Origin of the sequence: Thiohalorhabdus sp. (assembly GCF_036628635.1) — a bacterium.
Taxonomy (GTDB): domain Bacteria; phylum Pseudomonadota; class Gammaproteobacteria; order Thiohalorhabdales; family Thiohalorhabdaceae; genus Thiohalorhabdus.
In genome coordinates this window covers 1-56,789 of sequence record NZ_JAZKRM010000014.1, presented here as the reverse complement: position 1 = coordinate 56,789, position 56,789 = coordinate 1, and the positions used below count along the sequence as shown (strand labels likewise).

The 56,789-nt window shown below is 68.0% G+C and carries 53 protein-coding genes, 6 tRNA genes, 1 pseudogene and 1 riboswitch (1 of these 61 running past the window's edge); of the genes and pseudogenes, 15 read left to right on the top strand and 45 right to left on the bottom strand.

The annotated features are described in order from the left end of the window. Positions 1–89 carry the final stretch of a hypothetical protein gene (locus tag V5A19_RS06625; protein WP_332318307.1) on the top strand. Its footprint begins 334 nt before the window's first position, so only the last 89 of its 423 coding nucleotides appear in the window; its start codon lies off the left edge, out of view; the stop codon is at positions 87–89. Between the two features lie 739 nt (positions 90–828). Here V5A19_RS06625 and V5A19_RS06620 read toward each other — a convergent pair. Continuing rightward, positions 829–2,043: a 6-phosphofructokinase gene (locus tag V5A19_RS06620; protein ID WP_332318308.1), complete on the bottom strand. Its 1,215-nt coding sequence runs from the start codon at positions 2,041–2,043 to the stop codon at positions 829–831. A 368-nt stretch (positions 2,044–2,411) separates the two neighbouring features. After that, positions 2,412–2,561, bottom strand: a complete 150-nt coding sequence (locus V5A19_RS06615; protein ID WP_332318309.1) for a hypothetical protein — start codon at positions 2,559–2,561, stop codon at positions 2,412–2,414. Positions 2,562–2,832: 271 nt separating this feature from the next. Here V5A19_RS06615 and V5A19_RS06610 point away from each other — a divergent pair, with 271 nt between their 5' ends. After that, complete coding sequence (locus tag V5A19_RS06610) at positions 2,833–3,432, top strand: metallophosphoesterase family protein (RefSeq protein ID WP_332318310.1); 600 nt, start codon at positions 2,833–2,835, stop codon at positions 3,430–3,432. A 554-nt stretch (positions 3,433–3,986) separates the two neighbouring features. Continuing rightward, a complete protein-coding gene (locus tag V5A19_RS06605; protein ID WP_332318311.1) occupies positions 3,987–4,262 on the top strand; it encodes a hypothetical protein in 276 nt (91 codons plus the stop codon). Here the strand turns inward: V5A19_RS06605 and kdsB are convergent. From kdsB to prfB, 13 genes are all read right to left on the bottom strand, one after another. After that, positions 4,259–5,032, bottom strand: a complete 774-nt coding sequence (gene kdsB / locus V5A19_RS06600; RefSeq protein WP_332318312.1) for a 3-deoxy-manno-octulosonate cytidylyltransferase — start codon at positions 5,030–5,032, stop codon at positions 4,259–4,261. The genes V5A19_RS06605 and kdsB overlap by 4 nt on opposite strands. Beyond that, positions 5,029–5,247, bottom strand: a complete 219-nt coding sequence (locus V5A19_RS06595) for a Trm112 family protein (protein ID WP_332318313.1) — start codon at positions 5,245–5,247, stop codon at positions 5,029–5,031. Before V5A19_RS06595 ends, kdsB begins: the two co-directional genes overlap by 4 nt. A 222-nt stretch (positions 5,248–5,469) precedes the next feature. Then, on the bottom strand, positions 5,470–6,528 hold the full coding sequence (gene lpxK, locus V5A19_RS06590; RefSeq protein WP_332327742.1) for a tetraacyldisaccharide 4'-kinase: 1,059 nt from the start codon (positions 6,526–6,528) through the stop codon (positions 5,470–5,472). Continuing rightward, positions 6,525–7,691, bottom strand: coding sequence for a hypothetical protein (locus V5A19_RS06585; protein WP_332318315.1), 1,167 nt, complete (start codon positions 7,689–7,691; stop codon positions 6,525–6,527). Before V5A19_RS06585 ends, lpxK begins: the two co-directional genes overlap by 4 nt. Beyond that, complete coding sequence (locus tag V5A19_RS06580; RefSeq protein ID WP_332318316.1) at positions 7,688–8,344, bottom strand: lysophospholipid acyltransferase family protein; 657 nt, start codon at positions 8,342–8,344, stop codon at positions 7,688–7,690. Before V5A19_RS06580 ends, V5A19_RS06585 begins: the two co-directional genes overlap by 4 nt. Further along, positions 8,341–10,125 carry a lipid A export permease/ATP-binding protein MsbA gene (gene msbA / locus V5A19_RS06575; RefSeq protein ID WP_332318317.1) on the bottom strand — a complete coding sequence of 595 codons (1,785 nt, stop codon included), beginning with the start codon at positions 10,123–10,125 and terminating at the stop codon, positions 8,341–8,343. Before msbA ends, V5A19_RS06580 begins: the two co-directional genes overlap by 4 nt. Continuing rightward, positions 10,122–10,544 carry an ExbD/TolR family protein gene (locus V5A19_RS06570; protein WP_332318318.1) on the bottom strand — a complete coding sequence of 141 codons (423 nt, stop codon included), beginning with the start codon at positions 10,542–10,544 and terminating at the stop codon, positions 10,122–10,124. Before V5A19_RS06570 ends, msbA begins: the two co-directional genes overlap by 4 nt. Continuing rightward, positions 10,541–11,158, bottom strand: a complete 618-nt coding sequence (locus tag V5A19_RS06565) for a MotA/TolQ/ExbB proton channel family protein (RefSeq protein WP_332318319.1) — start codon at positions 11,156–11,158, stop codon at positions 10,541–10,543. Before V5A19_RS06565 ends, V5A19_RS06570 begins: the two co-directional genes overlap by 4 nt. Before the next feature lie 97 nt (positions 11,159–11,255). Further along, the gene (locus tag V5A19_RS06560) at positions 11,256–13,655 is read right to left on the bottom strand and encodes a DNA internalization-related competence protein ComEC/Rec2 (protein ID WP_332318320.1); all 2,400 of its coding nucleotides are present in this window, start codon (positions 13,653–13,655) and stop codon (positions 11,256–11,258) included. 35 nt (positions 13,656–13,690) lie between these two features. Further along, positions 13,691–14,371: a lipoprotein-releasing ABC transporter ATP-binding protein LolD gene (lolD, locus tag V5A19_RS06555; protein WP_332318321.1), complete on the bottom strand. Its 681-nt coding sequence runs from the start codon at positions 14,369–14,371 to the stop codon at positions 13,691–13,693. Then, positions 14,364–15,608 carry a lipoprotein-releasing ABC transporter permease subunit gene (locus V5A19_RS06550; protein ID WP_332318322.1) on the bottom strand — a complete coding sequence of 415 codons (1,245 nt, stop codon included), beginning with the start codon at positions 15,606–15,608 and terminating at the stop codon, positions 14,364–14,366. Before V5A19_RS06550 ends, lolD begins: the two co-directional genes overlap by 8 nt. Positions 15,609–15,624: 16 nt before the next feature. Then, entirely contained in the window at positions 15,625–17,124 is a 1,500-nt protein-coding gene (gene lysS / locus V5A19_RS06545; RefSeq protein WP_332318323.1) for a lysine--tRNA ligase, read from the bottom strand. Between the two features lie 55 nt (positions 17,125–17,179). After that, positions 17,180–18,281 (bottom strand): peptide chain release factor 2 gene (gene prfB, locus V5A19_RS06540; protein ID WP_443081422.1). Its coding sequence is split into 2 segments (ribosomal slippage): positions 17,180–18,235 and positions 18,237–18,281, totalling 1,101 coding nucleotides; the frame shifts between segments, so codons are not numbered across the junction. Between the two features lie 312 nt (positions 18,282–18,593). On the opposite strand from prfB, the gene V5A19_RS06535 reads away from it, so the two are divergent. From V5A19_RS06535 to mltF, 7 genes are all read left to right on the top strand, one after another. Continuing rightward, positions 18,594–18,667 (top strand) — tRNA-Gly (locus tag V5A19_RS06535). Positions 18,668–18,774: 107 nt separating this feature from the next. Then, positions 18,775–18,843: transfer RNA gene (locus V5A19_RS06530), tRNA-Ala, on the top strand. Between the two features lie 148 nt (positions 18,844–18,991). Next, positions 18,992–19,076: transfer RNA gene (locus tag V5A19_RS06525), tRNA-Leu, on the top strand. Between the two features lie 172 nt (positions 19,077–19,248). Next, positions 19,249–19,337 (top strand) — tRNA-Ser (locus V5A19_RS06520). Positions 19,338–19,354: 17 nt separating this feature from the next. Next, positions 19,355–19,429 (top strand) — tRNA-Val (locus V5A19_RS06515). Positions 19,430–19,436: 7 nt separating this feature from the next. After that, a tRNA-Pro gene (locus V5A19_RS06510) sits at positions 19,437–19,513 on the top strand. A 177-nt stretch (positions 19,514–19,690) separates the two neighbouring features. Then, positions 19,691–21,061 carry a membrane-bound lytic murein transglycosylase MltF gene (gene mltF / locus V5A19_RS06505; RefSeq protein WP_332318325.1) on the top strand — a complete coding sequence of 457 codons (1,371 nt, stop codon included), beginning with the start codon at positions 19,691–19,693 and terminating at the stop codon, positions 21,059–21,061. Between the two features lie 201 nt (positions 21,062–21,262). On the opposite strand, the gene V5A19_RS06500 is transcribed toward mltF, so the two are convergent. The 3 genes from V5A19_RS06500 to V5A19_RS06490 all read right to left on the bottom strand — a co-directional run bounded on the left by V5A19_RS06500 (position 21,263) and on the right by V5A19_RS06490 (position 24,851). Beyond that, a complete protein-coding gene (locus V5A19_RS06500; protein WP_332318326.1) occupies positions 21,263–21,784 on the bottom strand; it encodes a gamma-glutamylcyclotransferase family protein in 522 nt (173 codons plus the stop codon). Between the two features lie 277 nt (positions 21,785–22,061). Continuing rightward, positions 22,062–23,552: a glycerol kinase GlpK gene (gene glpK, locus V5A19_RS06495; protein ID WP_332318328.1), complete on the bottom strand. Its 1,491-nt coding sequence runs from the start codon at positions 23,550–23,552 to the stop codon at positions 22,062–22,064. Between the two features lie 3 nt (positions 23,553–23,555). Beyond that, a complete protein-coding gene (locus tag V5A19_RS06490; protein ID WP_332318329.1) occupies positions 23,556–24,851 on the bottom strand; it encodes a cyclopropane-fatty-acyl-phospholipid synthase family protein in 1,296 nt (431 codons plus the stop codon). A gap of 420 nt (positions 24,852–25,271) precedes the next feature. On the opposite strand from V5A19_RS06490, the gene V5A19_RS06485 reads away from it, so the two are divergent. Further along, positions 25,272–25,721, top strand: coding sequence for a hypothetical protein (locus V5A19_RS06485; protein WP_332318330.1), 450 nt, complete (start codon positions 25,272–25,274; stop codon positions 25,719–25,721). Between the two features lie 80 nt (positions 25,722–25,801). Further along, complete coding sequence (locus V5A19_RS06480; RefSeq protein ID WP_332318331.1) at positions 25,802–26,227, top strand: phosphate-starvation-inducible protein PsiE; 426 nt, start codon at positions 25,802–25,804, stop codon at positions 26,225–26,227. Here V5A19_RS06480 and recJ read toward each other — a convergent pair. The 5 genes from recJ to alaC form a co-directional block, all read right to left on the bottom strand. After that, the gene (gene recJ, locus V5A19_RS06475) at positions 26,224–27,969 is read right to left on the bottom strand and encodes a single-stranded-DNA-specific exonuclease RecJ (RefSeq protein WP_332318332.1); all 1,746 of its coding nucleotides are present in this window, start codon (positions 27,967–27,969) and stop codon (positions 26,224–26,226) included. The genes V5A19_RS06480 and recJ overlap by 4 nt on opposite strands. After that, positions 27,966–29,120 (bottom strand): hypothetical protein, encoded by a 1,155-nt coding sequence (locus V5A19_RS06470; protein WP_332318333.1) that lies wholly within the window; start codon positions 29,118–29,120, stop codon positions 27,966–27,968. The genes recJ and V5A19_RS06470 overlap by 4 nt, the downstream gene beginning before the upstream one ends. Positions 29,121–29,337: 217 nt before the next feature. Further along, positions 29,338–30,474, bottom strand: coding sequence for a threonine synthase (gene thrC / locus V5A19_RS06465; RefSeq protein WP_332318334.1), 1,137 nt, complete (start codon positions 30,472–30,474; stop codon positions 29,338–29,340). Then, entirely contained in the window at positions 30,471–31,787 is a 1,317-nt protein-coding gene (locus V5A19_RS06460; RefSeq protein WP_332318335.1) for a homoserine dehydrogenase, read from the bottom strand. Before V5A19_RS06460 ends, thrC begins: the two co-directional genes overlap by 4 nt. 14 nt (positions 31,788–31,801) lie before the next feature. Next, positions 31,802–33,019 (bottom strand): alanine transaminase, encoded by a 1,218-nt coding sequence (gene alaC / locus V5A19_RS06455; RefSeq protein ID WP_332318336.1) that lies wholly within the window; start codon positions 33,017–33,019, stop codon positions 31,802–31,804. A 307-nt stretch (positions 33,020–33,326) separates the two neighbouring features. Between alaC and V5A19_RS06450 the strand changes: the two genes are divergently transcribed. Beyond that, positions 33,327–33,710, top strand: a complete 384-nt coding sequence (locus tag V5A19_RS06450) for an Mth938-like domain-containing protein (RefSeq protein WP_332318337.1) — start codon at positions 33,327–33,329, stop codon at positions 33,708–33,710. A gap of 97 nt (positions 33,711–33,807) precedes the next feature. Here the strand turns inward: V5A19_RS06450 and V5A19_RS06445 are convergent, their stop codons facing one another. From V5A19_RS06445 to cbiB, 6 genes and pseudogenes are all read right to left on the bottom strand, one after another. Continuing rightward, on the bottom strand, positions 33,808–34,869 hold the full coding sequence (locus V5A19_RS06445; protein ID WP_332318338.1) for a TonB-dependent receptor: 1,062 nt from the start codon (positions 34,867–34,869) through the stop codon (positions 33,808–33,810). Further along, the gene (locus tag V5A19_RS06440; RefSeq protein WP_332318339.1) at positions 34,815–35,624 is read right to left on the bottom strand and encodes a TonB-dependent receptor plug domain-containing protein; all 810 of its coding nucleotides are present in this window, start codon (positions 35,622–35,624) and stop codon (positions 34,815–34,817) included. Before V5A19_RS06440 ends, V5A19_RS06445 begins: the two co-directional genes overlap by 55 nt. 52 nt (positions 35,625–35,676) lie before the next feature. After that, positions 35,677–36,405: pseudogene (locus V5A19_RS06435) on the bottom strand (sigma 54-interacting transcriptional regulator); the annotation flags it as partial. A gap of 253 nt (positions 36,406–36,658) precedes the next feature. Beyond that, complete coding sequence (locus V5A19_RS06430; RefSeq protein WP_332318340.1) at positions 36,659–37,294, bottom strand: sulfite exporter TauE/SafE family protein; 636 nt, start codon at positions 37,292–37,294, stop codon at positions 36,659–36,661. A gap of 46 nt (positions 37,295–37,340) precedes the next feature. Then, entirely contained in the window at positions 37,341–38,324 is a 984-nt protein-coding gene (gene cobD, locus V5A19_RS06425; protein ID WP_332318341.1) for a threonine-phosphate decarboxylase CobD, read from the bottom strand. Further along, the gene (cbiB, locus tag V5A19_RS06420; protein WP_332318342.1) at positions 38,317–39,222 is read right to left on the bottom strand and encodes an adenosylcobinamide-phosphate synthase CbiB; all 906 of its coding nucleotides are present in this window, start codon (positions 39,220–39,222) and stop codon (positions 38,317–38,319) included. The genes cobD and cbiB overlap by 8 nt, the downstream gene beginning before the upstream one ends. A 30-nt stretch (positions 39,223–39,252) precedes the next feature. Here cbiB and V5A19_RS06415 point away from each other — a divergent pair, with 30 nt between their 5' ends. Further along, on the top strand, positions 39,253–40,713 hold the full coding sequence (locus V5A19_RS06415; RefSeq protein ID WP_332318343.1) for a cobyric acid synthase: 1,461 nt from the start codon (positions 39,253–39,255) through the stop codon (positions 40,711–40,713). A gap of 166 nt (positions 40,714–40,879) precedes the next feature. Here V5A19_RS06415 and V5A19_RS06410 read toward each other — a convergent pair whose 3' ends face one another. The 11 genes from V5A19_RS06410 to cbiE all read right to left on the bottom strand — a co-directional run bounded on the left by V5A19_RS06410 (position 40,880) and on the right by cbiE (position 51,798). Further along, positions 40,880–41,614 carry an adenosylcobinamide-GDP ribazoletransferase gene (locus V5A19_RS06410; RefSeq protein WP_332318344.1) on the bottom strand — a complete coding sequence of 245 codons (735 nt, stop codon included), beginning with the start codon at positions 41,612–41,614 and terminating at the stop codon, positions 40,880–40,882. Further along, on the bottom strand, positions 41,611–42,207 hold the full coding sequence (locus V5A19_RS06405) for a histidine phosphatase family protein (RefSeq protein WP_332318345.1): 597 nt from the start codon (positions 42,205–42,207) through the stop codon (positions 41,611–41,613). The genes V5A19_RS06410 and V5A19_RS06405 overlap by 4 nt, the downstream gene beginning before the upstream one ends. Before the next feature lie 38 nt (positions 42,208–42,245). After that, positions 42,246–43,292, bottom strand: coding sequence for a nicotinate-nucleotide--dimethylbenzimidazole phosphoribosyltransferase (gene cobT / locus V5A19_RS06400; RefSeq protein ID WP_332318346.1), 1,047 nt, complete (start codon positions 43,290–43,292; stop codon positions 42,246–42,248). A 150-nt stretch (positions 43,293–43,442) separates the two neighbouring features. Next, entirely contained in the window at positions 43,443–43,958 is a 516-nt protein-coding gene (gene cobU, locus V5A19_RS06395; protein ID WP_332318347.1) for a bifunctional adenosylcobinamide kinase/adenosylcobinamide-phosphate guanylyltransferase, read from the bottom strand. Further along, positions 43,955–44,746: an ABC transporter ATP-binding protein gene (locus V5A19_RS06390; RefSeq protein ID WP_332318348.1), complete on the bottom strand. Its 792-nt coding sequence runs from the start codon at positions 44,744–44,746 to the stop codon at positions 43,955–43,957. The genes cobU and V5A19_RS06390 overlap by 4 nt, the downstream gene beginning before the upstream one ends. Then, the gene (locus V5A19_RS06385) at positions 44,743–45,744 is read right to left on the bottom strand and encodes a FecCD family ABC transporter permease (protein ID WP_332318349.1); all 1,002 of its coding nucleotides are present in this window, start codon (positions 45,742–45,744) and stop codon (positions 44,743–44,745) included. The genes V5A19_RS06390 and V5A19_RS06385 overlap by 4 nt, the downstream gene beginning before the upstream one ends. A 96-nt stretch (positions 45,745–45,840) precedes the next feature. Further along, positions 45,841–46,653 (bottom strand): ABC transporter substrate-binding protein, encoded by an 813-nt coding sequence (locus tag V5A19_RS06380; RefSeq protein WP_332318350.1) that lies wholly within the window; start codon positions 46,651–46,653, stop codon positions 45,841–45,843. 88 nt (positions 46,654–46,741) lie between these two features. Then, on the bottom strand, positions 46,742–48,571 hold the full coding sequence (locus V5A19_RS06375) for a TonB-dependent receptor domain-containing protein (RefSeq protein ID WP_332318351.1): 1,830 nt from the start codon (positions 48,569–48,571) through the stop codon (positions 46,742–46,744). Positions 48,572–48,673: 102 nt separating this feature from the next. Further along, positions 48,674–49,028, bottom strand: a riboswitch (cobalamin riboswitch). Positions 49,029–49,367: 339 nt separating this feature from the next. Further along, positions 49,368–50,135, bottom strand: a complete 768-nt coding sequence (gene cobM, locus V5A19_RS06370) for a precorrin-4 C(11)-methyltransferase (protein WP_332318352.1) — start codon at positions 50,133–50,135, stop codon at positions 49,368–49,370. Next, positions 50,132–50,599 (bottom strand): cobalamin biosynthesis protein, encoded by a 468-nt coding sequence (locus V5A19_RS06365; protein ID WP_332318353.1) that lies wholly within the window; start codon positions 50,597–50,599, stop codon positions 50,132–50,134. The genes cobM and V5A19_RS06365 overlap by 4 nt, the downstream gene beginning before the upstream one ends. Next, positions 50,551–51,798: a precorrin-6y C5,15-methyltransferase (decarboxylating) subunit CbiE gene (gene cbiE / locus V5A19_RS06360; RefSeq protein ID WP_332318354.1), complete on the bottom strand. Its 1,248-nt coding sequence runs from the start codon at positions 51,796–51,798 to the stop codon at positions 50,551–50,553. Before cbiE ends, V5A19_RS06365 begins: the two co-directional genes overlap by 49 nt. A gap of 34 nt (positions 51,799–51,832) precedes the next feature. On the opposite strand from cbiE, the gene V5A19_RS06355 reads away from it, so the two are divergent. Further along, positions 51,833–52,594 (top strand): cobalt-precorrin-6A reductase, encoded by a 762-nt coding sequence (locus V5A19_RS06355; RefSeq protein WP_332318355.1) that lies wholly within the window; start codon positions 51,833–51,835, stop codon positions 52,592–52,594. Here V5A19_RS06355 and cobJ read toward each other — a convergent pair. From cobJ to V5A19_RS06330, 5 genes are all read right to left on the bottom strand, one after another. Then, positions 52,579–53,343: a precorrin-3B C(17)-methyltransferase gene (cobJ, locus tag V5A19_RS06350; RefSeq protein ID WP_332318356.1), complete on the bottom strand. Its 765-nt coding sequence runs from the start codon at positions 53,341–53,343 to the stop codon at positions 52,579–52,581. The genes V5A19_RS06355 and cobJ overlap by 16 nt on opposite strands. Further along, positions 53,333–54,085 (bottom strand): precorrin-2 C(20)-methyltransferase, encoded by a 753-nt coding sequence (locus tag V5A19_RS06345; protein WP_332318357.1) that lies wholly within the window; start codon positions 54,083–54,085, stop codon positions 53,333–53,335. Before V5A19_RS06345 ends, cobJ begins: the two co-directional genes overlap by 11 nt. After that, the gene (locus tag V5A19_RS06340; RefSeq protein ID WP_332318358.1) at positions 54,082–54,720 is read right to left on the bottom strand and encodes a precorrin-8X methylmutase; all 639 of its coding nucleotides are present in this window, start codon (positions 54,718–54,720) and stop codon (positions 54,082–54,084) included. Before V5A19_RS06340 ends, V5A19_RS06345 begins: the two co-directional genes overlap by 4 nt. Beyond that, positions 54,710–56,107: a precorrin-3B synthase gene (gene cobG, locus V5A19_RS06335; RefSeq protein WP_332327740.1), complete on the bottom strand. Its 1,398-nt coding sequence runs from the start codon at positions 56,105–56,107 to the stop codon at positions 54,710–54,712. The genes V5A19_RS06340 and cobG overlap by 11 nt, the downstream gene beginning before the upstream one ends. Positions 56,108–56,120: 13 nt before the next feature. Then, positions 56,121–56,789 (bottom strand): ABC transporter permease (locus V5A19_RS06330; protein WP_332327739.1); only part of this gene is annotated, 669 nt, incomplete at its 5' end.

Genomic DNA, 56,789 nt, shown 5'->3' with positions numbered 1-56,789 from the left:
AGGTCGACAACGAGGAGCGGGCCTCCTTTGACCGCGAGGCCATCTTGGAAGAGGCCGAGCAGCACGCCGGGTCGCAGGGCAAGGGCTGAGCCGCGGTCCACCGCTGACCGCATCCCCCGAGTGGACCGCTTAGACGAGTCAGGCTTCAATCGGTCCTTGACCCGTCCCCTCCCTGCCGACCCCCCCAGTTCATCAGCCTGCCTGGTCTTCGGGACTCCTGCCTGGTTGAGGCCCGGGACACGCGCTTGCTCGCTTTTAAGGGCCTTGGGCCACCTTCCCCTGTAACGCCTTGAAGGAGTCCGCGACGGGCGAACGCGCAGGCAAAAGGTCGGTCTTCCCGAATTGAATCCCCGGTGTCCGCGGCTTGTCCGGCTCGCCTCCGGAATGGCCCAGTCGATACTTCCGTAGGCGCCATTAGACCGACACCGAGCCGGCTTTCACTGGAAACTTCTTCGGCCACCAAGTGCATCTAACGGGCCCGACCGGGCCTTATGGCCAGTGCCTGTGGGCGGTGCAAGGGAGCGGGGGCTCGTTCAGTGGGGATCTTCGGAACTCCGTGCGCAAACCAGACCGGTCCGCAAGCAGCAAAGGCCGCGCCCTGCTGCGGCCGCGGTCCTTCGCCGTCTCAAATCCGGGAAAAACCGCGCGCGCTATTGCCTGACCCCCTCCGGTGAACCCAGTCACTCCAGCTCCGGCTCCCCAACGCCCGACCCCGTTCAAGGCATTGCATGCCGTCGCCCAGGAAAGCAGTGCCCGGGAGCTCCAACAAAACCCGGGCCCCGCATGCGCGAGGCCCGGGTTGGCCAACCGGATCGGGCGCAGCCGGGATCAGCCTTGGAGGATCTTGGGCACCTTGTAGTCCCGCAAGTGGAAGGCGTCCGGCACCCCCGAGCCCAGCAGCGGCCGGCAGTACATCAAGAAGTCCCGAGTGATATTGTTGCCCTCGGCATTGATGAACTCATCCGGCATAACCTGGGTCTTGCCGCCGATCTCCGCCAGGTCCCGCAGATTGTACTGGACCGAGTAGAAGCCGGTCCGCTCGATGGTGACGCTGCCGTTGGTATCGTAGAAACCGGCGTACTGCACTGCTTTCTCGCCCACCTCGCGGGCCTCGCGCTGGTCCACATCGGAGGCCACTCCCAAGAAGGAGCGCTGAAGGTAGCCGAAGGTGTCGCCTCGGATCCGCTTGTAGCCTAAATTCTCCTTGACGTGGTCCACCAGGAGATCGCCCAGGGCCCCGGAGCCGGAGAGTTGGACGTTACCGTGGGCGTCTTTCTCCACGTTCTCCTGGAGCCGGGTCATAATGGGCTCTCCGCTGGCGTCGTGGATGCCTTCGGAGACCGCCACGACGCAGCGCCCGTGGCGGTCCACCACCGACTTGACATCCGCCAAGAAGCGATCCAGGTCGAAATCACGCTCGGGCAGGTAGATTAGGTGGGGGCCGTCGTCCTCGTACTTACGGCCCAGTGCCGCCGAGGCGGTCAGGAACCCGGCGTGGCGGCCCATGACAATGCCGATGTAGACGGAGGGCAAGGCGCGATTGTCCAAGTTGATGCCGGCAAAGGCAGAGGACACGAAGCGGGCGGCAGAAGGAAAGCCCGGCGTGTGATCGTTGTGCACCAGATCGTTGTCGATGGTCTTGGGGATATGGATGCAGCGGAGATCGTAGCCTTCCTGCCCGGCGTATTCCGAGACAATGCGACACGTATCGGAGGAGTCGTTACCGCCGATGTAGAAGAAGGTCCGGATCTCGTGGGCCTTCAAGACCTCGAAAATCCGCCGGCAGTACTCCTGGTCGGGCTTGTCCCGGGTGGAGCCCAGGGCAGAGCCGGGTGTGTTGGCCACCATTTCCAGGTTGTGGGTGGTCTCCTGGGTCAGGTCGAGGAACTCCTCGTCAATAATGCCGCGGACCCCGTGAAGGGCCCCGTACACCTTAGTGACGCCCGGGAACCGGCGCGCCTCGACCACCACACCGGTGAGGGACTGGTTGATAACGGCGGAGGGGCCGCCACCTTGCGCGACCAGGATCTTGCCTTCCAGCATACGCGGTTTCCCCAAAGTTGCTGTATTCTAGCCCAAATACGGTCCCCGGCCCGGGAGGATTGACCCAGCTCCAGGGAGGCCCTTCTCCATCTAGCTCGATTCGATTAAAATCCGGTGCCGGCCCGCAGCGAAAAAGGTCATTCTAGCCAAACGGTCCCCCGACGACAACGCCCGTGGCCGGGGCGCTATGGGCCTGTCACCACGCCCCCTACCGGACCCCGGACCCGTGACGTCTCCATTCCCTGCATCGGCTGGTGGCTGGCCCAGTCAGGGGAAAGCACAGGTCCTCATCCCTGGGCAAGTGCTTCGCCCTCCCCCTTGACAGTCTCCAGGCTGCCCTTGAATAGGGAGCCGAGCTCGGCACCACATTACTCCGCCCCCTGAACCGGGGCCATGACGACATCGAGGAAACCATACCGAAGCAGCTGGCCACCTGCCGCGAGCGGACCCAGCACGTGGAATAGTGCTACTCCGGCCATGGCCAACCCTGTACCGGCTTGCGGCACATATAAGGCCATGGTTATCCTCCCGCCGGGAAATTTACCGGCAAATATTCGTGGGCCCTTACCATTTCCACAGGCTATAACTATCGGTGCTGAGTAATGGGTGATCAAGGCTTGGCGGCGACCGGGTCCCCAGGAGTCCGGACCTTTCCGGGGCCCCTCCCGGCGAGCTTGCCTGGGGCGGGCACGGGGATATTCGGCCGCCGTCCCTGGTCTTACAAGCCACTGGGCTACTCGAGCCCGGTCCCGTTCTTGGCGTTATACGAACCGGTAACGAGGTCTCACCATGAGTGAGCAAGCTTCCTATAGCAGTTCCCAGAGCCCGGTCACCCCGGCGATTGTCTCGGGGAAGAGGTTGACCGAGGCCCGCGTCGCCATCCTTTCGGATACCCACGGCCACCTGGATCCCCGTATCGCCGAAACCATTGCGGGGACGGATTACGCCATCCATGCCGGCGATATAATGGGGGCGGAGATCCTAGAGGCCCTGCGGGCCCGGACGGGGGAGGTGGTGGCGGTGGCCGGCAACAACGACCAACCCGGCATCTGGCCCGACGGCGCCGAGGAGGTGGTCCGGACCCTGCCGCGCATCGCCCATCTTCACCTGCCCGGGGGCACCCTGGCGGTGGAACACGGCCACTACCACGGCCACACCAAACCCGATCACGGCTCCCTGCGCGATACCCACGCCGGGTCCCGACTCGTCGTCTATGGTCACACCCATCGGGTGTGCGACGACTGTGACGCCGACCCCAGGGTGGTGAATCCGGGAGCCGCCGGGCGCACCCGCACCCACGGCGCGCCCTCCTGCCTGATCCTGCACGCCGGATCCGATGAATGGGTCCTGGAGACCTTCCGTTTTCCCCAAGAGGCCGTCCGGGCCTGACCGGCGGTCCTATAGCCCCCTCCCGAGCGAGCAAAAGCGGGCCGGGGTATCGGTTACGCCGGTCCCTTCGGATCCTCCCGGAAAAGGGAAGACTCAATCCCCGGTTCCCTACCCTGCTTCTGGGTGGCCACCCCACCGAGGGGCCCAAAGCGCGCTCCGGAAGCCGGATGCCGTCGGTGGGCTGAGAGCCGCTGGCCTGGATGATGGCTCTTGGAGGTCCCCGGGGCCGATGGCTGAAAAGGGAGTAGCCCGGAAGGAACGGTGCCTCTGCCGCTCCTGAGGCGAAAGGAGTATAATGATTCCTATCCTCGCTTGGGCCGCGAGGACGCCTCCGCCCAACCCCAAGAGTGAGCAAGGCCATGGCCACTTTGGAGCTTATTCCGGTGCGTCTCGCGGATCCGGAGACCCTGACCGAGGGACAAATCGACTACGCGGGCGATTCGCTACCCTCTTTCGGACTCCGGAATAGTTTCGGCGGGGAACAGGGTCCGGGTGGCAGGCCCTGCCGGAAGTAACCCGCTAGCAACCCAAAGGCCGACCCCCGGAGTGACCCAATGGAACGGTTCGATCCCCGTTGGCTGGACAATCCCGAATCGCTCGAGTCCCTGATCGGATGCCGGGCAGAATATGCTGGCGAGCCCTTCTCCGTGATCGAAATCCTCCCGGACGGTCCCCAGCTCGTGCTGCAGCACCGCGACCGCAGGGCCATCCAACAGGACATGCAGGGGCGTCCGTACCGGCGGGTGCCGGAAACGGTCTGTTTGGAGCTGCTGGACGACCATGGTCAGCCCAGCCCGCAGCTTGAGCTCCTGCTCGTGGAAAGCCCCTAGAGGAACCGCTCCCGGGCCCGTTCCAGATCCTGAGCGGTATCCACCCCTGCGGCCGGAGGGCCAGGGGCATCCACCACCCGTATGGGGACCCCGTTTTCCAGGGCCCGGAGCTGCTCTAGGGACTCGCGACGCTCCAGCGGCGTCGCAGTCCATCGGCTGAAGGCGGCAAGGAAGGCGGTGCGATAGGCGTAGATCCCAACGTGGAGGAGGTAGCCCGCCGGCGGTCCCTGTTCGGCCAGTTCTGCCGCCGCCGGCGTCCCTCCCCCGAAGGCCTCCCGGGCCCAGGGGATAGGTGCCCGGGAAAAGTAGAGGGCATCCCCGCTGGCACTCCGCACCACCTTGACCACATGCGGATCGAGGACGTTCTGCCATTCTTCGGCCGGGTGGCCGGCGGTGGCCATGTCCCGGGGCTCCCCTTCGTCCAGAGCGGTGGCCACCGCGCGGATCAGCTCGGAAGAAATGAAGGGCTCGTCGCCCTGAAGGTTGACCACCGGCTCGCTCTCCGGCAGCTCCATGGCGGCGGCCGCCTCTGCCAGGCGATCGGTGCCGCTGGCGCAATCCGCCCCGGTCATCACCGCTTCGCCGCCTTGCGCCCGGACCGCCTCGGCCACCCGCTCGTCGTCGGTGGCCACCGCCACGCGGTGGGCGCCGCTGGCCGCCGCCCGCTCCAGGACCCGACAGACCAGCGGCAAACCGCCCACATCGCGCAGGGGCTTGCCAGGAAGCCGGGAGGCCTGGTATCGGGCGGGGATGAGGACGGTGAAGCTCACCCGGACTCCTCGCCCTCCCCTTCCAGGGAGCGTGCCTCATCGGGAAGCATCACCGGGATGTCATCCTGGATGGGGTATTCCAGTTTGCACTTGTCGCAGATGAGGCCGTCCTTGGCCTTGTTCAGGGTCACCTCGGCCTTGCATACCGGGCAGACAAGAATATCCAGCAGTTTGCGGTCGAGCACCACCATCCCCTCGCCGTTAATGGGATCCATCGGTTAGCTGATTCGGCGCCAGTCTCCCGTCCCAGAAGTGCATAAGGATCCTGCGAGCCAGCCCAGCCCCGCAAAGCACCTCCTCGACTTGGGCTCACCATCCCGCCACTAAACATAGCAGCCGTCCGAGCCACGGCCTGCCATCCAAGGGGTTTACTGGCGGGACGCCTTGCTCTGGACCGGTTCAGACCGCTCACCCCCTACGCACCTCTAACCGGGAGCCTAGTATACACCGCCGGCCTGGGCGGGCGGCAAATCGGTCAGCCACCCATCCGGCTCCGGATCCAGGCGGGCCGACACCTGAAGGGCCCAGCCGTCGATCCCGACCTCGGCCAGCTTGACCGCGTCCTTCTCGGTGGTAACCAGCGGGGCTCCCTCTTGGAACCGAAGGTCAGCAGGAGCGTAGTCATGGTGGTCGGGGAAGGGGTGAGGGACAATCTCGGCCCCGAGCCTCCGCAAGATAGCGAAGAAGCGCTCGGGGGCGCCAATTCCCGCCACCGCATGAACCCGCAGGCCTTGTAGCCACTCCAGATCCGGGCTTCGGTCTTTGGTCCGGATTCCCCGAAGCCCATCGGGTTCCAAAACCATCCCCATTGCCGGCTCCCAACCCGAGGGCCCGCCCTGAGCGTGCCGAGGCCCGGTCTCGTCTCGTCGAACGGATTGACTTAGGGGCGGCGCGCCCGCGGCGACCACGGCATCGGCATCGGCCAGGGCGGTCACCGGCTCCCGGAGAGGGCCGGCGGGAAGGCACCGGGCGTTGCCGAATCCCCGATCCCCGTCCACCACAACAAAGGCGCGGTCCCGAGCCAGGGATAGGCGCTGAAAACCGTCGTCGGCCACTACACAGTCGCACCCTAGGGCCGCCGCCCGGCGGACGGCTTCGGCGCGGTCGCGCCCCACCACGACCGGCACCCCCAGCCGGTCGGCCATCAGCGCCGGTTCATCACCGCACTCGGCAACATTCAGAAGGCGCTTTCCCCCCTCCGAGACAGCCCGGACATCTTGACCCTTCCGGCCGTACCCCCGACTGACCACCCCCGGGTGGCGGCCCAGCTCACGCAAGCGCGCCGCCAAGGCCATCACCAAAGGCGTCTTGCCCGTACCGCCGACGGTCAGGTTGCCTACCACCACCACTGGTACAGGAAGGCGTTCGGCTTCCATCAGACCTCGGCGGTATAGGGCTCGCCGGGCCCGCATGACCCGGCAATACATTCCCCCCAGGGGAGCCAAAAGTCGGCTCAGCCAACCGTCGCTGTACCACTGCTCGGACAAGCCTTTCACCAGCCATCCGCCCAGTGGTCCAGGACCTCCATGGCCACCTCGGCACACCGCCGGGCCTCCCAGTAGGCCCGGCGGGTCGCGGCCTGCTGATCCCGCCAGGTGAAGGCCTCGGCCTCCCAACGGGCCCAGTTATCGCTCACTTCCTCCCAGGTATCCGCAGCGCGGGTGGCCGTGTCGGGGTCCACGCCCAGATCGCGCAGCCGCCCGGGGGCCCGGCCGATGGCCACTAGGGGCAGCCCGCTGGCAAGGGCCTGCCAAACGGCCTCTCGAGACGGGTCCCCCAGGACTCCGGCGAAGGCCGAAGCCGTCACGGCCGGGAGCCAGCGTTCCTCATCCATCCAAACCAGGGTCCCCGGCTCCACCGGCTGGCGGTCGCGGTCCCACTCCGAGAGCCGGACCACCGGCTTACCGTGACCCTTGCCCGGACCTTTACCGCCTATAATGGGGACATGGCCTTCGTCCGCCCAGCGCACCAGGAAAGCGTTTCGCTCGGCCTCGTCCTCGGGCTGAGCGTCGGCCCACACCAATCGACGCCCTTCCCCCGGGGCCAAGGCCGCCTTGAAATTGGGCTCCACGTCAGTCCGGGCCAAAAACAGCTCCAAATCCACCGGATCTTCCGGGACATAACCTGCTTGTCGCCACCGGTCGGCCTGGGCTTGGCCCACGGGCAGGATGTGATCGAAGTCCAGCCCCGGGGGCGACACTCGGGGCGGTTCGCAGCTGACCGCCGTCAGGGGCACCCCGGCTGCCGCCACACCTTTAAGGAACCGGGGCGGCGGCAGGCGATGTACCGCCAGCAGGCCGTTCGGCCCCAACCTTGCGGCCGCCCGCTGGGCGGCGCGCTGGTGGTCGATCACGGACGGGGCCGTTGCGGTGCCAGGATAATCCTGAAGCAACGGCCGCAGGGTTTCGGGGCAGCCCCAATCGGCGGTAACCACGGCGCGTACGTCCACCCGTATGGAACGGATGCCGCGTACCACCTCGGCGCCAACCCGGGCCCCGGTGCAGTCGGGGGCATAAACCCATACCAGCGGGCCGGGGCCGCGCGGCGGGCGGTACCAGCCCCAGCGGCCCAGGGGGCGCTGGGGCTGGCCGCGCATGCGGTCCCACAGGTCCTGCGCCCAATACAGCGGCGTGCGCGGATTGGGGGCATGGACCGTCATTGGCGGCCCACGTGGCGGTCGGCGTGCTCGGTAAGCTGGTTCATGGCAGCCTCAAGATTAACCCGTGCCGCCTCCGAATCGGTTTCCGGGCCCACCCAATGGGGCTCGCCCCAGCGGATGACCCCGCGGGTGAGCGGTCGGGGCAAAAGGAAGCGGTCCCAGCTGGCGAACTGCTTGCCGCCCCGTGTGCTGAAGGTAACGGGAAGGATGGGATAACCCGTCCGCCGGCCCAGATCGATGACGCCGGGCTGTACCTGGAAGGCGGGTCCGCGAGGACCGTCGGGGGTAAAGGCAAAGTCACCGCCGTCGCGGACTTTGCGGATCAGCGCGCGCATGGCCTTAAGCGCACCGCGCCGGGACGAGCCCCGGATCGTGTCGAAGCCAAAATGGCCGATGGTGCGGGATATGAGCTCACCGTCGCCGTGCTCGCTAATCAGCACATGGACACGGCGGCGTCCGGCACGGCGATAGGCTAGGGGGATCATGAGCAGGCGGCCGTGCCAGAAAGCCAGGATCACCGGGTCGGAGCCGGCCAGGAGCCTAGCGGTAGGTGGCGGTGTGTGCGTATGCCAGCGCACGGTGACGCCCAAGAGACGGACCCACCAAGCGGCGACACAGGCCACCCAGCGCTGCTGGCGAGAGGAAAGCTTCACGCCGTTCTCGTCGCCTTTTCCTCGGCCCCGGCGAATTGGGTGGCCCACAGGTGGGCGTAGGCGCCCTGCCGGGCGAGCAGGTCCTGGTGGCTGCCCTGCTCCACGATGCGGCCCTCCTGCATGACGGCGATGCTATCGGCGCGGTGGATGGTGGCCAACCGGTGGGCAATCACCAGGGTGGTGCGACCTTGCATGAGGCGCTCAAGGCCCTGCTGGACCAGCCGCTCGGAGTCCGGGTCGAGGCTGGAGGTGGCCTCGTCCAGAATCAGGATGGGGGCGTCGCGCAGAAGGGCCCGGGCGATGGCCAGACGCTGGCGCTGGCCACCAGAGAGGCCCGCGCCCCGCTCACCCACGGGATGGTCGAGCCCCGCCTCCAGGCGGTCCACGAACTCCATGACCCCCGCCGCCCGGGCGGCATCCTCCACTTCCGCGCGGCTCGCCCCGGGCCGGCCGTAGGCGATGTTATTGGCCAGGGTATCGCTAAACAGAACCACCTCCTGGCTCACGGTGGCAACCTGGTCCCGCAGGGACTGCAGGGTCAGATCGCCTATATTGATGCCGTCGAGCAGGACACGACCAGAATCGGGCTCGAAAAAGCGGGGCACCAGGCTGACCAGGGTCGACTTGCCGCCCCCCGACGGGCCTACCAGGGCCACCACACGGCCTGCCGGTACCTCCAGATTGATATCCCGCAGAACGGGCTGGCCGGGCTCGTAGCCGAACCAGACGTGGTCGAACATGAGCTCGCCCCTCGCCCGGCCGATGGTTAGAGTGCCGGTATCGGGCTCGGGCTCCCGATCCAGCAGGCCGAAGATACGCTCCCCTGCGGCCATGCCCTGCTGCAGAATGGCATTGATCTTGGTCAGGCGCTTGAGCGGGTCGTACATCATGAGCAGGGCGGTCAGGAAGGAGAAGAAGGTCCCCGGAGTTGTCTGCTCGCCGCCGGAAATAACCCGGTAGCCGCCGTAATAGATCACCAGGGCAATGCACAGGGCGGCGGCCATCTCCATCACCGGAACCGACAGGGCGGTGGCCTGGACTCGATTCATGTTCTTCTTGCGGTGGGCCTCGGCCTCCTTGTGAAAGCGCCCGCGTTCGTAGGGCTCGCCGTTGAAGGCCTTGATCACCGGATTGCCCACCACCCCTTCCTCGATGATACCCGTCATGGCCGCCCGCAGGGCCTGTGACTTACGGCTGCTCTTGCGTAGCTTTCGGGTCAGCTTGGCCAGAGGCAGGATCACGGCCGGCAGACCGATCAATGACACCAGAGCCATGCGCCAATCCAGGAAGAAGATCAAGCCGAGCAGCCCGGCGGCTGTAAGGCTGTCCTTCAGGAGAGTACTGAGCCCCTTGGTGATGGCGGACTCCACCTGGTCCACATCGTAGGTGACCCGGGAGATAAGGGTCCCTGCGGAATGGCTGCTGAAAAAGCCCATGGGCTGGCGCAGCAGACGGTCGAACAGGTCATCGCGCAGCTCCCGCATGGCCCGCTGGCCCACCCAGCGCATGAGGTAGGTCTGGAGGTAGTTGGCGACCCCTTTGACCAGGTACAGCCCGATCACCCCCAAGGGCAGCAGCCACAGGAGGGTTTCGTCCTTGTTGACGAAGATTTCGTCAATGACCGGCTTGAGCAGGTAAGCGACCCCGGAGGTGGTCGCGGCCACCAATACCATGGCCGCGATAGAGACCGCCAACCGCGGCCAGAAGGGCCAGACGTAGCTCAGAAGCCGCCGATAGAGCCGCAGGCTTTCCTCCATGGAGGTCGTAGTCGCCGCATTCACGGCGCTTTACCTCGGGTCGGCTCACGGGAGCTGATGGCGATGCGGGTCAGGCCCGTGGCCTTGCCGGCATCCATGGCGCCCACAACGGCGCGGTGCTTGGCATTTTTGTCGGCCCGGATGACCAGCAGTGGCTTCTCGCCGCCCTTGGCCCGCTTCTGCAGGGCTTGCTCCAGACTCGTATCCGCCGAAAGCCCCTCCCCACCGATCAGGTACTCACCCGCCTCGGTAACCATGACCTCGATCCGTTCCCGGTCGGGGTTGGCTTGAGAGGACTGGGCTTCGGGAACCTGCACCTGGAGCCCGCTGCGGGAAACGAAGGTGGTGGATATCATGAAGAAAATGAGCAGCAGAAAGACCACGTCGATCAGGGGGGTCAGCTCGATGGTGGGTGATTGCTCGCTGCGGCCCCGGAATTTCATGCCCGGTCCCCACGGATGATCTCTACCACTCGCAGGGCGTCCTGCTCCATATCCACCACCAGGCGGTCCACCTTGGCGTTGAAGTAGCGATGCATGGCAATGGCGGGGATGGCGATGGTCATGCCGAAGGCCGTGGTCATCAGCGCCTGGGAGATGCCGCCGGCAAGGACGCTGGGGTCCCCCACCCCCTGGCTGGTGATCACGGTAAAGACCTCGATCATGCCAATCACGGTGCCCAGCAGACCCACCAGGGGCGAGATGGCGGCGATGGTTCCCAGCAGGGTTAGGTAGCGGGACAAGTCGGCCACAACGTGGCGACCGGTTTCCTCGATGGCCTCTTTGATCACCTCCCGCTGCAGCCCGCTGTGGCGGAGGCCGGATGCCAGCACGGCGCCCAGCGGGCTGGGGTCGGTATCCGCCCGATCGCGGGCTTGATCCACATCCCCCCGGTAAACATCGACCTCGATATCGGCCGTCAAATCCGGCGGCACGATACGTACGCTCCGCAGGCTGTACAGGCGCTCAATAATGATGCCGATGGCAATAAACGACAAGACCAGCAGGACCACCATCAGCCAACCGCCGCTGCGGAAAATATCCAGAAGATCGCCCACCTACTCGCCTCCGTTGGCTACGTTTCCCCCGACCGGGCTGGGGCGGAGGCACAGTATACAAGCCGGGATGGCCCGCCCAAACCCGCCCGGAGGCTCGTCAAGGCCAATAAACGGCCAGGCTGGCCAGTGAGCCCACCGGCGGCGGGCTTGCCCCGCCATGCCAGTAGCGGTCCGCCTCGCGTCTGTAGCCGGCCACATCCACGCCTTCGCCCAAGCGCACCCGTACCGCCCCGGACCGGGCGGTACGCCAAACGTCGGCCCCGGCGAGCCGGTATCGGGCGACCACCGCCGGATCCGGGAGCCCCCATTGATTCTTGTAACCGGTAGAGAAGACCACTGAAGCGGGATCGACCCTTTTGACAAAGGGCTCGGTGGAGGAAGTGTCACTACCGTGATGCGGGGCTACCAAGACATCGGCGGCAACATCGCCAGCCCGGGCCAGCAGACGCCGCTCCCCAGCCGCCTCAACATCACCGGGCAGAAGCATACTATATTCGCCGGCACGGATCCGCACCACGCGGGAGGCGTTGTTGCTTTCACCGGGCCTGGGAGCTCCTGGGGCCAGGACCTCAAATCGGACACCATCCCAATGCCAACCGTCTCCGGCTTTGAGGTCCTGGCCCTCACCCTGGAAAGCCTCCGGCGCTCCCGCCACCGATCGCACCGGGATCCGGGCCCGAAGCCCGGGGCAGCCACCATTGTGATCGGCGTCGCCGTGGCTAACCACCAGTCGATCAATCTCCGACCAGCCACGGCGGTGCAGAAAGGGGGCAATCAGCGCCGAGCCGGCATCAAAACGGGGGCTGAAGCGGGGCCCGCAATCCACCACGGCAACCCGCTCGGCGGTTTCCACCACCGCGGCACTGCCCTGCCCGACATCCAGCACCCAGACCCGAGCCTGCCCCTCGGGAATCGTGGGAGGTCCCAACCAGCTCAGGGGTAACAAGGCCACAACCGGGCCAAGCCAGCGCCATCGCCTGCGACCCGCGAACAGCACCGCCAGACCAACAAGCATAAAGGCCACCGCCACCACGTCGGGTCGGGGACCCTGCCAGGCAGCAAAAGGCAGCTCACTCAGACGCATAAGGCCTTCTTCCACCCAGGCCAGAAGCCACCCGGCGCCAGTAAAAACCGGACCGTAGAAGGTCGGTAACCCCAGCAAGGCTGCCCCGGTACCCGCCAACCCCAAGGGCACCACCAAAAAGGTGAACACCGGAACCGCGACGAGGTTGGCCAGCGGTGCCACCAACGACAGCTGACCGAACCAGAAGGCCAGCCAGGGACTGACCATGAGCACCACCAGGGCCTGAATGGCCAGGGTCGTGGTTACTTTCCCCCGATTGCGCAGGAGCCCCGCAAGCATCAGCCCGATCCCGGCCACGGCGGTGAAGCTCAGCCAGAAGCCAGGAGCGTAGAGGCTGTCCGGGTCCCATACCAGGACAGCCAGGGCCGCCACCGCCAGGGCCCGTTCGAACCGGAAGGGACGCCCGAGCAGCCAGGCCCCCAGGCCGACCCCGATCATGATCAGGGCCCGCTGCGTGGGCAAACCGAGACCGGCCACTGCGGCGTAAAAAGCAGCCATCGTCAGGGCGGCAAGGGCGGCGAAGCGGGGGGCAGGCAAGCGCAATGAGGCCTCCCCCTGACGCCGCCACAGCCATCCCGCCGCGGCGAAGGCAATTATGGCAACCCAGCCCACGTGGAGGCCGCTAATGGCCACCAGATGGGCGGTACCGGTGCGTCGAAGCGTCTCCCAGGTGGCACCGTCGAGGCGGTCGCGCTTGCCCACGGTGAGGGCCCGCAGGAGCGGGGCACCGTCACCGGCGCTCTCCGCCACTGCTGTCTGGATCCGTCGGCGCACGGCTTCGAGGCCGCGCCGCAAAGGGTTGCCGGCAAGCCCTGGGCGTCGGATCGGGGCGGGATCGGAGCGGATGTAGCCCGTACCCGAAAGGCCCCGGGCCCGCAGGTAGCCGGCGTAATCAAAGCCACCGGGATTGCGGAACCCCCGCGGGCGGCGGATCCGGACTGACAGCTGCCAACGCTGGCCATAGGCCAGTCCCTGGGGAGCCGACTCGTACCAAGAGAGCCGCAGGGTGCCCCGATAGGGTCGCCATTCGCCATCGGGCCCGCGCAGCCGCTCGACCTGGAACCGAAAGCGCCGACGGCGTTCCTTGTCCGCCACCGGCCCGGCGATCCACCCACTCGCATGTACGGTCTTGCGCTCCCAGGCAACCGGGAAGGGCTGGGCCTGTTGGTCGATGGCAGTGATCCCCTGCCACCAGAAACCGGCCATCAGGGCAACGATTACAACGGTCGCCCGGCCCGGGAGGCGGAAAAGACCAAATAGGGCCAGTAGGAGGGGGAGGGTCAGGACCCAAGGTGGGAGCAGGAAAGGCAGTTGCCGGAATCCGACCAGGCCTGAGGCAAAAGCCGCCACCGCGGCCCAGAGGGCGATCGAAGAAACCCCCGGTCTGGGGTCCCGAACCGGTTGCGATGCCATCGCGGCCCCCCTTTTTGGCCGCCGCCGGCTACCCGTTAGCCCGACTCCAGCCGGCCCTCGTGCAACCGGAGCTGTCGCTGCATCTGCCCGGCCAGGTCGGGATCGTGGGTTACCACCACGATGGCAGTCCCCAGATCCCGATTGAGGGCGAGTAGCAGCTGGTGGATGCGCTCGGCGGTGCGATCATCGAGATTGCCGGTGGGCTCATCGGCCAGGATCAGGCGCGGCCGGGTAACCACGGCACGGGCGATGGCGGTGCGCTGGCGCTCGCCGCCGGAAAGCTCACTGGGCTTGTGATGCACGCGCTCGCCCAACCCCACCCGCTCCAGGGTCTCCCGCGCTTCCCGGCCAGCCTCACTGCGGCCCTGGCGCCGGACCAACAGCGGCATCATGACATTCTCCAGGGCATCGAACTCGGGCATGAGGTGATGGAACTGGTAGACGAAGCCCAGTTCGCGGTTGCGCAGCTCCCCGCCCGCCTTTTCCGATAGATGGTGGATGTCGTTGCCACCGACGAGAACCCGGCCTTCGGAAGGCCGATCCAAGCCCCCCAGCAAGTGCAACAGGGTGCTCTTGCCCGATCCCGAGGAACCGGTTACGGCCAACGCCTCGCCTTCCGCCACCCCGAAGGTGACGGCGTCGAGGACCTGGATCTGGCGGGCGCCGTCCCAGAAGCGCCGGCCGAGATCGGATGCTTCCAGCACCGCCTCATTCATAACGCAGGGCCTCCACGGGATCGGTCTTGGCCGCCCGCCGGGCGGGGTAGATGGTGGCCAGGAAGCTCATGATCAGCCCGCCCAGGGTAATGCCGACAACATCCACCCATTCCAGCCGGGATGGCAGACGGCTTACCGAGTACACATCCGCCGGGAGGAACTGGATCTGGAGCATCTGCTCCAGCCAGCTCACGAAGCCCTCCACATTGAGGGCCAGGGCCACCCCAGCGAGGGTACCCAGGAGAACGCCGAACAGCCCGATAACCGTTCCCTGCAGCATGAAGATGGTGGTGATGTTTCCGGGTGAGGCACCCAGGGTACGCAGGATGGCGATATCCCCCCGTTTTTCGTTCACCAGCATGACCAGGCTGGAGACGATGTTGAAGGCGGCCACCATGACGACCAGGGACAGGATGACGAACATGGCCGTCTTCTCGGTCTGAAGGGCCTGGAAGAAATTGCGGTTGCGCTGGGTCCAGTCGCGGACAAACTGCCCTCCCTCCAGCCTCTGGCGGACCTCCGCCGCAACCTCCGGTGCCGCCATGGGCACGCTTAGATGCAGACGAATTCCGGAGACGGTGTCGCCCATGCGGTAGAGCTTGCGGATGTCGGCCATGTGCCCATAGACCAATCCGTTGTTGTACTCGTACATCCCCGCATCGAAGACACCCACCACGGTAAACCGCTTGAGCCGGGGTAGCATGCCGGCCGGTGTCACCTGACCGCGGGGAGAGACCAGGGTCACCTGGTCGCCCACATCAAGGCTCAAGTTGCTGGCGAGGGCCTTGCCGATCACCAGCCCGTAGCTCCCCGCTTCCAGATCCTGGAGGTTCCCTCTGACCAGATTCCGCACCGTCGGGCTTACCCGGGTCTCCCACTCGGGTAGGACACCCCGAACAATGGTCCCACTTACCGAGCCGCCGCGGCTCAGCATGCCCTGCTCACGGACGTAGGGAGCACCCCCTTCCACCCCCTCGACCTCTTCGGCCGATCGGATGACCCCCTCCCAGGGACTTTCCAGGCCCTCGTAGCCGGTAACGGTGATGTGGCTGGTGATTCCGAGGATGCGGTCGCGCAGCTCGCTCTGGAAGCCATTCATTACGGATAAAACCGTGATGAGGGCCGCCACACCCAAAGCGATGCCCAGCGCGGAGATCACGGTGATCAGGCTCAGGAAGCCGGTGCGGCGCTTTGCCCGCAAGTAGCGCAGACCGATAAAGAGCTCGAAAGGGAGCAATGGGGAGGGTGTCCTCTTACTCGTTGGACTCGGCGGGCCGCATATGAGGGAACAGGATGACCTCGCGGATGGAATCGCGGTCGGTGAACACCATGGCTAGCCGATCGATGCCCACGCCGGCACCCGCCGTGGGGGGCAGGCCGTACTCCAGGGCGCGAATGTAGTCGGCGTCGAAATGCATGGCCTCCTCGTCGCCGACAGCCTTTTTCTCGGCCTGCTCCCGGAAGCGCGCCGCCTGGTCCTCGGGGTCGTTGAGCTCGGAGAAGCCGTTGCCCACCTCGCGCCCGCCCAGGAACAGCTCGAACCGGTCCACCACTTCCGGGTCGGCATCGTTGCGCCGGGCAAGGGGACTCACCTCGGTGGGGTAGTGGGTAATGAAGGTGGGCTCGATGAGGCCCCCTTCAACCGTCTGCTCGAAGATTTCCACCAACATCGACCCCCAGCCCCAGTCGTCCGGGGGTTCAACGCCCAGGCCTCGCAGATAGTAGCGCAGGGCTTCGGGGTCGCGTAGCTCTCCCTGGGACAGGCCTTCGTTGTGCGCCAGAACCGCCTCCTCCAGGCTCAGACGCCGGTAGGGTTGGCCCAGATCGAAGTGCGCGCCCTGGTGGGTCAATACCGGGGTCCCCAGAACTGCCATCGCCGCCTCCCGGGTCATGGCCTCGATCAGGTCCATGGCGTCGTGGAAGTCGGCGTAGGCCTGATAGAACTCAAGCATGGTGAACTCGGGGTTGTGCCGCGTGGACACCCCCTCGTTGCGGAAGCTGCGGTTGATCTCGAACACCCGCTCGAAACCACCCACCACGAGGCGCTTGAGGTATAGCTCGGGGGCCACCCGAAGGTAAAGATTCATGTCCAGAGCGTTGTGGTGGGTGACAAAGGGCTCCGCCGTGGCGCCTCCGGGGATGGGCTGCATCATAGGGGTTTCCACCTCTAGGAAGTCCCGCTCCATGAGGAACCGGCGGATGTCGCTGATCATGGCCGAGCGCGTACGGAAGGTCTCCCGGGTATCGGCGTTCATGATCAGGTCAACGTAGCGCTGCCGGAACCGGGTCTCCTCATCGCTAAGCCCGTGCCATTTTTCCGGCAGGGGGCGTAGCGCCTTGGTCAGAAGCCGTACCTCGTCCACCGCCACCGTCAGCTCACCGGTCTTGGTGCGGAACAGGGTGCCGCTGGCCCCGACGATGTCGCCCAGATCCCACTTCTTGAAGCCGGCGTTGTACTCGCCTTCGGCTAAGGCATCGCGGGTGACAAAGAGCTGGATCTGGCTATCGGAGCCGTCGTGCAGGTGGGCGAAGCTGGCCTTACCCATCACGCGCTTAGCCATCATGCGTCCGGCAACCCGAACCCGCTGCGGCTCCGCCTCCAGGGTCTCGGACTCGAGCTCGCCGAAACGGTCATGCACTTCCGTCGCCCAGTGGCTACGACGGAAGTCGTTGGGGAAGGCCTCGCCCTGTTCCCGCCAAGCGGCCAACTTCTGACGCCGCTGCTGGATCTGTTCGTTCTCCCCGTTGCTCAACGCTCGGGCTCCCTGATGGTTCGATAGCGGAAAGGGATCAGCGGACTAGGCCCGGTCACCCCTCTTGCTGACCGGTGGCTACTCCGGCCTCGATACCCTGCTTCAGGGCGGCTTCGATAAAGGGGTCCAGACCCCCGTCGAGGACCGACTGGGTATTGCCGATCTCCACCCCCGTGCGCAGGTCCTTAATCCGGCTCTGATCGAGGACATAGGAACGGATCTGGTTGCCCCAGCCGATCTCGTCCTTGCTAGCTGCCTCCTCCGCCTGCTTTTCGCGCTGCTTTTGTAGCTCGCGCTCATACAGGCGGGCGCGTAGCAGGCGCCAGGCCTCGGCACGATTGGAGTGCTGGGAGCGGGAGCTCTGGGACTGAACCACGATGCCCGTGGGCAGGTGCGTCAGGCGCACCGCCGAATCGGTGGTATTCACGTGCTGCCCCCCGGCCCCGCTGGCGCGATAGGTGTCGGTGCGAACCTCGTCCGGGGTTACATCCACCTCGATGGACTCGTCCACCTCCGGATAGACATACACCGAGGCGAAGGACGTATGCCGGCGCCCCCCCGAATCGAAGGGCGACTTGCGCACCAGCCGATGGATACCGGACTCCACCTTGAGGTGCCCGTAGGCGTAGTCGCCGGTAACCTTGACGGTGGCACTCTTCAGGCCGGCCTCGTCCCCCGGGCTGGCCTCCATGACCTCGGCCTGGAAGCCCTTTTGCTCGCACCAGCGCAGATACATGCGCAAAAGCATCTCGGCCCAGTCCTGGGCCTCGGTGCCACCCGCGCCGGCCTGGATCTCCATGAAAGCATTGCTGTTGTCCATCTCCCCGGAGAACATGCGTTGGAACTCCAGGGCCTGAACCCGGGACTCCATGCCCGCCAGATCCGTCCGGACCGCACCGAGGGTCTCCTTGTCGTCCTCGGCTTCAGCCAGCTCCAGGAGCCCTTCGGCCGAATCCAGCTCGCTAATCAGGCTTTCCAACGGCTCCACCTGGGCCTTCAGGCGATGGTACTCCTGACTAAGCTTCTGGGCGTGCTGCGGATCCTCCCACAGATCCGGGGCGACCAGCTCCTGCTCCAGCTCGTCGATCCGCTGTCGCAGCCGGTCGACGTCAAAGATACCTCCATAGGCCGTGAACCCGGTCGCGCAGGTCCTCGATCCAATCGCGCTGATGGCGCTGCTCTTCACTCACCGACCATCTCCTTCGTAATGTCCGGACAGCGTACTCGATGACACGGAAACGCGTGATTCTGCCACAAGCGCGCGGCAAACTCATCGGTGGCAACCCTCCTGCCACCGATCGGGAGCCTCCCGGCGCCGGCCCAGGGCAAATCCGCTCCGTCCCGCTCCCCTTCTCTGCACAGGCGTATATTAGGAGCCCGGCTCCGCCGGGCGAGTCGTTAGATGGGCGTCGGCAACCGGTCCTTTGCCAAGCCAACCGAAAACGGTATCCTAATGCCTCCGCGAGCAGGCGGGGGTAGTTCAAAGGCAGAACCTTGGCCTTCCAAGCCAATGATGCGGGTTCGATTCCCGTCCCCCGCTCCATACAGCAAACCGGTAAAAGGGGGTGGCATAGACCGGCCCTCTTTAGGTACCATCTCGGGTTATTCGCCGGGGCCCGTATAACCGGGTCCACCGATCCCCCCGAGCGGGCATAGCTCAGCGGGGGGTGGCGCCACCTTGGCAAGGTGGATGGCGCCGGTTGGAGGCCGGCCGCTCCAGTCTCCAGAGGTAGTGCGGCGGCTGCGACCCGTTTTTGAGCTGCGAAGTGGCGGCCCCGTTTCAACGAGCTAAACGGTTAGGGGCGGCGCATCAGCGGGGAACCCGGACCGGTTGGTTTAGGATGCCTCCCTCCGGCGCCGACTCCGAGGGACGGTGGCGGAATTGGTAGACGCGCTGGATTTAGGATCCAGTACCTATGCGTGTGCGGGTTCGAGTCCCGCCCGTCCCACCATCTTCCGGCGGGACCCGGCGGTATTTCCCGCGACGGCTGAGATTTTCGGGCAAGCCCACAGGCGTATTCGCCTGTTCCGGACCGGCAAACTTGGTCAGGGCCGCCGCCCCAGCCAAGTTAGGGGGGTATCCGCTAAAGCGGTCCCCCTGCCGTTCTTGATCGGCGCGACTTAGGAGGGGTGGCCGAGTGGTCGAAGGCGCCTGACTCGAAATCAGGTGACGGTTCTGCCGTCCGGGGGTTCGAATCCCTCCCCCTCCGCCAGTTTTGAAAAGCCGTTTGCCCGGGTAGCTCAGGGGGAGAGCGCCACCTTGACACGGTGGAGGTCGCTGGTTCGAAACCAGCCCCGGGCACCATTTTCGACGGGGCATAGCTCAGCCTGGTAGAGCACCGGCATGGGGTGCCGGAAGTCGCAGGTTCAAATCCTGCTGCCCCGACCAACGAGGCCTGCGGACATCCTCCGCAGGCCTTTTTTATGGGCCTTTCTACGCCCCCTCTTTTTGGATTTTCCTGGACGTTCTCCCTGGCCCCCGATAGGGATGCCTCCTCAACAACGGTATGCCCGTTACTACCTTTTCGGCTATTCTTACTGGCGAACTCCCACCCTGGAGGCCCCCTTGATTTTCCAAACCTTCTGGCTCTTAGCCGCCCTACTTGCCCTGACCGGCTGCGATACCGGCCCCTCCAACCCGGACCAGGCCGAGCCCCGCTCGCTCACCGAGATCAAGGACTCGGGCAAGCTGGTGGTTCTCACCCGCAACGCCCCCACAACCTACTACATCAACCGCGAGGGCCAGCCGGCGGGGCCCGAGTACGACCTGGTAACGGCGTTCGCTGACTCGCTCGGCGTCGATGTGGCGTTCGAGCTTCGTCCCAGCCTCACTGCCCTACTCGACAGCCTGGAGAACGGCGAAGGCGACCTGGTAGCGGCCGGCCTGACCGCCACCGATCAGCGGCTGGAAAGATTCCGCTTCGGGCCGAGCTACCAGGGCGTCACCCAGCAGGTGGTCTGCCGCCGGGACAATGTGCAGCCGGAGAGCGTCGAGGAGCTGGTCGGCCTGGACCTGCGGGTAACCGAGGGCAGCAGCTACGTCGAACGGTTGCGGGAGCTCAAGAACGACGGCCATCCCGATCTGGAATGGGAAACCGCCTCGGAGACCAGCACCGAGACCCTCCTGCGCCAGGTCTGGGAGCGCCAGATCGACTGCACGGTGGCCGATTCCACCATTACGGATATCAACCGGCGCTACTATCCCGAGCTGATCACCCCCTTCAACCTGTCGCGCGAGCAGAACCTAGCATGGGCCCTGCCCGGCCCCAGCGCGGAGCTGGAGGCGGCCATCGCCGACTGGCTGCAGAGTTATCGTACCAGCGGTAAGCTGGCAAACCACCTGGAGAAGCACTACGGCTTCTTCAAAAAATTCGACTACGTCGATACCCGCACCTTGATCCGACGCATTGATCAACGATTTCCACAGTACAGGGGCTACTTCCGGCAAGCCGCACAGAAATACGACCTGCCCTTCACCCTGCTGGCCGCTCAGGGCTATCAGGAGTCCTATTGGCAGGCCGACGCCCGCAGCCCCACCGGGGTGCGCGGCATCATGATGCTAACCCTGTCGACGGCGCGCTCACTGGGGATCGACAACCGCCTGGATGCGCGTCAGAGCATCTCCGGTGGGGCCAAATACATGGCCAAGATGAGAAAGCGCTTCACCGAAGAGGTCACCGAGCCCGACCGGACCTGGCTGGCCCTGGCCGCCTACAACGTCGGCCGTGCCCATCTGCACGACGCGCAGTCCCTGGCGCGCCAGAAAGACCTCAGCCCCCACCACTGGGGCGATCTGAAGCAGGTTTTGCCGCTGCTGGCCCAAAAGGAATACTACCGCAACCTGAAATACGGCTACGCCCGCGGCACCGAGCCTGTGCGCTATGTGCGCCGAATCCGGGAGTACCAGCACGTGCTGGAAAGGGAGCTGGGGGACTGAGCCCCCATGAGAAAGGCCCCGGCAAACGCCAGGGCCTTTCGATGGGAGGATCCAGCTTGTCTGGCTTACCGATCCCTGATTACCCCCGATGCTTCAGCCATGGTCCGGACAAGGACCCATTACTGCAGGGGCGGGCCTCAGCCATGAGGAAATGGTAGTCGAACCCGGTCGGGGCCGGTAACCCCTCCTTCAAACCCCTTGTTATCGGGAACCGGCCTTCTGGATCCGCTCCACCAGGGCCCGATTGCGCTGCCGCCGCTCGGGATCGGAATCCTCGGCCGCCTCCACTGCGGCGATCTGCGCCAGATAGGGGCTGGATGCGCCGTTGAACCGGGCCCCGTGCCAGGACAGGTCCCGGTACCAGTCGTAGGGCCGCAGATCCGGGTCGATGTAGGGGGCTTCGCCGATGTAGACGAAGGCATCGTACGGCTTGCCCTTGAAATGGATCGCCAGGGTGTCGTCGCGGTAACCTGCGCCCTCGACGGCGTCCAGTTTAGGCTTCTCATCGCCGGCCATCTCGAAGAGCGCCCCCACCGCAATGTCCGATTCCCGCCCGGTATGGACCAGATTGCCCTTGCCCGAGCCGTCGGCTCCGAGCTTGTGGAAGGCTAGGCGGTAGCCCGTTAGCTCCACTCGCCCCAGCAGGCGGGCCGAAGGCACGCGCTCCCCTAGGCGAAAGGGGTGGAGGTTGGAGCCGAAAGCCAGGTAGTGGAGCTCGGACACGGTATCTCCAGTGAAGAGTGATACGTTAAAAGTGGTCGGTATGCGCAAATGGCGCAGGCGAAAAAATCTGAATCTGGACCGCTTCCCCTAGGTCGGGGAACCCGATAAATCGGGCTCCTACGTTGGGCTGTCGTGGTGGCTGCCGTCTTCCAAACCACCTTGATGCGCCTAGCCCGGCAAAAAAGGCCCAGAGAAATCCGCCTGAGACCCTTAATCCCCGGCTTCATCCGCGTCATCTGCGGATAACGGCGTCGCCTTGACCGTATCCATTCCCGCCTCATTCACCCGACCGGCTGCGCACGACCGCGTCCCGCCAGCCGCTATACAGGCGGTCCCGTTCGGACGCATCCATGGTCGGCGCGAAAAGCCGGTCCCGCTCGCGCGCCTGGCGCATCTCCTCGGGATGAGACCAGAAGCCCTCGGCCAGGCCTGCCAGGAAGGCACTTCCCGCGGCGGTGGTCTCCACCTGCCGGGGCCGCTCGACAGCCACCCCCAGCTGATCCGCCTGGAACTGCAGGAGCCAGTCGTTATTGGCGCCGCCGCCGTCCACCCGCAGCTCGGCGATGGGGGTAGCGCTGTCCCGGTTCATGGCCTCCACCACATCCCGGGTCTGGTAGGCCATGGCCTCCAGGGCCGCCCGCGCCAGATGGGCCCGCCCGGTGCCGCGGGTCATGCCCACCAGGGTGCCGCGGGCGCCCATGTCCCAGTAAGGCGCCCCCAGCCCGGCGAAGGCGGGAACCAGATAGACCCCGTCGTTACCGGCCAGTTCCCGCGCCAGGGCCTCGGTCTCGGCGGCGCTTTCGATGATGCCCAGGCCGTCGCGCAGCCACTGCACCGACGCCCCGGTGACGAAGATGGCGCCCTCCAGGGCGTAGGCAGGGCCCCCAAAGGCATCGCAGCACAGGGTGGTGAGCAGGCCGTTTTCGCTGATGGGGTGGGCATCACCCATGTTCATGAGCACGAATGAGCCCGTGCCGTAGGTGTTCTTGGCCTCCCCCGGCTGCCAGCACTGCTGGGCGTAAAGCGCCGCCTGCTGATCCCCGGCCATACCCGCCACCGGGATGCCCGGAGCCAGGCCGTCGATGGCTGCGGTTTCGCCGAAGCGCCCGGCGCTGGTGCGAACCTCCGGCAGCATGGCCTCGGGGATGTCCAGCACCTCGAGAAGACCGGAGTCCCAGCAGCGCTGATGGATGTTGAACAGCAGGGTGCGGGAGGCGTTGGTGGGCTCGGTGGCATGGACTGCGCCGCCGGTGAAACGCCACAGCATCCAGCTATCCACGGTACCAAACAGGACCTCACCCTGCTCCGCCTTGCGGCGGGCCTCGGGGTAACGGTCGAGGATCCAGCGGATCTTGGTGCCGGAAAAGTAGGCGTCCAGCAGCAGGCCGGTCCGCTCCCGGAACAGCGGCTCCCAGCCGTCTGCCCGCAGCCGGTCGCACAGCTCGGCGGTCTGGCGGCTCTGCCAGACGATGGCAGGGTGGACCGGCTCACCGGTGGCGCGATCCCAAACCACCGTGGTCTCGCGCTGGTTGGTGATGCCGATGGCGGCCAGGTCCGCCGCCGCCAGCCCGGCGTCGGCCAGGGCCGCCGTCATGACCTCCAGGCTGGTGCCCCAGATGGCCTCGGGGTCGTGCTCCACCCAGCCCGGATTGGGGTAGGACTGGGGCAGCTCGCTGTAGCCCCGGCCCCGGACGCCGCCTTGGTGGTCGAAGACCAGCGCCGTGCTGCCGGTGGTGCCCTGGTCGATGGCCAGGACCGCCTCGGCCACGGCTCAGCCGCCCCCGCCGCCGTAGAGGTAGTCCCGGGTCAAGGGCAGGTCATTGTCCGTGGGCCGGGTGAAGACCAGCTGGAACAGCTGCAGGGTCCCGGCCCGGAAGGCCGCGATGGAGCCCGACAGGTAGAGCCGCCAGGCACGCAGGAAGGAGTCCCCGAAGCGGTCCCTGACCGCCTCCTCGCTGCGGCCGAAGCGCTCCAGCCAGTGCTGCAGGGTCCGGTCGTAGTGCAGGCGCAGATTCTCCACATCCTGGATGGAGAAGGCCATGGGCTCGAAGATCTCGGTCATCTCCGACAGGGCCGGCGGATAGGCGCCGGGGAAGATGCGGCGCTCGATCCAAGGGTTCATGGGCCCCATGGGCCGGTTGCGGCCGATGGAGTGGACCAGGGCGCGACCGTTGTCAGTGAGGGTACGGTCAATGACCTCGCCCAGGTCCCGGTAGTGGTCCGTCCCCACGTGCTCCAGCATGCCCACCGAGACGAAGGCGTCATAGGTGCCGGTGACGTTGCGATAGTCGTCCTGGACGTACTCGATCCGGTCGGAGAGGCCCTCCTGCTCCGCCCGCTCCCGGGCGTAGGCGATCTGCTCGCTGGAGAGGTTGAAGGCGCGCACGTGGCAGCCGTATTCGCGCGCGAAGTGCCGGGCCAGGGAGCCCCAGCCACAGCCTGCCTCCACCACCGTATCCCCCGGGCTCAGCTGAAGCTTGCGGGCGACGTGGTCCATCTTGGCGCGCTGCGCCTCCTCCAGGCTGGCCTCCCAATGCGGGAAGTAGGCGCAGGTATAGACCATCTCCTCGTCGAGCCAGAGGGCGTAGAAGTCGTTGCCCAGGTCGTAGTGGTGATGGACGTTGTGCTGGGACCCTTCCAGGGTGTTGTGCCGGGCCCGATGGAGGCGGGCGGTAAGCCCGGGTCGGCCTCCGCCGTAGCCGTTGCGGGCCTGGCGATAGCGGTCCACCGTAGTCAGGAAAGCAACCAGATCCCCCTCTACCTGGATGCGTCCGGCGGCGTAGTCGTCCCCGAAATGCAGATCCGGGTGGCGGAGCAACCGGTAGAAGGCGCGGCGATCGCGCACGCGGACCCGAGCGACCGGATCCGCCGGCTCCGGCTCCAAGGGCTGGCCGTCCCACAACGTCAAGGCGATGGGCGGGCTGCCCACGGTGTCCAGAAGCTTGCGGACCAGCCAGCGTTCCGGGGTTAGCACCCGCTGTCCGCCCTGCTCCGGCAAGGCCGCCCCATCCGAGCCGCGCTCGGCCCCTCCCGGCAGGCTGAGCGGATCCATGTCATTACGCTTCATGCCGTGTCCCCTTTGCCCTGCCGAACAAACTTTCAGCCTCTATTTATCCTGATCTTACCCGGTTTTGTCCAGCCCGGCGAAGCCTCGGCGGGACAGATTTGCGCCGCCCGGAATTCCCACTACCCTGAACAGCCCGAGGTGGGTCCGGACCATCCCCCCTGAACCAGGGGGTCGTAGGGGCCCGCTCCGCCGGGGGAGCCATTGGCCGATCGGGTCGCCCGAACCGACGGTTCGCCCCATAAATTGGGCTCTTACGGGCGCGCTGGAGCCGTGACTGCCGCCTTCCAAGAGACCCCGATGCGCCCTGCCCGCCGGAACGAATCCGCTCGGGGAGCACCGAGGCGGGCAGGAACCCCGGACCGCCAAGCCCGCTCAAAACAATTATGCCAGCCCCAGCTCTGCCGCCGGGAGGAGGATTCAATGCCAACGATTGTGCCGGGCGAGGTTGTCCCAAACTTTCGGCTCCCCGACCAATCCCAGAAAGAGACAACCCTCTGGCGGTTCAAGCAGCGACGGCCGGTGGTGCTGGTGCTATGGCGCGATGGCGACGAGACCCTCTTGACCGGCTTCGCCCGGCACTACCCGGCCTACCGCCGCCTCGGCGCCGAGGTCCTGGCCCTCGGAACCGCGCCACCGCCCCCGGAACTGCCCTTCCCCGCCCTGCGGGACAAGGCTGGTGCCACTGCGGCCAACCTCGCCGACCAGCGGCCGGCCATTTTGATCCTGGACAGCTACGGCGAGCTATTCACCCGCGTCCAGGGCACCGCGGCCCGGGCTCCGGACCATAATGACCTGCTGGAGTGGGTGTTCTTCACCCAGGTCCAGTGCGAGGAATGCGGCCCCCATGCCGAGAACTGGCCGCGGCGCTAGCTCGTCCTAGCCGCTGGCCAGCCTGGCCGATACACTTCCTGCCAAAAATGGGGGCACAGGCCCTAATGCAGGGTAACCGGATGAACAGGGCGCAGCGGACGGGCAAACAGCTCATGCGAGCGGTGGAGCTGGTGGTGCTCGCGGTCATCGGAGTGGCCACGGTGATTGCCATTGGCCAGGAGGTTTACGCCATGGTGGAGCTCGGCGTCGTCCGCCTGGCCGACCTCCTGATGCTTTTCCTGTATCTGGAGGTGCTGACCATGGTGGCGGCCTACGTGGAGTCCCACAAGCTGCCGGTCCGTATGCCCATCTACATCGCCATCGTCGCCCTAGCCCGCTTTCTGGTACTGGACATCAAGGAGATGGGCAACTGGGAGCTGGTTGCCGTGTCCGGTGCGGTCCTGATTCTGGCCTTGGCGGTATTGGCCATCCGCTACGGCCATGTCCGGTTTCCCTACGAAAAGAACCTGGAGGGCAATCCTCTCGAATACCCGCCGCGGAGCTAATCCACCGGGCTTCGCCGCTCCTCCACTACCAGCTGCACGCCGCGGCGGCCCCGGAACTCGTTAACCTCCAGGCGGTAGGCCAGCTCCACTGCGTCCATGGCCGCCGACTCGCCTTCGGGAGCGCCACGGAAGTGAATGGCGTCGATCTCGAAGTCCCCGCCCTCGGGAACCAGCCCCAGCTTGAGGTGGTTGGCCCCCACCACCTGGTGCCGGGCCACCCGGAACCGCCCCTGGAATACGGGATCGGGAAAGCCTGTGCCCCAGGGCCCGCCGCTGGCCAGTAGCTCGGCCTTGGCCAAGTTGATCTCGTCGGCGGCCAGCTCGCCGTCGGTCTCCAACCGTGGGGTCAAGGCCTCGGGCGCGGCCAGGTCACGCACCGCCCGGTCGAAGGCCTCCTGGAAAGCGGCCAGGTTTTCCGGCTTCAACGATAGCCCCGCCGCCATGGCGTGACCGCCGAAGCGGGTTAGCAGCCCGTCGTTGCGGGTTGCCACGGCATCCAGGACGTCACGGATATGCACCCCCGGCACCGAGCGCCCCGAGCCCTTCAAGGTGGCGCCCTCACCCTGGGCGAAGGCGATCACTGGCCGATGGAGGCGCTCCTTGATGCGAGAGGCCACCAGACCCACCACGCCCTGGTGCCAGTCCTCACGGTAGAGACAAATGCCGAAACGGTCGGCCAGATCCGGGTCCTCGGCAAGTGCCCCCACCGCGTCGTCGTGCATGTCCGCTTCCAGCGACCGACGCTGGTGGTTCAGGCCGTCCAGCTCGCTCGCCAGCCCCTTTGCCGTTTCGGTGTCCTCGGCTAGGAGGCAGCGGATGCCGAGGCTCATGTCCTCCAGCCGGCCGGCGGCGTTGAGCCGGGGACCGACGATGAAGCCCAGGTCACCGGCCTTGAGCTGACCGGGATCGCGTCCGGCTACCTCCACCAGGGCGCGAATACCTGGCCGCATGCAACCGGCCTGAATGCGGGCCAAGCCCTGGTGGACCAGGATGCGGTTGTTACGGTCCAGTGGCACCACATCGGCCACCGTGCCCACCGCCACTAGGTCCAGCAGCGCGCTCAGGTTGGGCTCGTCCAGCCCTCGGGCCGCAAACCAGCCCTCGTTGCGGAGATGCGTCCGGAGAGCGGCCATGACGTAGAACACCACACCCACCCCGGCGCTGGACTTGCCGGCAAAGGGGCAGCCGGGCTGGTTGGGATTGACGATGGCGTCGGCTGGCGGCAGCTCGGCGGGGGCCAGGTGGTGATCGGTGACCACCACGCGCAGGCCGCGCTCGTGGGCGGCAGCTACCCCCTCGCTGCTGGATATGCCGTTGTCCACGGTGACCAGCACATCCGGGACGAGTTGCTCGTAGGCTGCGGCGACGATTCCGGGTGTCAGGCCATAGCCGAAGCGGAAACGATCGGGTACCACGTAGGTAACCTCCGCGCCCATGGCGCGCAGGGTATTGACCGCCACGGCAGTGCTGGTGGCGCCGTCGCAGTCGAAATCGCCCACGATGCAGATCCGTTCGCCGCGGGCCAGTGCCCCCGCCAGAACGGCCACCGCGGCGTCCAGGCCGAGGAGGCCGTCCGGGCGCTCCAGGGCCTCGGCACGGCGTTCCAGCTGATCCGGTTGGGTGATGCCGCGGGCAGCGTAGAGCCGGGCGAGCAGGGGATCGATACCGGCATCCACCAAGCGCTGCTCGGCCTCCGGGTTGCGAGGGCGCGGTACCCATTCGCGGGCACGCTGTCCGGTCATGGTCCGTCTCCCAGCAGATCCGCCCAGCCTACGGTCCGCCCGGCGGCAAGGGATTCGTTAACAGGCTTCGGTCGGCTCCAGGGCCACACCCGGCCACCGCGACACGCCAGGGCAGGCGCCGCCGGTACCGGCTCGGCGGCCCGGGTGCCGGTGGGCGCTTCTGGCCCCAGGATGACCCAAGCAGCAGCCAGCTGCCGACTAGCAAGGGCCGCCTCCAGGGGACCAAGCCACTCCCGATCGAGGTCTTCCAGCGCGTCGACCTTGGCCCCAAGGTCCCCTCGGGCCCCGGCGACTCTGGGGGTATCCGCCACCGCGAGGATGGGGCCGTCCCCGGCGGCCTCGGCCACCATCTCCCCGAAATCCGTCACCGGCCCGCGCTCGGGCACTCCGGTCAGCCGGGCTAGGCCGGTTAGCTCCGGCGCCTCACCCCATACGGCCTGCCAGCCCGGCGAACCGGCCGCCGGTAGGGCACCGCCTCCCCAGAACCAAAGGGAGTTCACCTCCGACCTCCCTTCCCGGCGACGGTCTTCATTCACCGGATGCGCGGCCAGCACCATCTGGGCCTCGTTGATCAGCCGATGCCATTCCCCGCGCTGGGGACCTTCGGGCAATCCCCCACTGGCATCCGCCCCGATCCAGCCTTCCAAGGGCACCGTACGGATGTCCGGACGGGCCTCCAGGTGCAGTACCCATCGCCCGGGACTTACCACGGCCAGATACGCCCCCGTGCCGGCGAAAAGCTGTTCATTGAGGGTGGCCACCAGGGCCTCGGCCTCATCGCGGGTCAGAGCTAGTTCGTCCGGGTCCATGACCACCGTAGCTTCGTAGGAGACGGCCATGCGGACGGGATCGGCGTGGATAGCCATGATCCCCGCCGTTTCGCCCGTGCCGTGCCAAGTAACCGCAGCTACGGGCAGATCCTCGCCCGGCTCCGCCGTTACCCCGAAGGCAGCGAAGAGGTCGCCACCGCCATGGCCAGCGTGTCCGGAAGGCGCCACATTAAAGGGGTGCGGCCGGCCCCGGCGGGAAAGGGCACGCAAGCCTGGCAGTTCGGCGTAATCCAGAGGAGTGCGCCCGCCCAGCAGATCCTGCGGGTGATCAGCGCCTCCCCGGATCAGGAGGACCAGCTCGGGCGTAGGAGGAGATTTCAATTCCGGCCTAACACCGCAGAGGCGGGGAAGGCACAGAGGAAAACCGAAGGTCCAAATCCATTCTGGATCCTGTCTAAGCCTTCGCACGAAAAGGTAAAAGCCGGGCTCTTACCAACGCCGCCGGGATCCGACCCCGTAGGAGCCCGATTCATCGGGCGAGGTTTCGATTCCGGCACCTCGAGCCGCCAACGGCTCGCCCGGCGGAGCCGGGCTGCTACTAGAGGAATTGCTGGATAATGCCCTCCACCGACGCCTCGGTAGCGTCCACGGTGTAGGGCTGCTCGCTCTGCTGGATGGCGGTGTCCGGATCCTTGAGCCCATGCCCGGTAAGCGTGCAAACCACGGTGGATCCATCGGGGATCTCGCCGTTGATGATCTCGGTGACCACACCGGCCACGGAGGCGGCCGAGGCCGGCTCGCAGAACACCCCGTCGGTGGCGGCCAGCAGCTTCTGTGCCTCCAGAATGTCCGCGTCGCTGACGGCGTCGAACCAGCCGCCGGATTCCTCCTTCACGCGCAGGGCGCTCTCCCAGGAAGCCGGGTTGCCGATGCGGATGGCGGTGGCCACGGTATCCGGGCTCTCGACTCGGTGGCCTTCGATGATGGGCGCCGAGCCGGTGGACTGGAAGCCCAGCATCTTGGGCCGGGAATCGGTCAGCGGTGCGCCGGTGTAGGGGCACTCGCCCCCGCAGAAGGCACAGGCCTCGGTAGGGCGCTCGCCCGCCGGGCAGGCGTATTCGCTGTAGCCAAGCCAGTAGGCGGTGATATTGCCCGCATTCCCCACCGGCAAAGCGTGGAAGTCGGGGGCGCGCCCCAGATCCTTGACCACCTCGTAGGCCGCCGTTTTCTGCCCTTGAAGGCGGTAGGGATTGACCGAGTTCACCAAGGTGATGGGGTAATCCTCAGCCAGCTCGCGCACAATCTCCATGGCCTCGTCGAAGTTGCCGCGGATCTGGATCACTTTGGCGCCGTGCATCATGGCCTGGGACAGCTTGCCCAGGGCGATCTTGCCCTCGGGGATGATGACGAAGGCGGTCATGCCGGCACGCGCGGCATAGGCCGCGGCGGAGGCCGAGGTATTCCCGGTAGAGGCGCACACCACTGCCCGCGAGCCCTCCTCGAAGGCCTTGGTTACGGCCACGGTCATGCCGCGGTCCTTGAACGAGCCGGTCGGATTGAGCCCCTCGAACTTGAGGTAGATCTCGCCGGAGAAGCCAAGCCGACGGGGCAGGTTGTAGGTTCGGATCAGCGGCGTCCGACCCTCGCCCAGGCTGACGGCGTCGGCGGGGTCGTCGATGGGCAGGCGGTCCCCGTAGTGCTGGATCAGACCCGTATAGCGGGTGCTGGCAGTCACTCCTCGACCTCTTCAAGGCGGATCATCTGGCTGGGCCCGTTGATCACATCGAGCCGGTCGATGGCGTCCAGGGCGCGGCGCATGGCGCGCTCTCGGGTGGTATGGGTTAGCAGCACCACGGGCACATCCGAGGCCTCGGGGCGGGGCTCCTTCTGCCGCATGGCTTCGATGGAAATGCCCTCCTCGGCAAGGATCCGGGTGACCTGGGCGAGAACACCCGGCTGATCCTGGGCCTGCAGGCGCAGGTAGTATTCGGTCTCCACCTCCTCGATGGGCGCCCAGCGAGGCTCCTGCATACCCTCGGCGTGGAAGCCCAGGTAGGGAACCCGGTACTGCGGCGGGGCCCCCAGGGTCCGAGCCACGTCTACCAAGTCGCCAACCACCGCTGAGGCGGTGGGATCGGCGCCGGCCCCGGGGCCATAGTATAGGGTGGGCCCAACGGCGTCGCCGATCACCTGCACCGCATTGAAAACCCCCTCAACGCTGGCGAGCATAGTGTCGGTCCGCACCAGCGCCGGCTGCACCCGCAGCTCGATGCCGCCGTCAGGGCCATGCTTGGTAATGGCCAGCAGCTTGATGCGATAGCCCATCTCGTCGGCGAAGGCGATATCCTCCGCCGTGATGGGGCGAATGCCCTCGATGGTCAGGGCCTCGTAGTTGATAGGGGCACCGAAGGCCACCGCCGCGATCAGAGCGAGCTTGTGAGCGGCGTCAATGCCGTCCACATCGAAGGTAGGATCGAGCTCGGCGTAGCCCAGTTCCTGAGCCTCGGTGAGGGCGTCATCGAAGGCCATGGCCTCGGTCCGCATGCGCGACAGGATGTAGTTGGCGGTACCGTTGGCGATGGCATGCACGCTCTGGATGCGGTTGCCAGCCAGGCCTTCGCGCAGGGCTTTGATGATGGGGATGCCGCCGGCCACGGCGGCCTCGAAGGCCAGGTCCACGCCCTGCTCGCCGGCATAGCGGAACAGCTCGTTGCCGCGCTCGGCGAGCAGGGCCTTGTTGGCGGTAACCACCGGCTTGCCGCTGTTCAGGGCCTTGCGAACCAGGGGCTCGGCGTTGTCCACCCCACCCACCAGCTCTACCACGATGTCCACCTCGGGGTCGGTGCACACGGCCTCGGCGTCGGTGGTAACATCGATGCCTTCAAGCTCCACAGAACGGGGCTTGTTGGGATCGTTTACCGCCACCCGGCTGACTTTGAGGGGCCGGCCCAGGCGCCGTTGGAGGGATTCGGCGTTGCGTCGCAGCAGGCTTACCGTGCCGCCGCCCACGGTGCCCAGTCCCAGTATGCCAATGCGTACAGGGTCCACTCCCAACTCCCTTCTCAGCTTTGATCGGAACCGACGGCCGCCGGTGCGTGAGTACGCATGAGGCGGCGGATGTTGCGGATGGCCTGGCGGGTCCGGTGCTCGTTCTCTACCAGACCGAACCGGACGTAGCTATCACCGTACTCGCCGAAGCCGATGCCGGGGGAGACGGCCACCGCCGCCTCGTCGAGCAGGAATTTGGTGAACTCCAGCGAGCCCATGTGGCGGAAGGGCTCGGGGATGGGTGCCCACACGAACATCGAGGCCTGGGGCTTGGCCACCGGCCAGCCAGCGTCGTTGAGGCCCTCCACCAGGGTGTCGCGGCGCGACTCATAGGCCCGCCGGTTGTCCTCGACGCAATCCTGGGGACCCTCGAGGGCGATAATGGAAGCCACCTGGATGGGCGTGAATATGCCGTAGTCCAAATAGCTTTTCATGCGCTTGAGGGCATTGATGAGGTCCGAATTGCCGGCGGCGAAGCCCACGCGCCAACCGGGCATATTGAAGCTCTTGGACAGGCTGTAGAACTCCACACCCACTTCCTTGGCCCCGGGTGACTCCAAGAAGCTGGGCGCACGGTAACCATCGAAGGTAAGGTCGGCGTAGGCGAAGTCGTGTACCACCCAGATGCTGTGCTCCTTGGCGAAGGCCACCACCCTGTCGAAAAAAGCCCGGTCCACCACCGTGGTGGTGGGGTTGTGTGGAAAATTGAGGATCAGCATCTTGGGTTTCGGCCAGCCCTCCCGAACCGCCCGCTCCAGCTCGCTGAAGAAGGCATCGGCGTCCATGTCCGGGTGGATCTCCACCGACCGCAGATCGCCCCCGGCGATGACCACGCCGTAGGCATGGATGGGATAGGTGGGGTTGGGTGCCAGAACCACGTCGCCCGGTCCGATGGTGGCCAAAAGGAGGTGCGATAACCCCTCCTTGGACCCGATGGTAACGATGGCCTCGTCCTCGGGGTCCAGCCCCACCCCGTACCGGTCGCTGTAGCGCTGGCACAGGGCCTTGCGCAGCCGCGGGATGCCCTGCGAGGCGGAATAACGGTGGGTATCCGGGCGCTGCGCCGCCTCGCACAGCTTGTCCACGATGTGCTGGGGGGTGGCCCGATCGGGATTACCCATGCCGAAATCCACCACGTCCACCCCGCTTTTGCGCGCCGCCATCTTGCGCTCGTTAACGATGGCGAACACGTAGGGCGGCAGGCGCTTCATGCGGTAGAAATCGGTATCCATAAGGGTTTCGGGATCCTCGGCCCAATATTGCCGGTCTGAAGGGGAACGGAGCGGCTTGCGGGCCGGCTCTAGTGTCCCGTCCCCGAAGTGCGCAGGGATTTTGAGCGTTCTGAGCCGGTCCAGAGCAAGGCGCGCCGACGAAGGCGTGGTGAGCCCACTAGGTCGCCGACCCCGAACGGTGTTCGGCCCGGGCGGATAAGCCAGAGAACTTTACTGAGCGGCCGGTTTCAGTGTCAAATTCCCCACCCGGGAATTGAGGTAGCACCGGGCTCCGTTTCGGAAAATTCCACCGCAGAGGGAGCCGACCATGGATTTCCGCGAAATGCAGGCGGACGAAGGCAATCTGGTTCGGGGCTATGCCCCGGGCGAGCTGCGAATCAACGAGGATCGCTACAGCGACAGCGTGCTGGTTTTCAAGAACGGCTTGTGGGATAGCTGGCTCCCGAGTCGATACGCCGACCTGGAAGCTTGGCATCTGGAGCCGCTGGCCAACGAGGGCGTCGAGATCCTTCTGCTTGGCACTGGCGATCGCCTGCAATTCCCCGATCCGGCCATTACCGGCCCGCTGATCAACGGCGGCGTGGGCGTGGAAGCAATGGACACACCGGCCGCCTGCCGCACCTACAACATCCTCATGAGCGAGGATCGCATCGTGGCAGCGGCCCTGTTTGTTACCGACGAGAGCGGCTAACCGGACCGCCGGCAAACCACGGAAACCACGAGGGCCAGTAGCGCGCCTTCCTCGCGAGGCAGCGAGGCGCCAGTCCCTGCATGCTGTATGGGCCAAGCTAGAACCGGCCGCTCAACCGCATCCACACCGAGCCCCCCGGCTCGTTGACCAGGATGGCCTCCCCGGTGGTGCTGTCATTGCGATTGGTGTGCTCAGAATAGGTCTTGTCCAGCAGGTTGTCGACACCGGCGCGCAGCTTGAGCCGGGCCGGCAGGCGCACCTCGCCGTGGAGGTTGACCACGGCATAGCCCGGCGTCTCCTGGACGTCCTGGCCGCTTTCCAGGTCCACCCGGTCCTGCTCGTCCACCATGCGCACCTCGGCACCCGCTTCCCAGGTCGCCGCGCGGTAGTCAAGGCCGGCGGTGGCCTCCAGCGGCGGCATCTGGGGCAAGGGGTCGTCGTCGGTGGTTTTGGTGCCATGGACGTAGGCCGCGGTGGCGCGAGCCCGCCAGTGCTGGCCGAGGGTTCTGTCGGCCTCAAGCTCGCCACCGTAGAGGGCGGCATCGACGTTGCGGTAACCAGTGGCGGGGTTGCCCGAGCCATCGGTAATCTTGTCGGTGAGGAGGTAGTCGGTCACCCGGTTGTAGTAGGCGCTGGCCTGGACCTCGGCGGTGTCGCTATTCCAGGTGGTGCCCAGCTCGGCCTGGTGGTGCTTTTCGGGCTCGATGCCGGGATTGCCCACCCAGGCATCCTTTTTCATGGTGCTGTCGGCGGCGATGAAGCGCTCGGTGGCGTCGGCGGTGCGCACGCTGCGGCTCACCGTGCCGTGGAGGGTGAACCGGTCGGTGAGGTCGCGGGCGTAGCGAACCAGGCCGCCGACGTTGTCCTCGCTGGCCTCGTCGTCCTCGGTACCGTAGTACTGGTCGTAAAGCTCTGAGGGTGTACTCCCTAAGTCTGAAGCCGCCTCGGCCCGGCCGGCGTCGGCGTCCACCCGGTCGTAGCGCAAACCTACCCGAAGCCGGTCGCGTTTGGTCAGATCGTGGTCCATCTCCACGAAGGCCCCGGCTTCAGCGGTCGTGACATCCGGCCACATCAGCGACTGCACGTAATCCACTCGGTTCGACATCATGTCCGAGTAGCGAAGGGCCTGGCGGTTGGTGCCCTGGAAGTCGATGCCCATGGTCCAGGCGGTGGAGGGGCCGCTGTAGATCTCGCCCTGCGCCGGCCGCCGAACGTGATCGCATCCGAGGGCACCTGCATGCGCATCATGTCCGGCTCCCGTAACGAGTAGTTGTCCATCAGGTGGTGGACATCATTGTAGTAGGCGTTCGCCTTGAGTCCGTCCAAAAAGCCGGTGGCCTTGTCGCGCTCGAAGGTGAGTCGGGCGCTGTCGTTTTCCATCTCCGGGGCGTCCATGGGCCCGGCGTACAGGATATCGTCGCCGCGGAAGGCCTCCAGGCCCAGCTCCAGGCGGGTGGCCTCGTTCGGGGTGTAGCCCAGCAGCGCGGTGCCGCTCCTGTGGGTATAGGCGGAGCGCATCTCGTCGCCGTCGCCGTCGGTGTAATTGTTGGCATCCGAGTAGTTGCCGATGAGCCGGGCGTAGCCGCTCGCGGTGCCGCTGGCGACGTCGGCGAAGACCTCTTTGGCATCGCCGTTGGCGCGGTAGCCCGCGCCGGCTTGGCCGCGCAGGCGCTCATCGGGGCCGAAACTGGGTGTGTCGCGTTCGAACAGCACGGTGCCGCCGGAGCCGCCGCCGCCGTGGACCACCGTCTGGCTGCCCTTGATAACCGTCACCTCGTCGTAGGTCTCCGGGGCCACGTAAGCGGTGGGCGGGTCCATGCGGTTGGGGCAGCCGCCCCGGATGGTGCCGCCGTCGAGCAGGACGTTGAGCTGGGTCTCGTCCTGGCCCCGCGATGATGGGGTCGATGCCCGCACCCCCGAGGCGGCTGCCCCAGACGCCGGGCACTGAGCGCAGGAGCTCGATCCGTTGGCCGGGCAGCAGGATCACCAAACGCTGGCAGAGGTTGCGAAGTTCGCGCACGTTGCCCGGCCAAGGATAGGCCTCGAGCCGCTTAAGGGCACCTTCGCTGAACACGGGCGGCTCGACGCCATGCTGGTCAGCCAATTCACGCACGAAGCCGCCGGCCAGCGCCCGGGCATCCCCAGGCCGGTCGCGCAAAGGCGGCAGCTCCACCGGGACCACGTGCAGACGGTAGTAGAGATCCTCGCGGAAGCGGCCAGCTGTCACCTCCGCAGCCAAGTCCCGATTGGTGGCTGCCACCACGCGGACATCGGCCCAGTGCTGGGCGGCCTCGCCCACCCGCTGATATTCCCCGGCTTCCAAAAAGCGCAGCAGCTTGGTCTGGACCGCGGCCTCCAGCTAGCCCCCCTCGTCCAGGAACAGGGTACCGGTCTCGGCAGCGGCTACCAGCCCACCGTTGTCCGTTACCGCCCCCGTAAAGGCGCCCTTGCAATGGCCGAACAGGTGGGACTCGGCCAAATCCGTGGGCAAGGCGGCGCAATTCACCGGAACGAAAGGCCCGCCACGACGAGGGCTTTCGGCATGCAGAGCCCGGCCCAGCAATTCTTTGCCAGTGCCGGTCTCACCCAGTACCAATACCGGGACATCCGCCGTTGCAACAATCCTCGCGGTGCGGATGGCGGCTTGGAACGCCGGCGCCTCGCCGAACAGGTCCTGGTCAAAGGCAGTGGGCACGGGGCCTCCTCTCGGTTCCCGTTGCACAAATGCGCGGCCTTTCAGCAAGCTGATGTGGCGGCGGCCGCAAGGACCCTAGCCACAGGCACGGCCCCTTCCGGCAAAGGACCCGTGAGTAGCACCTTGTTTCAAACCGGCGGAGGAACCTCACCAAGGCGACGACCATCTGGACCGAAGCCGACCGCTAAGGATCAAACCCCCACAGGGAGTGGGTTCTTCATACTATACCAGAGCCCTAACACCGCCAGCAGGATCAAAGTACCCCCGACCCATTGGTTGATGTGGGAATGCGGCCCAGGCGGATAGTCAGACCGGCGAAGGCCCTGGCCCCGGCAACAGCGGGCAGCGTCCCCAGGCCGAACAAGGCCATGAAAGCGGCCCCCTTTGCCGGCCCGCCGGTTCCCACCGCCAGCAGCAGCGCCGAATACACCATGCCGCAAGGCAGCCAGCCCCAGACGGCGCCGAAGGCTAGCGCCCGCCGGGGGCTGCGTACTGGGAACAGGGACCGGCCAAGGGGCTCCAGCCGCTGCCAAAGCGGCTGTCCCAGGCGCTCTACCACGGCCAGACTGGGGAACCAGCCGGCCAGGTAGAGGCCAACCGCGATCACCAGTCCGGTAACCATAACCCTAAGAAGAATGGGGCCCTCGACCGGCGCCAGGAGGCCGGCCACGCCGCTTCCGGCTGCCCCAGCCAGAGCCCCAATGACGCTGTAACTGGCTATGCGGCCGCTGTTATAGGCGATCACGTAGGTCACGAGGGCGGCGCGCCGGGCCCGCACCTCGGACGCCAGGCCCATGCTCAGGGCACCGATAATGCCGCCGCACATACCTAGGCAATGCCGCCAGCTGGCCAGACCGATGACCAGGGCGACGGGCAGCAACGAGTCCAAGGCAGTGAACCGGGAAGGGGGGATTGGGCCGGCAAGGATAGCACCTTCAGGCGGACGCGCCAGCGAGGGCCTGCCATAGCCGGTTCCAGCCTGTCTCGTTACCGGGCAGGCCGAACCGTAACCCGGTTGGTTCCCGGAAGCAGCGCACCCATACACCATGGCGGGCCAAACCGTGCTGCCAAGCTTGGCCTCGATCCGTAGTCACCCACCGGAACAGCTCCGTGCCTCCGGAAGGTTGCAAGCCTGCCCAACGCAGCAGCGAATCCAGCCGCTGCGCTGATTCGGCCAGTGCCACCCGCGTTTGGCGCTGCCACGCCTCATCGGCCAACGCCTGGCGGCCTACCAGCCGGGCAGGACCCGACACGGGCCAGGGGCCCAATTCCTGGGCCACGGCATCCCGGATGGACCGATGACCAGCCACAAAGCCGAGGCGAGCCCCGGCGAGGCCGAAGAACTTGCCCATGGAACGCAGCACCACCAATCCGGGCTCCCCTGCTTCATCGACCAGGGAGGCACCGGGCTGAGTATCGGCGAAGGCCTCGTCCACCACGAGCCAACCCTCCCGCCGGGCCAGCCGGCGGCGCCAGTGGCGCAGCTGCTCGGGGGCAAAACCCTTGCCGTCGGGGTTGTTGGGCTGGCCCAGCACCACTACGTCCACCTCGCCCGAGGCGGCTTCCAACTGGTCCTGCGTAATCCGCTCCACTTGGTGACCGGCCCGCTCCCAGCGGTAGGCATGCTCGGCGTAGGTGGGCCACAGCACGGCCACCCGGCAATGGCGGCGCAGATAGGGCAATGCGGCGATGGCGGCCTGGGAGCCGGGTACGGGGATCAGCTCCCGGGTCCCGTAGTAGGCCGCAGCAGCCTCCATGAGGCCGTCTCCCTCCTCGGGAAGGCGGTGCCAAACTGTCGGCGGCACCTCCGGGACCGGGTAGGGAAGCGGATTGATGCCCGTGGATAGGTCCAGCCAACCGCCTTCAGGCTCGCCGAAGCGCCGCGTGGCCTCGCTAAGATCACCGCCGTGGTCAGGCAAGAAACGCATCCCCCAAAAGGATTACCGCAATCCATCCGATAAGGCCCCGGCGGACCAGAGCTACCGCCCGCCGCAGGTCCGCGGCCCCGGGCTCCACACCGAAGCCGAGAGCGGGTCGCTCCTCCACGCGTCCGTGATACTGGGCGGGACCGCCCAAAGCGACCCCGAGGGCACCGGCCCCGGCGGCCATGACCACGCCTGCGTTGGGGCTTTTCCAGCGAGGGCCCTGGCTGCGCCAGCAGCTCAGCCCCATCCTCGTCTCCCCGGCAAGGGCGTAGGTCAAGGCGGTGAGCCGGGCCACCGGCCAGTTAAGGGCATCGTCCAGGCGCGCCGCCGCCCAGCCGAACACCCGGTAGCGCGGGGTGCGGTAGCCCCACATGGCATCCAGGGTATTGGTCAGGCGGTACGCCACCAAGCCCGGAACTCCCAGCACCACGAACCAGAACAGCGCGCCGAAAACCGCGTCGGCACCGTTCTCCAGAACCGATTCGATGCCAGCGCGGGCTATTCCCCTCTCGTCCAGGGCGGTGGTTTCCCGGCTCACCATCCGCCCCGCTGCCATCCGAGCGGCTGCAAGATCACCGCGGGCCAACGGCCCGGCGATGGCCTTGGCATGATCGCTCAGGCTGCGCATGCCGATGGCCAGATACAGCAGCACCGCCGCCACCACCCAGCCCAGCCCGGGAATGGCTGCCAGCAGGCCGGCCACAGCTGCTGGCCCTGCCACCAGCAGGGCCAAGGCCCCTACCCCGCACCAGCGGCGGTCCTCGCCCCGGTTCCAGCGCCGTTCCAGGGCTTGCGCCAGGCTGCCGAAGGCCGCCAGAGGGTGCCAAGCCCGCGGCTCACCCAGGAAGGCATCGGCGACCACCGCCGCGATAACCACCAGCGCGGTGCTCAAAGAGGCCCTCGTCTATGGGAAAATGCCGCCATGCGAGCAACCACCATCATGATCCAGGGGACCACCTCCGACGCCGGCAAGAGCGCGCTGGTTACCGGCCTGTGCCGACTCCTGGCGCGCCGCGGTCTCAATGTGGCCCCGTTCAAGCCCCAGAACATGGCGCTCAACAGCGCCGTCACCGCCGACGGTGGCGAGATCGGCCGGGCCCAGGCGGCTCAGGCCCAGGCCGCCGGCATGGCCCCCACCATCGACCTGAACCCGGTCCTGCTCAAACCCGCCACCGACACCGGCGCCCAGGTCATCGTCAACGGCCAGGCTATCGGCACCATGGACGCCGTGGCCTACCACGACTACAAGCGCATAGCCCGCGAGGCGGTGCTGGCCGCTCACGAGCGTCTGGCGGCGACCTACGACGTGGTGGTCGTCGAGGGCGCCGGCAGCCCCGCGGAGATCAACCTGCGCGAGCACGACATCGCCAACATGGGCTTCGCCGAGGCCGTGGACTGCCCCGTGCTGCTGGCCGCCGACATCGACCGCGGAGGCGTCTTCGCCCAGCTGGTGGGGACTCTGGAGCTGCTGGCCCCGAACGAGCGGGCGCTGGTGGCTGGCTTGGTCATCAACCGCTTCCGCGGCGACATCTCGCTGCTTCAGCCCGGGATCGACTGGCTGGAGGAGCGCACCGGCATCCCGGTGGTGGGCACCCTTCCCCACCTCGACGGCCTGCACCTGGAGGCGGAAGACAGGCTGACCGACAGCGCGCCCGCGGAGGCGGACCGGTCCGACACCCTGCGTGTCCGGGTCCCCGCCCTGCCCCGCATCAGCAACCACACCGATTTCGACGCCCTGCGCCTGCACCCGCAGGTGGACCTGCAATTCACCGGGCCGGGCGAATCCCTGGAGGGGGCGGACCTGGTGATCCTGCCCGGGTCCAAGGCGGTACGCAGCGACCTCGCCTGGCTGCGCGAGCAGGGCTGGGAGGCCCACATCCAGCGCCACCTGCGCTACGGCGGCCGGGTCATCGGCGTCTGCGGCGGCTTCCAGATGCTGGGCCGGACCCTGGCCGACCCGGAAGGGCTGGAGGGCGAGACCGGCACCACCGAGGGGCTGGGCCTGCTGGACCTGGACACCACCCTGGCCCCCGAGAAACAGCTCAGCCACGTGGCCGGCCGGCTGGCGCTGGAGGGAGCGGCGGTATCCGGCTACGAGATCCACATGGGCGTTAGCCGGGGTCCGGCGGTGGAACGGCCCGCAGTCCATCTGGAAGACGCCGTTGACGGCGCCCGCTCCGAGGAAGACCGCGTCATGGGCACCTACCTGCACGGCCTGTTCGACGAACCGGAGGCCCGCGAGACCCTCCTGCGCTGGGCCGGGCTCACCGCCCCCGAGGCCACGGACTACCACGCCTTGCGCGAGGCCGGCATCGACCACCTGGCCGACGCCATGGAGGCCCACCTGTGGACCGAGCCTCTGCGGCGGCTGCTGCCGGGGTGAGGAGTGAGGCGTGAGGGGTGAAGAGTAGCACCAAAGTCACAGGCAACGGCGGTATCCGCAGATAACACCGATGTCCGTGTGCAACCTTTCATCTGCGGGCATCTGCGCAATCTGCGGAGAGCGCCCTGGTTTTTGCCGTTACTCCTCACCCCTCACGCTTCACTCCTCACGTACCGAAGGCGAACACCACCAGCACCACCGCCTCGCTGACCTCGATGGCGGCGCCCAGGGTATCGCCGGTAACGCCGCCGATGCGGCGGACCATGAGCCAGCGTAGACCCAGCAGGACAAGCCCGCCGGCCACCAGGGCACCCAGGCCGGCCACCCCGCCCACCAGCAGCGCCACCAGGCCCGAAAGCGCCACCCCCAGCAACACCGCCGGACGGGGCATGTTGGCGGCGGCCGCTTCGCCCAGGCCGCCGGCACGGACGTAGGGCGTGGTCAGCAGCAGCGCGGCGGTTCCGGCCCGGGCCAGCAAAGGCGCCAGGACCAGGGCCGCCACCCCGCCGGCGACCATCAACGGCGCCAATGCCGCCACCTTGACCAGCAGGACCAGCACCACGGCGGTAACGCCGGCCGGGCCGGCGTAGGCGTCCTTGAGGATGGCCAGAGTACGCTCGGCGTCGCCCTGGCCGCCCAGCCAGGCATCGGCGCTGTCGGCCAAACCGTCCAGATGCAGGAAACCGGTGGCAGCGGCCCACAGGGTGACCAGCAGGGCCGCGGCCAGGAGGCCCGGGCCCTGGCCCGCCAGGGCCCCTACCACCGCCAGGACCAGACCCAGACCGAGCCCCACCAGGGGGTAGAAGGCAACCGAGCGGCCCAGGTCGGCCGCCCTGGGCGCAGCGGGCACCCCCAAGGGGACCCGGGTCAGAAACTGGACGGCGAGACGCAGGGGGATCATTCGTGACTACCGTGGGCCACCAGCCGGACGCCGGCGTCGTCGCTGCGGACGCGGCTGCGGCCGGCATAGGGGACCTCCATGCGGAACAGGTTGGCCAGCGGCATGCCCAGGACATGGGCCAGGGTCACCCGGATGGCGCCACCGTGGCCCACCACCAGCACGTGGCGCCCGGCGTACCGCGCCAGGAGGTGCTCCCATGCCGACACCACCCGCTCCCGGAAATCGGCCAGGGCCTCGCCCTCGGGTGCCTGAGCCCGCTCGGGATCGGCCCAGAAGGCGCTCAGGTCGCCCGGGCCGTTGGCCAGGATGTCCGAAGCGGTGCGGCCGTCCCAGGCGCCGAAGTCCATCTCGCGCAGGCCGTGGAGGCGCTCCAGCGGCAGCCCCCGGGCGTCGGCCAGGACCTCGGCGAACTCGGCGCAGCGGGTCAGCGGCGAGGTGACCACTACCTCCCAGCCGGCCTCGCCGGCGGTCGCCAACCGCATCTCCGCCCATCCTTGCTCCGACAGGGAGTGATCGGTAACCCCCCGGAACATGCGTCCGCCCTCGGGCTGGCCGTGGCGGATGAGATCGATCAGGGTCTCACTGGCATCCATAAACCGTATTTTCCCTTCGCCCGGTTAAAGGAAACGGCTCAAGAGGAGATGTCGGCACCGGCGAAGGTCGCCATGCCGTTGTGCAATGCCACCGCCGAGCGCAGCAGGGAGACCGCGGCGGCCGCGCCGCTGCCCTCGCCCAGGCGCATGCCCAGATCCAACAAGGGCGCCGCGTCCAGGGCCGCCAACACGGCGTCGTGGCCGGGCTCGGCGGAGCGGTGGGCGTGGATCAGCCATGGTGCCACATCCGGATTCAAGCGTACCCCGGCCAGTGCCGCGGTGGTGGCGATGAAGCCGTCCACCACAACCGGGATGCCGCGCTGGGCGGCCGCTATGTAAGCTCCGGTCAGGGCCGCGACCTCGAAGCCGCCCACGGTGCGCAGGGCCTCGAAGGGCTCCGCCGGATCGGGCGCGTGCAAGCCCAGGGTATCGCGGATGACAGCGGCCTTGTGGTCCACCCCGGCGGGGTCGAGACCGGTCCCCGGCCCCACCAGGGTCTCCGGCCTTTGCCCGGTGAGGCCGCAGGCCAGCGCGGTTGCGGCCGTGGTATTGGCGATGCCCATCTCGCCCCCGATGAAAAGCCGCGTCCCGGATTCGGCTGCGCGCTCGGCGGCGGCCCGGCCCGCGGCCAGCGCGACCTCCAGCTCCTCCACCAGCATGGCCGGCTCGTGGCGCATGTTGCCGGTGCCGGCGGCGATGCGGGCCGGCACCACGCCGGGCAGCGGCCCGGGATCCACCGCCGCGCCCAACTCCACCACTTCCAGGTCGGCACCGAGCTCCCCGGCCAGCACGCTCACCGCCGCGCCGCCGCGGCTGAAGTTGCGGATCATCTCCGTGGTCACCGCCTGAGGGAAGGCGGACACGCCCTCGGCGGCCACGCCGTGGTCGGCCGCGAACACGGCGATACGGACGTTCGACAAATCCGGATTCACCCGCCCCTGCAGCCCGGCCAGGCGCACCGCCAGACCCTCCAGCTGACCGAGGGAGCCGGCCGGCTTGGTCAGCTGCCCCTGATGCTCCCGGGCCGCCGCCTCGGCGGCGCGGTCGGGGGCGGCTGGTTCTTCCAGATACCAGGGTTGGGTCATGAGGGTCCTTTGCCGGTGCAATATTTTGAGCATTCAACCAGGACCGCAAAGGCGTCGGGGCCAGTGGCCCGTCCCACAATACCCTGCCCCAACCCGAGCCTCGCTTGGAGTGGGAGGGGCTACCAGCCCCGACCTGCGGCGGCCACGCTCCTACAGGGGTTGCTTGAGGGTTTGGGGCAGGCCCGCCGTCACCAGGGTGACGCGCTCGCATTCCCCGGCAACGGCCTGGTGGAGCCGGCCGGCCTCGTCCACGAAGCGCCGGGAGGTGGGGTCGGCCGGGACGACGCCCTGCCCCACCTCGTTGCTGACCAGGATGACCGCGCCCGGGGCCTCGGTCAGGGCGGCCAGGAAATCGGCTTGCTCCTGCTCCAGGGTTGCCTCGCCGGCCGCCAGCAGATTGCTCAGCCACAGGGTCAGGCAGTCCACCAGCAGGCAGGCCCCGGGGGCCGCCCGATCGCGCAGGACCCGGCCCAGGGCCGCGGGCTCCTCCACCAGGCCCCAGTGCTCGGGGCGTTCGGCCTGGTGGCGGGCAATGCGGTCACCCATCTCGGAGTCTCCGGCGGTGGCGGTGGCCACGTAGGTCACCGACGCCCCCGAAGCCTTAGCCCGCTGCTGCGCCAGGGCACTCTTGCCCGAGCGGGCGCCGCCCAGGATCAGCTCCTTCATGCCCGCCCCCACGGCACCACGTAGGGCTCGCCCTCGGACTCCCCGTAGACCGCCCGGATACCGAAAACCCGTGCCAGATGGCCGGGGTCGAGCACCTCCCGGGCCGAGCCGTCGGCCACCAGCCGGCCCTGGTCCATGAGCACCAGGCGGTCGCAGAAGCGGGCGGCCAGGTTGAGGTCGTGCATGACCAGGGCAACGGTCCGGCCCTCGCCGGCGTACTCCCGCACCAGCTCCATGAAGTGGACCTGGTGATAGGGATCGAGCCCCGCCACCGGCTCGTCGGCCAGCAGGCAGTTGGGCTCGCCGGCCAGCACCCGGGCCAGCAGCACCCGGGCGCGCTCGCCGCCCGAGAGCTCGGTGACCGTGCGCCGGCGCAGGCCCTCCACCCCCGTGGCGGCCAGGGCGCGGTCGACGGCGTAGCCGTCGGCGGCGCTCAGGCGCTGCCAGGGGCTCATATGGGGCAGCCGCCCCAGGGCCACCACCCGCTCCACCGGCAGCGGCCAATGGACCGTGGCCGCCTGGGGCAGGTAGCCGACCTCCCGGGCCCGGCGATTGCCCTTCATGGCGGCCAGGGATTCGCCGGCCAGAAGCACCTCGCCGTGCAGCGGCGATTGGAGTCCGGCCAGGGCCCGCAGAAGCGTGCTCTTGCCGGCGCCGTTGGGGCCCAGCACGGCCACCACCTCGCCGGGGTGGAGGGCCAGATCGACACCCGCCACCACCGGTTCGCCCCCCAGGCTCAGGCTCAGCTGCCGGGCCTGCAGGCTCGCGGCTCGCTCCGCCCGGCTCATACCGTCATCCTCCGCGTCTTGAGCACCAGGTGGAGGAAGAACGGCGCCCCTACCAGGGCGGTGACCACGCCCAGCTTGAGATCCACCTCGTCGCTGGCCAGGCGCAGCCCCATGTCCGCCAGCAGCAGCAGTATGGCGCCACCCAGGGCGCTGGCCGGCAGCAGCCGCGCCGGCTGGTAGCCCACCAGCGGCCGCAGTATGTGAGGGACCACCAGTCCCACGAAGCCGATGCTGCCGCTAACGGCCACCCCGGCGCCCACCGCCAGGGTGGCCCCGGCGATCACCCGGAAGCGCAGGCCGGTCAGGTTGAACCCCAGGCTGCGGGCGGTCTCCTCGCCCATGCTGAGGGCGTCCAGGGCGCGCCCGGCGGTCAGCAGGAGGATGATACCGGCCCCCATGAACGGCAGCCCCCACGCCACGTGGTCCATGCCGCGATCGGCCAGCGAGCCCAGGAGCCAGAACAGGATCTCGGTGGTGGCGTGGGCGCTCGGCGCCAGGTTCAGCGCCACCGAGATGAGCGCGCCCGCCAGGGACGAGATGGCCACTCCGGCCAGGATCAGGGTCTGGACGTTGGCCTCGCGCCCGGCCAGACCGTAGAGCACCAGCATGGCCAGCAGGGCACCCGCCATGGCCGCCGCCGGCAGGGCCAGGGGGGCCGTCGCGGCGATGCCCGTGTACAGGGTGGCCACGGCGCCCAGGGCGGCGCTGTTGGAGATGCCCAGCACGCCGGGCTCGGCCAAGGGATTGCGCAGCAACCCCTGGAGCCCGGCCCCGGCGATCCCGAGGCTGGCCCCCACGAAGAGGCCGAGCAGGGTGCGCGGCACGCGCAGCTCCTGGACGATGAGGGAGACGGGGGTCTCCGCCGGGGTCACCAACGCCCCCAGGACCTGGCCGGGCGGGATGGCCACGTAGCCGAGGGTTAGGCTGCCCACCATCAGCCCAGCCAATACCGCGGCCAGAAGGGTCAGCAGCCAGGGCCGGCCCATTTCACGGGTCATGCGCGAAGCTCCCATGGGCTCGCAATGATCAGAGACCTCCCTCCGGGGAAAACCGTTCGACTAAAGTCGAACCTACGGTCCTCCTCGCCTCACGCCTCACTCCTCACTGTCTACTCGGATGCCGTAGGCATGCTCCGCCAAGCGGGCCACCGCCTCGGCATTGAACCAGCCGCCGCAGGTCCACAGCCGGCCGGGCAGCCACACCGGTTCGCGCCGGCTCTCGAGGGCATCGAACACGGGATGGTGCATCACCCCCTGGGCCAGCGACGGTTGGGCCGTATCCGACGAGGCCAGCACCAGCAAGTCCGGCTGGGTCGCCACCAGATGCTCCAGCGGCAGCTCGCGGTAGGAGCCGGCGCCGAGCTCCCGGCCGACGTTGCGCAGGCCGGCGGCCTGCATCACCGTGTCCAGTAGCGAGCCCTTGCCCACCGTCACACCGTTAGGCCGCAGCGCCAGAGCGCGCAGTCGGCGGTTTTCGGGCGGCAGCTCGGCAGCGACCGCCGCCAGGATGCGGTCCATGCGCTCGATAAGGCGCTGCGCCCGCTCGGGATGACCGAGCAACCGGCCCATCCGGCGCAGGTTATCGCGGATCCCCGGGAAGGTGTCCGGGCTGTCCAGCGTCACCACCCGATAGCCCAAAGCCTCCAGCCGGTTCGCCGTGGCCCGATTGGTGTAGGGCCCGGAGATCACGAGATCCGGATCGTGGACCAGCACCTCCTCGGCATGCCCCTGGTTCTTGGGGTAGGCTTTGGCCACCTCCGCCATGACCGAGAAGGACGGGCTGCCGGCGTATTCGGAGACCGAGGCAATCTGATCGGGGTCCGCGAGCTTCAGCACCAGCTGATCGGTGCAGGCGTTGATGGAGACTACCCGGGGGGGATTCCCGGCAACGGACCGAGTAGCAGCCAAAACCAGAAGGCCGGCCAGGACCAGTGCCGGGAGGCACCGGAGACGATGCCGGCAAGTACCCCTCCCCGAGCCTCGCCGCACAGACCGCCTAGCGTCCGCCATAGCTCACGCTGGCGAAAACCGTACGGCCCAGCCGGTTGAACCCGTCGGCGGTCTGATAGTCCTTGTCCAGGACGTTGTTGCCTTCCACCCGGACCTTCCACTGCGGCGCAAGGCGGTACTCGCCGCGCAGGTTGACCACGCCGTAGCCGGCCAGGCGCGTTTGATTGGCGGCATCGTCGAAACGCTCGCTCTCCAGCTGGAGGCTGCCGCCGAGTGTCCAGCGGGGAGCCGCATACAGGGCATCCAGCTTAAAGCTCTGCTCCGCCCGACGCCGGAGCTGATTGCCCGTATCCTCGTTCTCGGGATCCTGGACAGTGAGCGAGGGCCGCACCCGCCAGCCATCAACGCGGACATCGGCGGCCAGCTCCACCCCCCGGATCTCGGCCTGGTCCACATTGCGGGGCTGCAGCACCCCGCCCACCGTCTCGTTCTGGATGAGATCATCGATCCGGGTCTCGAAGTAGCGGATCTCCCAGCTTCCCCAAGCCGCGTTACCGATAAGGCCCAGCTCGGCCGACCGGGAGGTCTCCTCCTCCAGGTCCGGATTGCCCTTGAAAAATCCGATATCGGGGAAAAACAGATCATTGAATGTCGGGGCCTTGAAGGCGGTCCCGTAGGAGGCGGTCACCCGCAGGCCCTCGTTCAACCGGTAGCCGAGGACGGCATCCCCGGTAAGCTGCCCTCCGAACGCCTCGTTGTCGTCATGACGCAGGCCCAGCTGCGCCCGGTAGGGGCCGCGAGACCAGTCCCAGCGGCCGAACACGGCCCGATTGTAGCGGCTGTCCTCGGCAAAGTCGGTGGAGGAATCCACCCGGTCGTCCCGGTAATCCACCCCCAGGACCACCTCCTGATTGCTTGTTGGGAACAATCGGTTCTGCCAGGTGGCCTCGATGCGCCGCGTATCGAAGAAGGTCTGGCGCTCATCGTCCAGAAGGTTGTCGGTCTCGTCCCGGCTCTCTCCGAATTGGAGCGTGGTGTCCCAATAGGTGTTAACGGTCTGCTCGAAACGGACCTGGGCGGACTGCTGAACGAAGTCCGTCCCATTGGCCCCGCCGAACAAGGGATCGAACTCGTTGGTGCCCTCGGCCCGCAGGAACGAGATACTGGCTCGCCCCTCCTGCCATGGCTCGTGCTCCAGGGAGAGGTTGACCGAGGTGTTGTCGTAACCGTCCTCGTCCGGATTTCCCCCTTCATGGGCGTCGATGCCCTCGGTATCCACGCGGTCCAGATGCAAGCTGTAGGTGGTGGCTTCGGTGCCGCCGCTGATGCCGGCGCTGGCCTCGTAGCGGTCGTTGGAGCCGTAGCCCGCCCGGGCGTTGGCCCGCATCCCCGGCTCGCCGCTGCGGGTGAAGATCTGGATGACGCCGCCGATGGCCTCCGAGCCGTAGAGGCTGGAGCGGGGCCCGCGCACCACCTCGATGCGCTCGATCTGGGCCAGCGGCAGATGCTGGAAGGATGTCGTCCCGAGGGTGGCCGAGCCCTGCTTGACCCCATTGATCAGCACCAGGACGTGATCGCTGTTGGTGCCGCGCAGAAAGACCGAGGTGTCCTTGCCCGCTCCGCCGCTGTTGCTGATCTGCAGCCCCGGCACCGTTTGCTGCAGCAGGCCCTGGAGGCTCCGCTGCCCGCTTTGCTCGATGTCCTGGCGGTCGATGACGGTGGTGGGGGCCAAGCTCTCGGATCGGGGCTGGGGAGCCCGTGTGGCAGTGACCACCACCTCCTCCAGTGTGGTGGCTTTCTGGGCCGCGGCATGGGGGGCCACGGCGATTATCGGGGCAACAGTCAGGCCCGTGAGGGCCAAGATTGGCTTCTGCATGCTTCCTCCCAGGTGCGCACCCGCACATGGCGCAGGCAGCTGGGAGGACGAAGGGGCGGGACGGAGACAGCGGGGTCCGCGCCCGGAGCTGCCCTCCGCAGTGCCGTGGCCAAACCCCAGGCCGGTCTCCGGGCTAACGAGCTAGGCGGCTCTCCGCAGAGATCCGCCGGGACGGCCGCCTTCCCGTCCCGCCACAAAATCGCCAAGCAAAATCCCGTCCAACTGGCACAGGGCTTAAGGCCGATTTTGTGGCGGAGCAGTGGCTCGAAGGCCGTCCCGTCACTCGCCTACCGTTGCGGGGGCAGCGCCGGCTTTGCCCCGCTACTAAATTCGGCTCGCGGACGGTTCCTTTCGGAACCGCTTTTGCCGCCGAATTTAGTAGCGGGGCATACCGGACTTCCCGTTTCATTCCGCGGATTTGCCTTGTCCGCGGAACACCTGAGGCGGGTTCTTCCGAATTGTGACTACCGAACTTTCCGGCAGTCGAATGGGGCTTAACCTACACGGGCCGTGGGAAACCGTCAAAACCGAACCTGATTACTTATAAGGCTCAGCCGACTTTGGCAAAACCCTGGATTGGGCAAGGGCGCGGAGCTCCGGGGGACCCCGACCCCGTTTCGGCAATGTAGAAGACCGCGGGGCGGCGCCGAAGGCGGCGACCCCGTCTGACCCCTCTGCGAGGGGTCAGACACCCCCCAGTCGCACCGCCCCCTTGCCCAATCCAGGCCCGGTAGGGCTGAGCCTTATAAGTAATCAGGAAAGCGAATGCCCGGGCCCTTCACGCCAGAGCGGCCACCTAAGCCCCCTCGTCCTGGCCCCGGAAACGCCGGACATGCTTGGGGTCGTAGAGGGCGCTGTCCCGGAACGCCCCGGGAGCCAGGGCGGGGCCCACCAGTATCAGGGCGGTTCGACGAATCTCCAGCTCTGCGGCCTGGTCGGCGATGGTGGCCAGCTGGCCGGTGAGCACCGTCTCGTCGGGCCAGCTGGCACGCAGAACCACGGCGGCCGGGCATTCCTCGCCGTAGTAGGGAGCCAGCCGCGCCACCACGTCCGCGATGTTGTGAAGGGACAGGTGGATGGCCAGGGTGGAGCCGGTGGCAGCAAAGGCCTCCAGGGTCTCGCCGCACGGCATGGCCGAGGCGCGCCCCTGGGTGCGGGTCAGCACCAGCGACTGCGCCACCTCGGGCACGGTTAGCTCGGCCCCCAGGCTGGCGGCGGCCGCCGAGAAGGCCGGGACCCCGGCGGTGATGGTGTAGGCGATGCCCGCCGCCTCCAGGCGCCGGACCTGCTCGCCCACCGCGCTGTAGACCGACAGGTCCCCGGAATGCAGCCGCGCCACGTCGTGGCCCGCGGACTCGGCCGCCTCGATCTCCGCCATGATCGCGTCGAGGGTCAGGGGCGCGGTATTGATCACCTGCGCTCCTTCCGGGGCATGGGCCAGGACCTCCTCGGGCACCAGGGAGCCGGCGTAGAGGCACACCTGGCAGGCAGCGATAAGGTCCCGGCCGCGCAGGGTCAGCAGGTCTGGAGCGCCGGGGCCGGCGCCGATGAAGTGGACGGTCATGGGCTCTCCGGCTCCTTAATCCGATTGGGGTCTTCCGGGTCGAGGATCCGAGCGGCGGCGCAGGAGGCCAGGGAGCTGGTGGTCTTGGCCACCACCAGCCGCGCCCCGGGACCGGCTGCGGCCAGGGCCGAGGCCTCGGCCACCGAGCCCACGCCCGCGGCGGCAGCCGCGCTCCCCGAAAGCTCCATCCCCTCCTGGAACGGCGCCAGCCCTTCCGGGCTCAGGTACAGTGGTTTCAGGCCAAGGCGCACGGCCACGGGCTCCAGCAGGCCACCGTCGCGCTTGCGCTCGAGCGTAGCGATGACCCCTGCTGAGGGGGTCCGCCCTTCCCCCAGGGCCTGCCGCAGCACCCCGGCAGCCAGTCCCGCCAGCTCCTCGACGTCGCAACGGGTGCTGAAACCGACGCCGAGGGCGATCACGGCATCACCCAGGACCAGACGGTCACCGGCCGTAAGGGGCTCCAACCGCTGAAGCCGCCCAAGGGCTGGGCCCGCTCCACCGCCAAGCGGGTGAGCCGGCCCCCCAGCAGCTGCTGCGCCTCGGCCAGCACCGCGTCCCCCTCCACCGTGACGCTGTTGGCCACCAGCCTCCCGCCGGGGCTCAGGGATGCGCGGCAGCGGTCGACGAGCCCGGGCGTGGTCAGGCCGCCGCCGATAAAGATGGCGTCCGGGGCCGGCAGACCGTCCAGGGCCTCCGGCGCCTGACCCTCGACACACTGCAGATCCGGCACCCCGAAATCTCCGGCGTTGGCGGCGATGTTGGCGATCCGTTCCGGGCGGGGCTCCACCGCCACGGCGCGGTTGGCCGGGTCCGCCAGCATCCACTCCAACCCCACGGCGCCCGATCCGGCACCGATGTCCCACAACAGGTCCCCGGTGCCGGGTGCCAGGTGGGCCAGAGTCACGGCGCGCACCTCGGCCTTGGTGATCTGGCCGTCGTGGTGGAAATCCCCTTCGGGTCGGCCCGGCGTCCGGGCAACGGGACGAGCATCCGGCTCCGCCCGGCAGGTCACGGCAATGGTGTTCAGGTCGGCCGCCTCCGCCCCGCCCCACTCGTCCGCAAGGGCCTCGCGGTGCTGCTCCCCGGGGCCGCCCATGCGCTCCAGAACGGTCAGGGTGGAGGAACCGAAGCCGCGCTCGGTCAGCCGCTCGGCCAGGGACGCCGGCGTGGTGCCGTCCCAGCTCAGCACCAGAATCCGGGCGCCGTCGTGGAGCCAGGGGTGGACCCGCTCCAGGGCCCGGCCGGTCAGGGACAGGCAGCGGACCTCCTGCAGCGTCCACCCCATGCGCGCCGCGGCCAGGCTGAACGCCGAGGGCGCCGGATGGACGGTCATCGCCTCGGGCGGCAGGCGCCGGGCCAGGGTGGCACCGATGCCGTACCAGAAGGGGTCGCCGCTGGCCAGAACGCAAACCGGCCGGCCGCGCCGGGCTTCGATCCAGGTCAGGGCGTCGGTGAGCGGCGAGGGCCAGGCAAGGCGCTCCTGGCCGGGGACCTCCGGGACAAGCGCCAGATGACGGTCGCCGCCGAAGACGGTTTCAGCCGTCTCCAGGGCGGACCGGGCGCCCGGGGTCAGCCCCTCCAAGCCGTCCTCGCCCAGGCCCACCAGGGTCAGCCATGGTTGCTCGCCTTGTCCCGGGCTCCCATCATTAGCGGCTTCGGTCATTCTCCCCTTCCTATTGCCGTCCGGGAGCATCCCCATGCAGGTACTGATCCTCGCGGGCACCACCGAGGCCAACGCGCTGGCGCGCCTCCTCGAGGGCCATTCGACCCTGGCCGCCACCGTTTCCCTGGCCGGGCGCACCAACCGCCCCTCCCGAACCGCCCTGCCCTACCGCAGCGGCGGCTTCGGCGGCGTTGAAGGACTGGCCGATTACCTGCGGGCGAACCGCGTCGGCGCCATGGTGGACGCCACCCACCCCTTCGCCGCGGGCATCTCCACCAACGCCGCGGCCGCCGCGGAACGGACCGGCGTGCCATCGATGGCCCTGGAGCGCCCCGCCTGGCAGCCCGGGCCGGGCGACCATTGGATCCCGGTCCCCGACCTGGACGCGGCGGCGGAGGCGCTGCGGTCCCTGGGCCACCGAGTGCTGGTAACCACCGGCCGCCAGGAATTGGTTCCCTACGAGGCGGCCCCGGACAAGCACTACGTCATCCGCACCATCGATCCCCCGGAGCCGCCTCCGGGGCTGGCCGATGCCGTCTACATCCAGGACCGCGGCCCCTTCGACCGGGAGTCGGAGGCGGCGCTCATGGCCGAGCACGGCATCGACGTCCTGGTGACCAAAAACAGCGGCGGCGACGCCACCCGGGGCAAGCTGGACGCCGCCCGCGAGCGCGGCATTCCGGTGATGCTGGTGCAACGCCCGGCACGGCCCGAAGGCGTGCCCGTCCACCACGACCCTGAGGCGGTCCGCCAATGGCTGGAGGAGCGCGCCGCAGCCGATCACGCCCCCTCGTAATACCGCGGGGTGTAGACCAGGGTCCCCTGCTCCCGCTCCAGTACCCGGGTCCCCGGCATTCCCACGATCACCAGTGTGCGCATATCCGCCTGGGAGGAATCGGCCTCGCCCAGGGTGGTGACCGTGAGGCGCTCCTGCTCGCCCCGGCCGGCGGCGGTGGCGAAGACCACCGGGGTCGCCGGCGGGTGCACCTCGCCGATGACGGCCAGGACCCGCCCCAGCTGCCAGGGCCGCGAGCGCGAGGCGGGATTGTACAGGGCCATGACCAGGTCGGCCTCGGCAGCCAGGCGCACCCGGCGCTCCACCACCGCCCAGGGCTTGAGGTTATCGGAGAGGGACAGGGCGCAGAAGTCGGCGCCCAGGGGCGCACCCAGCCGGGCGGCGGCCGCCTGCATGGCGGAGACCCCGGGATGGACGGTCACGCTTACGTCCCGCCAGCGGCCCTCGGTGTCCCGGTCCAGGGCCTCCAGCACCGCCGCCGCCATGGCGAACACCCCCGGATCGCCGCCGGAGACCACCGCCACACGGGCCCCTTCGGCGGCCAGATCCAGGGCATGGCCGGCGCGGTCCAGCTCCTGGCGATTGTCCGAGGCGTGCCGGCGCTGGTGGTCCGCAACCACCCGATCCAGGTAGGGCCCGTAGCCCACCAGATCGGTGGCCCGGCCCAGGATGTCGGCGGTTTCCGGGGTCAGCCATTGGGGCCCGGCCGGACCCGTGCCCACCACCGCCACCCAGCCGTCACCGCTCATCGGCGCGCAGCCCCCGCCCCGGCATAACGATCATGGCAAAGTAGGGAGCCTCGTCGGGGGCCTCCTCCAGGGGCACCACCCGCTCCTGGCCCATGCTGGCCCGCTCCACGTACCAGGCCCCCTCGCCGCGGCCCAGCTCCTGCATGACCCGCAGGATCTCGTCCCGCCGGGTGCCCACCTTCATGATCACCGCGGCATCGGCGGCCGCCAGGGCATTCCGGAAATCGGCCTCCGGCAGGGTCCCCGGGATCACGGTCAGGACGTCGTCGCGCATGATCAGCGGCGTCGGCAGCTGGGTGGCGGCCGCCAGGGGCGAGGCCACACCCGGCACCACCTCGGTGGGGAACCGGTCCTTCAGGCGCAGATAGACGTGCATGAAGGAACCGTAGAAGAAGGGATCCCCCTCGTTGAGCACCGCGATGGAGCGGCCGGCGTCCAGATGGGCGGCCAGGGTTTCGGCGGCATCCTCGAAGAAGGCCTCGACGGCCTGGCGGTATGCCGGGGAGCCCTGGGGCAGCTCGGTGGTCACCGGGTATTCCAGCGCCAGCTGCTCGTGGCCCTCGGTGACGTGGGCGTCGGCGATGCGCCGGGCCTGACCGCTACCGCCCCGGCGGCAGAAGTGGGCCACCACCGGGCATTCGCCGATAAGACGGGCGGCCTTCAGGGTGATCAGCTCGGGGTCGCCCGGGCCGGTTCCGACCCCGTACAGGGTGCCCATGGGGGCGGAAACGTCATTGCTCATAGTCGATCGCTCGCGAGGGCGTTGACGGCGGCGGCGGTCATGGCGCTGCCGCCGCGGCGCCCGTAAACGGTCAGATAATCCAGCCCCAGCGGGTCCGCCGCCAGGGCCTCCTTGCTCTCCACGGCCCCCACGAAACCAACGGGGATACCGATTACAGCCGCCGGCCGGGCGGCACCCTGGTGCAACATCTCCAGCAGCCGGAACAAGGCCGTGGGGGCATTTCCGATGGCCACCACCGCCCCTTCCAGCCGCGGCCGCCACAGCTCCAGCGCGGCCGCGGAGCGGGTGTTGCCCAGTTGCGCGGCCAGGTCCGGGACGCGCTCGTCGCGGAGGGTGCAGACAACGTCGTTGCCCGCCGGCAGGCGGGCACGGGTGATGCCGTGGGCCACCATCTCGCTGTCGCACAGGACGGGGGCGCCATCCGCCAGGGCCCCCCGGACGACGCCGGCCGCCCCCGGGGAGAAGCCGACGTCGTCGGCCAGATCGGTCATGCCGCAGGCATGGATCATGCGCACCACCGCCGGCACCAGATCGGGGGGTAGCCGGTCCAGGTCCGCCTCCGCCCGGATGATGGCGAAGGACTCCTCGTAGATGGCCCGGCCGTCGCGGATGTAGTCCATGGAGCTATCCGTCATCCTCGGCCTCCCTTTGGAGCCGATCGGCCAGATCCGTCCGGTCCAGTCGCTCAATGGTCGCGTCCACGGCCTCTGCCTCTCGTTGCTCGGCTGCAACCAGCCGTTCCAGGGCCGCCAGCCAGCGCTGCGCCGCATCCCGGTCCAGCCCGGTTGCCAGGGGATGCAGATGGGTACCGTCGCCCAGGGCCAGATTGTAGCCCTCGCCCGTCGCGGTCAGTACGGCGGTGGCCGCGGCGGGATCGCCGCAATGCTTGTCGCAGCCGCTCACGTGGAGCCGTCCGCCGCGCGCCGGCAGATCGCCGGCCGCCTCCGCCAGGTCCCGGACCTCGGCCCGGGCCTCAACGGCCCCGGCCTCGCAGCGCGGCGCCCCGACGCAGGCACCGAGGGCCAGCCGCCGGTCCGTGCCTTCCGTCACCGCACCCAGGGCGTCCAGTCCCGACAGGGCGCCCTCCCGCGCGCCCGTCAGCAGCACAGCGCGCCACGGCGTCAGCCGTAGGGCCCCGCCCCTGTCGCCATCAATGAGCTGGGCCAGGCCCGCCAGCTGATCGGCGGTGAGCGCGCCGAAGGGGAAGGCCGCCCCCACCCAGACGCCTTCGGGATCGGTGCCGAGGGTGGCCCCGGGATCGGACACCGGCTGGCGGGCGACGGGCTCCATCCCCGCCGCCGGCTCCAGGCCCTCGACCCCAACCAGGGGTTCGGTTCCGAAGCGGGCCACCGCCCCGGAAAGCCGCCGCGGCGGGTCCTCGACCGTCCGGCGCAAGGCCTGGAACCGCTCCAGCACCGCCGCCGCCACCGCCACCGCCCGTTCGGGGGCCACCCAGCCCAGCACCGCCGCGGTCTGCGCCGTTCCGCCAGCGGCCACGCGGTAGCAGACGCCGGCGGCCGTGGCCATTGCCTCCAGCCGAAGGTCCGCCGCCAGCCGATCCAGGCGGGCTCGCCCGCCGCCGTCCACCAGCAGGCCCACCTTGGGCGGCAGCTCAAGCAGGGCCGGCCGTTGGGTGACCGCCGCTGCCAGCTCCCGGGCGAGGCCGCGGACATCGGCCACTGCCTGGGGGTCGCGGTCAGCCGCCGGCGACGCCACCACGTTGCGCACCGCCTCCGTCTGGGGGTCGGCGTCCACCAGGCCCGTCACCGCCAGCTCTTCCCGGGCCCGCGGCAGGCTCGCCCCGGAAAAACCGCGCAGCTGGAGGTTGGCCCGGCTGGTGATCTCCAGCTCACCGGAGCCGAAACGGCGGGCCACGTCGGCCACGGTCCGGGCCTGCTCGGGGGTCAGCCCGCCAACGGGGTGGCGCAGCCGCAGCAGCAGGCCGTCACCGGTGGCCATGGGCGCGGCCACGCCGGGGCAGGCCTGCCTAACCCACGGATTCGCTTCGCCACGGTCTCCCACGCCGCTACCCTCCCTAGGCCCGGATGCGGACACCGCGCGCCACCAGTCCCCAGGCCAGGACCGCCACCAACAGCGTGACCGCGGTCAGGATCCCGAAGGTGGCGGCCCCGTGGAAGCCGCCGGTTCCCAGCAGGCCGTGCCGGAAGCCTTCGATCATGTAGACCATGGGGTTGGCGGCCGCCGCGCTCTGCCACGGCTCGGCCAGACGATCCACCGGGTAGAACAGCCCGCCCATATAGATCAGCGGCGTCAGCACGAAGGTGGCGATCACCGACGTATGGTCGAAGCTGCGCGCGAACAGGCCGTTGATCAGGCCGGCCAGGGCGAACAGCAGGGCGCTGAGGACGGCGATGCCCAATGTAATGGCCGGGTAGTGGACCTGCAGCTCGGTGAACGGCAGGGCCACCAGCGTCACCAGGGCCCCGGCCAGCAGGCCGCGCAGCACGCCGCCGGTGGCGAATCCGGCCACGATCAGCCACGCCGGCACCGGCGCCACCAGCAGCTCCTCGATGTGGCGCTGCAGCCGGGCCCCGTAGAAGGCCAGGGTGACGTTGTTGTAGGCGTTGGTGACCACCGCCAGCAGGATCAGACCGGGCAGGATGTAGTCGGCGTAGGCCACCCCGCCCATGCCCTCCAGCTCGCGGCCCACCAGGTGGCCGAAGATGACCAGGAACAGCGCCGC

Bases quoted from the DNA above. Each gene is read 5' to 3' on its own strand.
- V5A19_RS06610 (WP_332318310.1), top strand. From the start codon at position 2,833: ATGAGTGAGCAAGCTTCCTATAGCAGTTCCCAGAGCCCGGTCACCCCG.
- V5A19_RS06490 (WP_332318329.1), bottom strand. From the start codon at position 24,851: ATGAAGCGTAATGACATGGATCCGCTCAGCCTGCCGGGAGGGGCCGAG.
- V5A19_RS06595 (WP_332318313.1), bottom strand. From the start codon at position 5,247: ATGGATCCCATTAACGGCGAGGGGATGGTGGTGCTCGACCGCAAACTG.
- V5A19_RS06605 (WP_332318311.1), top strand. From the start codon at position 3,987: ATGGAACGGTTCGATCCCCGTTGGCTGGACAATCCCGAATCGCTCGAG.
- cbiE (WP_332318354.1), bottom strand. From the start codon at position 51,798: ATGACCGAAGCCGCTAATGATGGGAGCCCGGGACAAGGCGAGCAACCA.
- V5A19_RS06340 (WP_332318358.1), bottom strand. From the start codon at position 54,720: ATGACGGATAGCTCCATGGACTACATCCGCGACGGCCGGGCCATCTAC.
- cobJ (WP_332318356.1), bottom strand. From the start codon at position 53,343: ATGAGCGGTGACGGCTGGGTGGCGGTGGTGGGCACGGGTCCGGCCGGG.
- cobT (WP_332318346.1), bottom strand. From the start codon at position 43,292: ATGACCCAACCCTGGTATCTGGAAGAACCAGCCGCCCCCGACCGCGCC.
- cobU (WP_332318347.1), bottom strand. From the start codon at position 43,958: ATGAAGGAGCTGATCCTGGGCGGCGCCCGCTCGGGCAAGAGTGCCCTG.
- V5A19_RS06405 (WP_332318345.1), bottom strand. From the start codon at position 42,207: ATGGATGCCAGTGAGACCCTGATCGATCTCATCCGCCACGGCCAGCCC.
- V5A19_RS06385 (WP_332318349.1), bottom strand. From the start codon at position 45,744: ATGACCCGTGAAATGGGCCGGCCCTGGCTGCTGACCCTTCTGGCCGCG.
- V5A19_RS06620 (WP_332318308.1), bottom strand. From the start codon at position 2,043: ATGCTGGAAGGCAAGATCCTGGTCGCGCAAGGTGGCGGCCCCTCCGCC.
- V5A19_RS06585 (WP_332318315.1), bottom strand. From the start codon at position 7,691: ATGACGGTCCATGCCCCCAATCCGCGCACGCCGCTGTATTGGGCGCAG.
- V5A19_RS06480 (WP_332318331.1), top strand. From the start codon at position 25,802: ATGAACAGGGCGCAGCGGACGGGCAAACAGCTCATGCGAGCGGTGGAG.
- V5A19_RS06345 (WP_332318357.1), bottom strand. From the start codon at position 54,085: ATGAGCAATGACGTTTCCGCCCCCATGGGCACCCTGTACGGGGTCGGA.
- V5A19_RS06390 (WP_332318348.1), bottom strand. From the start codon at position 44,746: ATGAGCCGGGCGGAGCGAGCCGCGAGCCTGCAGGCCCGGCAGCTGAGC.
- V5A19_RS06355 (WP_332318355.1), top strand. From the start codon at position 51,833: ATGCAGGTACTGATCCTCGCGGGCACCACCGAGGCCAACGCGCTGGCG.
- recJ (WP_332318332.1), bottom strand. From the start codon at position 27,969: ATGACCGGACAGCGTGCCCGCGAATGGGTACCGCGCCCTCGCAACCCG.
- V5A19_RS06485 (WP_332318330.1), top strand. From the start codon at position 25,272: ATGCCAACGATTGTGCCGGGCGAGGTTGTCCCAAACTTTCGGCTCCCC.
- V5A19_RS06615 (WP_332318309.1), bottom strand. From the start codon at position 2,561: ATGGCCTTATATGTGCCGCAAGCCGGTACAGGGTTGGCCATGGCCGGA.
- V5A19_RS06450 (WP_332318337.1), top strand. From the start codon at position 33,327: ATGGATTTCCGCGAAATGCAGGCGGACGAAGGCAATCTGGTTCGGGGC.
- alaC (WP_332318336.1), bottom strand. From the start codon at position 33,019: ATGGATACCGATTTCTACCGCATGAAGCGCCTGCCGCCCTACGTGTTC.
- V5A19_RS06560 (WP_332318320.1), bottom strand. From the start codon at position 13,655: ATGGCATCGCAACCGGTTCGGGACCCCAGACCGGGGGTTTCTTCGATC.
- lolD (WP_332318321.1), bottom strand. From the start codon at position 14,371: ATGAATGAGGCGGTGCTGGAAGCATCCGATCTCGGCCGGCGCTTCTGG.
- V5A19_RS06375 (WP_332318351.1), bottom strand. From the start codon at position 48,571: ATGCAGAAGCCAATCTTGGCCCTCACGGGCCTGACTGTTGCCCCGATA.
- V5A19_RS06415 (WP_332318343.1), top strand. From the start codon at position 39,253: ATGCGAGCAACCACCATCATGATCCAGGGGACCACCTCCGACGCCGGC.
- V5A19_RS06445 (WP_332318338.1), bottom strand. From the start codon at position 34,869: ATGGGCATCGACTTCCAGGGCACCAACCGCCAGGCCCTTCGCTACTCG.
- V5A19_RS06410 (WP_332318344.1), bottom strand. From the start codon at position 41,614: ATGATCCCCCTGCGTCTCGCCGTCCAGTTTCTGACCCGGGTCCCCTTG.
- cobM (WP_332318352.1), bottom strand. From the start codon at position 50,135: ATGACCGTCCACTTCATCGGCGCCGGCCCCGGCGCTCCAGACCTGCTG.
- V5A19_RS06570 (WP_332318318.1), bottom strand. From the start codon at position 10,544: ATGAAATTCCGGGGCCGCAGCGAGCAATCACCCACCATCGAGCTGACC.